Raw genomic sequence first — 56155 nt, forward strand, 5'->3', positions numbered from 1 at the left:
GAGCGGGCGGCGATCTGGAGGGGGCGCAAGTCGGCGTTCGCGGCGGTGGGGCGGATCAGCCCGGCCTACATCGTGCAGGACGGCGTGGTGCCGCGTACGAGCCTGCCCGCGGTGCTGGCGAGCATCGACCGGCTTTCCGCCGAATACGGGATCAAGGTGGCGAACGTCTTCCACGCCGGGGACGGGAACCTGCATCCGCTGGTGCTGTTCGACGACGCGGAGCCGGGGGCGGGCGAGCGCGCCGAGACGGTGTCGGGCAAGATCCTCGATCTGTGCATCGAGAACGGCGGATCGATCACGGGTGAGCACGGGGTCGGGGTGGACAAGTCCCGATATATGCCGAGGATGTTCTCCGACGACGATCTCGACACCATGCAACTCGTCCGCTGCGCCTTCGACCCGGGGAACCTGTCGAACCCCGGCAAGGTCTTTCCCACGCCGCGGCTCTGCGGCGAGGTGCCAGGCGTGCGGAAGGGCGTGCATCCCCTGGTCGAGTCGGGGAAGGCGGAGCAGTTCTGATGGTGGAAGAGGCACTCGCGAAGAGCGGTGTCACCGTGCGCGAGGCCGGTCCGCTCGACGCCGTGGGCGACGTGACGCCCGCCTTCGTCGCGCTGCCGGAATCCGTGGAGGAGATCTCCGCGCTCCTGCGCGCCTGCGCCGAGGCCGACCTCGCCGCCGTGCCCGTCGGCGGCGGCACCAAGCTCGACTGGGGCGCGCCGCCCGAGCGCTGCGACGTGCTGATCGACACCTGTTGCATGAACCAGATCATCGAGCACGCCGCCGGCGACCTCGTCGTCCGCGCGCAGGCCGGGGTGACGCTGGAGGCGCTCGCCGACCGGCTCGCGACGCAGGGCCAGGAGCTCGTCTACGACGGCCCCTTCCGCGACGAGGCCACCGTCGGCGGACTGCTCGCCGCCGGGACCGCCGGCCCCCGCTCCTTCCGGTACGGCACGCCGCGCGACCTCCTCATCGGCATCACCGTCGTCCTGGCCGACGGCACGATCGCCAGGTCCGGCGGCAAGGTCGTCAAGAACGTCGCCGGCTACGACCTCGGCAAGCTCTTCACCGGCTCGTTCGGGACACTCGGCGTGATCGCCGAGGCCACCTTCCGCCTGCATCCGCTGCCCGCCGAGCGCGCGTGGGTCCACGCGCGCTTGGCTCCGTCGCAGGTCCAGGCGGCCGCGGTACGGCTGGCGGCCGCGCAGGCCGAGCCCGCCGCGGTCGAACTCGACTGGCCGGACCCTACCGGCCCGGTCACGCTGGCCGCCCTCGTCGAAGGCGCCGCCGCCGCCCGGCGCGCACGGACGCTTCTGGATGAGGACACCACCTCGATGCCCGGCTGGTGGGGTGAGGCCGGCGAGGGTGAGTCGCTGGCCGAGGTGCGTTGCCTGCCCGACCGGGTCGGCGGCGTCCTGGCCGTTGTGGCGGGAACGGGGCTGGCGCTGCGCGGGTCTCCCGTCTCCGGCCGGTTCTTCCTCTGGGGGGACGGGGCCGGGTTCGGGCCCGTGGTCGCCGGGCTGCGGGAGGCGGGGGCGCGGGTCGGCGTGCTGGCTTCGCCGTACCGGATGGACCGGTGGGGTGAGGTGTCCGCGCTGCCGCTGATGCGGCGGGTGAAGGAGCGGTTCGATCCCGGGCGCAGGATGTCCCCCGGCCGGTTCGTGGGAGGGATCTAGCATGGACCCGAAGCTGATCAAGGACTGCGTGCACTGCGGGTTCTGCCTGCCGACCTGCCCGACCTACGTGTTGTGGGGCGAGGAGATGGACTCTCCGCGCGGGCGGATCCACCTCATGAAGCAGCACACCGACGGCACACCGGTCACCCCCGAGATGGCCGGGCATTTCGACGCGTGCCTCGGATGCATGGCGTGCGTGACCGCGTGCCCGTCCGGGGTGAAGTACGACCGGCTGATCGAGCAGACGCGCGCCGAGGTCGAACGCGTGTACGTGCGCGACCCGCGCGAGCGGGCGGTGCGGGGGATCGTGTTCGGCCTGTTCCCCTATCCGCGGCGGCTGCGGCTGTTGCGTCCGGGTATCGGGCTGGCTGAGCGGATGGCGCCCTTCCTGGAGCGTGTGCACCCGAGCCTCGGCGCCATGGCCGCCCTCGCGCCCCGGGTCACGCGCCGGCAGCGCCTGCCGCGTCGCGTCCGCGCCCGCGGGCCGCGCCGGGCGGTCGTCGGCATGCTCACCGGGTGCGTACAGGGCGAGTTCTTCCCCCAGGTGAACGCGGCGACCGCGCGCGTGCTCGCGCTGGAGGGCTGCGAGGTCGTGATCCCGCCCGGCCAGGGCTGCTGCGGGGCCCTCAGCGTGCACTCCGGCCGCGAAGACCAGGCCCGCCGTTTCGCCAGACGCACCATCCGCACCTTCGAACGCGCCGGCGTCACCACCGTCGTCGTCAACGCCGCCGGCTGCGGATCCTCCATGAAGGAGTACGGCGAGCTGCTCGCCGACCGGCCGGACTGGGCGGCCAGGGCCCGCGCCATCAGGACCGTCGACCTGGCCGAATGGCTCGCCGAACTGGGCCCCGTCGCCACCCGCCACCCACTCCCCCTGACCATCGCCTACCACGACGCCTGCCACCTCGCCCACGCCCAGGGCATCCGGGCCGAGCCGCGCGCGCTCCTGTCGGCCATCCCGGGCCTGTCGGTGCGCGAGGTGCCGGACGCGGCGATCTGCTGTGGCTCGGCGGGCACGTACAACATCTTCCAGCCCGAGGCCGCCCGCGACCTGGGCGACCGCAAGGCCAAATCGGTGGCGTCGACCGGGGCCGAGCTGCTGGTGTCGGCCAATCCGGGGTGCACGATGCAGATCGCGTCGGCGATGGCGCAGGCGGGCGGCTCGATCCGCGTCGCCCACACGGCCGAGGTCCTCGACGCGTCCCTACGCGGTGTCTCCCTGTGAGGCCCGCCATGCCCAACCACCCACCACCCACCGCCCCGCCTCCCCTCACCACGGACGCGCCCGCCCCGCCCGCAGCGCCCGCCTCGCCGCGCTCGTGCCCTCCCCAGACCGTCTCGGCCCACCGACCGTCGCCCACGACCATCTCAGCGCGGGGCCCATCAACCCTGAGGCGGTCAGACCCGAGGCGGTCAGACCCGAGGCGGTCAACCCCGGGGTCGTCAGACCCGAGGCCGTCAACCCCGGGGTCGTCAGACCCGAGGCCGTCAACCCCGGGGCCGTCAGACCCGAGGCCGTCAACCCCGGGGCCGTCAGACCCGAGGCCGTCAACCCCGGGGCCGTCAGACCCGAGGCCGTCAACCCCGGGGTCGTCAGACCCGAGGCCGTCAACCCCGGGGCCGTCAGACCGGGGGAGGTCAGCCGGGGGTCGGGGTGGTTCGAAGGCGGGTGGAACGGGAGTAAGTTGCCCAGGGAGCCGGGTGGGGAGCGAGCGGGGGTGAGCGGGTGAGCGTGCAGTCGGTCGATCGGGCGCTCGACGTGCTGGAGGCGCTGGCCGAGCATGGCGGCGAAGCCGGTCTGTCGGAGATCGCGGCCAGGACGGGCCTGCCGTACGGGACGATCCACCGCCTGTTGCAGACCCTGTTGTCACGCGGCTACGTGCGGCAGGAGTCCGACCGGCGCTACGCCCTCGGTGGCGGGCTGGTACGGCTGGGCGGCGTCGCCGAGCGGATGGTCGGGGTGTGGGCGCAGCCGTACCTGACGAGGATGGTCGAGTTGTCCGGTGAGACGGCGAACCTGGCCGTCCTGGAGGGCGACTTCATCGTCTACGTGGCGCAGGTGCCGTCGCCGCGGAGGCTGCGGATGTTCGCCGAGGTCGGGCGGCGGGTGCTGCCGCACAGCACGGCCGTCGGCAAGGTACTGCTCGCCGACCGGGCCACCGACGAGGCCCTCAGCCTGTTCGAGCGCACCGGCATGCCCCGCAAGACCGCCAACACCATCACCGACCCGCAGTCGATGCTCGCCGAACTGGACCGGGTCCGCGTCCGCGGCTACGCGATGGACCTGGGCGAGGAGGAGCTGGGCGTGCACTGCCTGGCGGTACCGGTGCAGGACGGCAACCGCGTGGTGGCGGCCATGTCGGTATCCGGCCCGGCCGAACGCATCGACGCCCTGGACCGGGACGAGCTCGCCACCGGCATGCGCAAGATCGCCACCGCCTTCGGCTCAGAACTCAGCCCCACCCCCTGACCTCCTCCCTCGCGAAATCGGCGGCCGACCGGCATCCCGGGGGGCCACAAACCTGACGGGTGCCGCCACACCCGGCCCCCTGGTCACGCCCCGGGCGCCGCCGACAGGCGCGGGGTGGGCCGCCATCGACTGATGTGCCGGGCGGCGCCACACGCACCACCGACGGCGCGGCAGGGCGGGGCGCGGCCGGCGGTCGCAGGGAACGAGACGGGCAACCAAAGGCGGGCACCCTGCGGGCAAACCGAAGCCGGGCGCCGTGTGCATGCCAACCGGACACCCGGCCCGCAGGAGCGGCAAGGTGGGTTGCGGGTCAAGCAGGGTTGCGGGTCAAGTAGGGGTGCGGGTCAAGCGGGTGACGGTCAGGTGGGGGTGATGGCGGTGAAGGGGATGCCGGTGGGGTCGCCGATGATGGCCAGGCGGCCTTGTGGAGAGGCCACGGGGCCGTGGCCCACGGTGCCGCCCAGGTCTTCGGCCAGGGAGGCCACGGAGTCCACGTCCGCCACCGCGAAGTACGTCATCCAGTGCTCGGGGACGCCGGCCCACTCGGCGTCGTTCATCTCCAGGCGGCCCGCCACCGGCCGGCCGCCGGAGTGCCACAACGTGTAGTCGCCGGTCGCCGGATGCGGGTCGTAGGACAGGACAGCGGCGTAGAAGGCGTCGATCCGCTCGCCGTCGCGGGTGTTGAGGTCGAGCCAGTGCACCCCGCCGCCCGTGAACTCCCTCGGCTGCCACAGCACGAACGGGGTCCCGGCCGGGTCGGCGGCTCGGGCGTAGTGGCCGTGGCCGGGGACGTCGAAGGGTTCTTCCAGGAGGGTGCCGCCAAGGGCCGGTACCCTGGCCGCGGCCGCGACGACGTCAGGGGTGGTCAGGTAGACCTCCCACGCCTCGCCCGGGGCCTGCGTGATCTGGGCGACGGGGCGGGTGCCGTCCAGGCACATGGTCCACGCACCGCGCTCGTCGAAGGTCCAGCCGAACAGGCCGCCGTAGAAGCGCTTGGCCGCGGCGGCGTCGGGCGTCAGCAGTTGCACCCAGCAGGGTGTGCCTTCCGAGAACTCCATGAGCGAGAGCTTCTCACCCGGCACCGACAGAACCCAGTAGTGTTGCGCCATGAGCAACAGCTCGGTGCAGTCGGTGGATCGGGCGATCGCGATCCTGGAGATCCTCGCCAGCAAGGGCGCCACCCGGGTGACGGATCTGGCCGTGGAGCTGGACGTGCACAAGTCCACCGCCTTCCGCCTGCTCAACGCCCTCGAACAGGGCGGCCTGGTCGAGCAGAGCGGCGATCGCGGGCGCTACCGGCTCGGGTTCGGGGTGGTCAGGCTTGCCGGGGCGGCCACCGCGCAGCTCGACCTGTCCAAGGAGAGCCGGGAGGTCTGCCGCCGCCTGGCCGAGGACGTCGGCGAGACGGTCAACCTCGCGGTCCCGCAGGACGGCCACGCCGTCAACATCAGCCAGGTACGCGGCCCGTCGGCCATCAGCGGACACAACTGGGTGGGCCAGCGCACCCCCTCCCACGCGACCTCCAGCGGCAAGGTCCTGCTGGCCTTCGGCGCGCTGCCGCTCCCCCGCGAGCTGGAGCGCTACACGCCCGCCACCATCGTCACGGTCGAGGGCCTCGCCCTGGCGGAGATCAGGGAGCGCGGCTGGGCGGGCACGGTCGAGGAGCTGGAGCTGGGCCTGAACGCGGTGGCGGCGCCGGTGCGCGGCTCGGACGGTTCGGTGGTGGCCGCGGTCAGCGCGTCGGGACCGTCGTACCGGCTGACGGCCGAACGCCTGCCGGAGGTCGGCGCGATCCTGGTGGCCGGTGCCCGCGAGATCAGTCAGCGCATCGGCTATTACCGTTGAGGCATGTGTAGAAGCATCAAGACGCTGCGCCCGCCGTACACCGAAGATGTGACCGAGGAGGACGTGCGGGCCGCGGCGCTGCAGTTCGTGCGCAAGATCTCGGGATTTCGCGCGCCCGCCGCGCACAACGCGGAGGCCTTCGACCGCGCCGTGGAGTCGATCACCCAGGCCTCCGAGGAACTCCTCAGCTCCCTCCAGGTCCGCGGAGCTCGCTGAAACGGCCTGTTGACAGGCTCCCTCAGCGAGGGGAACGTCCCCGGTGTAACCCCCATCGGGAGGGAGCCCCCCATGATCAGCGGGCTGTATCAGGGCCAGAACGGCGACTCGCGGCTGGAGCTGAGGGTCGACGTCGACGGAGCACGACCCACCGGACGGGTCAGCGGCGACCTGTTCTCGGTGGCCGGGGCGACCACCTCGTACGTGGGCTCCTTCCGCGTCGACCAGCCGAACACCCAGGCCGAGGGCGGCAAGACCCGGGTCTGGGGTTCCGGCAGGTTCACCTACAGCGTGCCCACGGGGAGCGTCAGCATCACGGTCACCGACGAGGGCGCGTCCGCGCACGTGGGCGGGGACGACTTCCAGCTCGCCTACGTCTCGCCGTACTTCCGCACCGTCCTTCTGGAGCAGGACTCGGTGGCGGGGACGGCGCCGTTCGTGTCGTACAACACGGGCTCGCTGCCCGGCCCGACCGGCTCGCCCGCGCGCGAGCTCAGCGTGCCCGCCGCCTACGCGGAGGCCGGGATCGAGCTCCGCGTCACCGAGCCGGGCGTGGTGCCCACCGGCGGCGAGGGCTCCGACCTGGCCTGGGACGACGCCGAGCTGCATCATGCGATGACAACCCAGTTCAGCCGGTACGGCGACGCCGCCGCCTGGCGGGTCTGGCTGCTGGTGGCCAGCAAGCACGTGGGCGGCTACCGGGGCATCATGTTCGACTACAACGACGGCTTCCAGCGGCAGGGCGCGGCCGTCTTCTACGACGCCATCCAGGGCCAGAGCCCGCAGGCGCAACGTGCCCAGCTCCGCACGTACGTCCACGAGCTGGGCCACGCCTTCAACCTGCTGCACTCCTGGCAGAAGAACCTGGCCACCCCGCCCCAGCCGCTGGGCCCGAACGGCGGCTTCGGCGACCTGTCGTGGATGAACTACGTGCAGAACTACCGCCCGGGCGGCGAACAGGGCTACTGGTCGGCCTTCCCGTTCCAGTTCACCGACGTGGAGCTGGTCCATCTGCGCCACGGGTTCTTCCGCGACGTCGCGATGGGCGCCAACGCGTTCGGCACCGGCGCCGCCGAGATCGACCCGTTCGAGCATCCCGTCATGGACCAGTCGGGGCTGCGGCTGGAGCTGCGGGCCAAGGAGTCGTTCGGCTTCGGCGAGCCGGTCGTGGTGGAGCTGAAGCTCGGCGTCACGGGCGAGGCGCGGACCACGCACAGCCACCTGCACCCGGACACGGAGTTCACGCAGGTCTGCATCACGCAGCCGGGCGGCCGCACGGTCGTCTACCGCCCGATGATGCGCCACTGCGTGGACGCCTCGCCGGACATCCGCCTCGACGAGAACAACCCGGCCGTCTACCGCAGCGCCTACATCGGCCACGGCCGGGACGGCCACTACTTCCAGCAGCCGGGCGAGTACCAGGTGCGCGCCCAGTACATCGCGGGCGACGGCTCGCGGATCGTGTCCAACGTCTGCGCGGTCAGGGTCGGCTACCCGGTCTCGGCCGACGACCACCGGGTGGCCGAGCTGATGCTGGGAGAGGAGCAGGGCAAGCTGTTCTCGCTGCTCGGCTCCGACTCGCCGGCGCTGCGCTCGGGCAACGACGCGCTGGACGAGGTGATCTCCCGGTACGGCTCGCACCCCCTGTCCGTCTACGCCCGGATGGTGAAGGGACTCAACGCCGGGCGGGAGTTCAAGGACCTGACCCCGGCCAGGAACCTGCGCATCCGCCCGCCGGACACCAAGGAGAGCATCGAGCAACTCGGCGTGGTCGTCAGGGACGCCTCGATCGACAACATCACGCTCAACATGGTCATGCGGCGCCTGGCCCGCGCCGAGGCCCGCCAGGGCGACCTGGCCCAGGCCCACGCGGTCATGGACACCATGATCGCGACCTTCGAGGCCAAGAACCTGAACCCGGTCGTGATGCGCCAGATCCGCCGCCAGGCGGAGCTGACCAAGGCGGCGCTGAGCGCGGAAGGCTAGATGAGCGTGAAGGCTAGATGAGCGCGGAAGGCTAGATGAGCGCGGAAGGCTAGATGACCGGCCGGCCGTTCTGGCAGCGGACCACGACCTCGACGTCCTCGCCTTCCTCCCGGTCGAACTCGACCTTCAGGGAGGAGGCGGGGCCGGGTTCGGGGTCGTCCACGGAGTAGCCCTGGGAGGGACTCCAGTTGCGGAGGCTGACCTGCCCGGCCGAGCAGGTGGCGATGACGGTGCCGCCGGCCGTCCTGATCACCTTGCCGCCGCCGGTCGGCGCGGGGGTGGCGGCTCCGGTGGAGGTTCCCGACGGCAGGGTGGCGAGCGCGGAACGGGCTTCCGCCTGCGTCATGACATTTCCGGACTTGCCGGTGAGGACGCCACCCAGGAGCCCGAGCACCGCCACCGCCACCCCGGCAGCCGCCAGCGCGGTCACCGCCCATGCCAGCATCAGTCTCTTCACGGCCCCACACTCCCCCAACCAGGTCTAACGCCAGGTTAACGTGGAGTTATATGGCCTCCATCCTCCTCATCGAGGACGACGTGACCATCCGCACCGCCCTGACCAGGGGCTTGCGCGAGCTGGGTAACGCCGTCTCCTCCTCGTCCACCGCCCTCGACGGCCTGCGCCTGGCCGTGCAGGACCGCCCCGACCTGGTCGTGCTCGACCTCGGCCTGCCCGACCTGGACGGCCTGGAGCTGCTGCGCATGCTGCGCTCGGTCAGCCAGGTGCCGGTGATCGTGGCCACGGCGCGCGACGGCGACGCCGAGATGGTCCCGGTCCTCGACGCGGGCGCCGACGACTACGTGGTCAAGCCGTTCAGCGCCGCCCAGCTCAACGCCCGGGTCAAGGCGGTGCTGCGCCGTACCGGGGAAGACCGCCCCGACGCGTCGGTGAAGGTCGGCGGGCTGAGCGTCGATCCGCGCTCGCGGGTGGCCGCGCTCGACGGGACACCGCTGGACCTGACGCCGCGGGAGTTCGACGTGCTGCACTACCTGGCCGCCCGCGCGGGCGAGGTGGTCTCCAAGCGCGAGCTGCTCACGGAGGTCTGGCAGCTCCCGTACGGCGGCGCCGACAAGACGGTCGACGTCCACCTGTCGTGGCTGCGCAGAAAGCTCGGCGAGACCGCCTCCGAACCCCGCTACCTCCACACCGTCCGCGGCGTCGGCGTCAAGCTGGTCGGGCCCGCGTGAGGCGCTGGCTGGGGCTGCTGGTGGCGGCCACGACGTCGGTGGTGCTGATCGCGCTGCTGGTGCCGATGGCGCTGCTGATCCGCTCGGTGGCCGAGAACGGCGCCATGGCGCGGGCCACCAGCGCGGCCGAGTCGGTGGTCGTGGCGGTGGGCACGCCGGACCTGGAGCTGGCGGTCGAGCGGGTGCCCGCGCCCGTGTCGGTGTTCCTGCCGGACGGGCGGGTCGTGGGCGCGCGGGCGCGGGAGTCGGACGCGGTCCGGCTGGCGCGCGCGGGGCGCAGCGTGACCGCGGAGACGGCGGGCGGCAGGGAGGTCCTGGTCTCGGTCAGGTCCGCGCAGGGCCCGGTGGTGATCCGGGTGTTCGTGAGCGACGCGGAGCTGTTCGCGGGCGTGCGGGAGGCGTGGCTGGCGCTGCTGCTGCTCGGTCTCGCGCTGGTGGTGCTGGGGATCGTGCTGGCCGACCGGCTGGCGGTGCGGGTGACGCGGCCGGTGGACGAGCTGGCGCGGGTCTCCCACCGGCTGGCAGGAGGCGACCTGGAGGCGCGGGCGGAGCCGGGCGGGCCGCCCGAGGTGGAGTCGGTGGGCCTGGCGCTCAACCACCTGGCCGGCCGGATCGGCGACCTGCTCGCCAGTGAGCGCGAGTCGGTGGCGGACCTGTCACACCGCCTGCGCACGCCGCTGACCGGTCTGCGCCTGGACGCCGAGTCGCTGCGCGACCCGGAGGAGGCGGCCCGCATCGGCGAGCGCGCCGACGCCCTGGAACGCGCGGTGAACGCCGTCATCACCGAGGCCCGCGGCCGCACGGGCGTCCGGCCGCCGCCCGCCTCGTGCGACGCGACGGCGGTGGTGGGCGATCGGGTGCGGTTCTGGGCGGTGCTGGCCGAGGATCAGGAGCGCGCCCTCACGGTCGAGCTGCCCGGCGGGCCGCTTGAGGTCGCGGTGGGGGCGGCCGAGCTGGCGGCGTGCGTGGACGCGCTGCTGGGCAACGTCTTCGCCCACACCCCCGAGGGAGTCGCCTTCTCCGTACGGCTGGCGCCGCACGAGAAGGGCGCCGCCCTGACCGTCGCCGACGAGGGCCCCGGGTTCCCGCCCGAGCTGCAGGAACGCGGCTCCAGCGCGGGCGGCTCCACCGGGCTGGGCCTGGACATCGCCCGCCGTACGGCCGAGTCGTCGGGCGGCGCGATGACGGTGTCGAGTGCCGCCGTCGAGCTGATTCTCGGCTTAACCCAGCGTTAGGGTTGCCACAGCGCGGCTTTACCGTTGATCGCGCTTTGCTTGACCCATGAACATCACCAAGAAGATCGTCATCGCCGGCGCCGGCGCCGTGGTCCTCCTCGCGGGCGGCGGCGTCGCCTACGCCTCGGCCAACGCCCCCGTGGCCCCGAAGGTCACGGTCGAGCAGGCCATCGACATCGCCAAGAAGCAGGTCCCCGGCGCGTGGGTGAGCAGCGTCGACCACGACGAGGACGGCTCCTGGGACGTCGACCTGGTCAAGGGCGACGTCGAGCACGAGCTGCGGCTTGACGCGAGCAACGGCAAGGTCCTCAAGAACCAGACCGAGAAGGCCGACGCGGACGACGCCGCCGACGACGACTGACCCTCAGCACCCGTCGAGTACGCGCTCCATGGCCTCTTTCTCCGCGGCCGTCACCCAGAGCGCGTACTTGACCTTCACGTCGATCTGCCGCGCGATGTAGGCGCACCGATAGCCCTTGCGCGGCGGCAGCCAGGTGGCCGCGTCGGAGTCGCTCTTCTGGTTGTTGAGCGGCCCGTCGACGGCCATGAGGTTGAGCGGGTCGTTGGCGAACTCCCTGCGCTTGCCGTCCGCCCACTGCTGGGCGCCCTTCTGCCAGGCGTCGGAGAGCGGGATCACGTGGTCGATCTGCACGGCCATGCTGGTGTCGTTGCCGCGCTTGAACTTGATCGTCTTGCCGCTGTAGGGGTCGTCGAGCACGCCCGTGAGCACGATGCAGTCGTGGGTGCCCGCCTTGAACTTCTCCTCGCGCATGTCGCGCTTGAGGATGTCGTTGCGCGTGTCGCAGCCGTTGCGGTCGACGTCGGCCCAAGCGGGGCCGAACTTGTCGCGCTCGAAGCCGGTACGCGGCGCCCGCCCCTTGACCGAGAGCTTGTCCAGCTTCTTCCGTGCGTCGCCTGCCTTGACCGGAGTCGTGGACTTGTCGGTCCCCTGCTCCACTCCGGCCTGCAACCCTCCGCACCCGGCGGCCAGTGCCGCGACGACGGCCAGCCCGCCCGCGAGACGACGTACGCGCACCGCAACCTCCATGCCAAGAAATGGTCAAGCGACTCCCCCTAGAGTCTAAACAGGGCAAATTCCTTAATATCCTGATTGAGCCTTTCAAAAGATCTTGGGAACCGAACGGCCGGTGCGGGTGAGAACGGGGTGAAGGGCGCGAACGCGCCCTACGGAAGGAAAGCCCCCATGGAAAGACTCACGCTGTGGTGAGCGCCGCGCTGTCCGGCCGTCCAACGGCCGACGCCGACGCCGCCGTCATCGCGGAGTCGCTGGCCGAGCCCGATCGTTTCGCGCGCATCTTCGACCTGCACGCGGACGAGATCCACCGCTACGCCGCCCGGCGGCTGGGCGCCGGCCAGGTGAGCCTGGCCGACGACGTGACCGCCGAGACCTTCCTGGTCGCCTTCCGCAAGCGCCGGCGTTACGACCTCACGCGCCCCGACGCCCGCCCCTGGCTGTACGGCATCGCCGCCAACCTCATCTCCAAGCACCGCCGTACCGAGACCAGGAAGCTCAGGGCGCTCGCCCGCACGGCCGAGCCGGAGGGCGAGGCGTTCGAGCAGCGCAGCGTCGACCGCATGGACGCCGAACGGCTCGGCCCCGGCCTGGCCGCCGCCCTGGCCAAGCTCGGCGCGGCCGAACGGGAACTGCTGTTCCTCGTCACCTGGGCCGAGCTGTCCTACGAGCAGGCGTCGGAGGCGCTGGGCATCCCGGTGGGCACCGTGCGCTCGCGCCTGTCACGCACCCGAGCCAAGATCCGCAGCGCCCTGGAAGGCACCCGATGAACGAGTTCGACCTGGTCAACCAGGCACGTCCCGACGTCTCCCCCTACGATCCCGGCACCAAGGCCATGGCCAGGGATCAGCTGGTCGCGGCGGGCAGGAAGCGCCTCGCGTGGCGCAAGCCGTACACCTTCGCCGTGGCCGGAGCGCTCGCGCTCGCGGTCGGCGTGGGCGCGGCCGTGTTCCTGCCCGCCGAGACCCCACGCGTGAGCCCGCGGCAGAGCGCGCCCGTCGCGCTGCCGAAGATCGCGCTCATGTCGGCGGAGCAGGTGTTCGACCGTGCGGCGGGGGCCGCTGTCGAGGAGCTGGAGCCACGCGACGACCAGTACGTGGTCACCGAGTCTCAGACCATGTACACCTCGCAGTCGATCGGCGAGGGCACGGAGGAGCGGTGGCTGTACCGGACGAAGCGGAAGATCTGGCTCAGGGCCGACGGGAAGCAGGACTCCCAGGGGCGAGACGGCGTGCTCCAGATCGAGACCATCGACCCGGTCGCCTACCCCGGCTGGGAGATCCCGAAGAGGGCCTATGAGGAGAAGGGCGTCGAGGTCATGCCGCTGACGTCCTGCGGCGCGAGGGGTCCGTGGAGCAAGGACTACGCGACGCTCAAGCAGTTGCCCACCGACGCCGAGGCGATGAAGGCGTGGCTGTACAAGACCTTCCCCAGCGACGGCGACAAGCAGATCGCTCCCGAGTTCGCGGTCTGGGACGGCGCCAGCGAGCTGCTGCGCGAGGCGTACATGCCGCCGGCGCAGCGGGCCGCGCTGTTCAAGGCGCTGGGCACGCTGCCCGGCATCACCGTCACCGAGGGCGCCGAGGACGCGGCGGGCCGTAAGGGGCTCGGCGTGGGCGGCGTCTGGCGCGGCCAGCGCTCCGAGCTGATCATCGACGGCGAGAGCTACGCGCTGCTCGGCGAGCGCAGCGTGGTCGTGGACGAGAAGGCGGCCGGGGCACCGGTCGGCAGCCTGCTGGCCTCGACCGCGCAGCTCAAGGTCTCGGTCTCCGACACCGCGCCGGACGCGCCGGTCACCTCGAAGGAGGACTGCTCTCAGAACCAGGGTGGCTGAGCGCGTCCAGCAGCCATTCGGCCAGGTAGCCGGTGAACGACGAGCGCACATAGACGCGGAACACGTCCGGGGCGGTCCGTTCCAGGATCACCCCGGCCTTTCCGAGCAGCGTCTGCGCGTATCCGGGGAAGACCGCGGGGTGCAGGTCGATCGGGCAGCCGGTGACCAGCACCTCGACGGCGTCCGGGCCGGACAGCTCCAGCACGGTGCGCTGGCCGGAGACGTCCGTCCAGCCCTCCCCGCCGCTCTCCCCGGTCACCAGCCACCAGGCGGGGCCAAGGCGCAGTCCCTGACCCGGGTCCCGGCCGCGTACCTCCCACATGCGCACGAACGGCAGCTCGCGCAGCCGTACCCGCTCAGAGCTCGCGGCCAGGAAGCGGTGGGCGAAACGCGCGGCTGGGCTCTCCGGCCGCCACTCCCCCACCGTGCCGCCGCTCTCGACGCCGACGCTCTCGACGCCGACTCTCTCGACGCCGACGCTCTCGACCGGATCGCCGTCGCGGCGGGCGTTTTCCGGGTCGTAGAAGACCGGCTCGACCACCGTGACCGGCACCGTACGCCCGCCCGAGACCGCCTCCAGCCGGTCGCCCGGCGCGACGTCGCGCGCCATCGCCAGCACGGCGCCGGCATAGCTGGAGGTCACGTGCCCCAGCATCTCGCGGCCGCCCGGCGCGACGAGCTGCGCTCCTTCCTCCACGAACGCCTCCGGCCGCAGCCCGACCAGGCGCTTGCGGCCCTCGCGTGCGGTGTCGGGGCGGGCGTGCGAGCGCTTGCCGACGTAGTCCGGCTTGCGGCGCGAGACGATCCACTCCATGCCGAGGTCCTGCGGGGTGACGGTCCCGTCGGTCTCCTGCCCGACGATCGCGAAGCCCTTCTCGGCGCGCAGCACGTGCATGGTCTCCGTCCCGTACGGCACCGCCCCCAGGGCCAGCACGCTCTCCCACAACGCGGCGCCGAACCACCACGGCACGTTGACCTCGTAGGCCAGCTCGCCCGAGAAACTGATCCTGAACACCCGCCCGTCCACCCCGGCGACCGGCGTCTCCAAGCACCGCATGAACGCCAGCTCCGCCGCCTCGGGCGCGAGCGCCGCCACGACCTCGCGCGCCTTCGGCCCCGCCACCGCCACGGTCGCCCAGTGGTCGGTCACCGAGGTGAACCGCACGTCCAGCTCGGGCCATTCGGTCTGATGCCACTCCTCCAGCCAGTCGAGCACGGCGGCGGCGTTGCCCGTCGTGGTCGTCATGAGGAAGTGCTCGGGCCCGAGCCTGGCCGTGGTGCCGTCGTCGAAGACCATCCCGTCGGCCTTGCACATCAGCCCGTAGCGGCAGGCGCCCACGGCCAGCGTCGAGTACAGGTTGGTGTAGATCCGGTCCAGGAACTCACCGGCGCCGGCGCCCCTGATGTCGATCTTGCCGAGGGTGGAGGCGTCCATGGCGGCCACCGCCGTACGCGCCGCCCGGCACTCGCGCCGCACCGCCTCGTCCATGTCCTCCTCGCCGAGGGGGAAATAGCGCGGGCGCTTCCACTGGCCGACGTCCTCGAAGACCGCGCCCCTGGCGAGGTGCGACTCGTGCATGGCGGTGGTGCGCACGGGGTCCGACAGCGCGCCGCGGTCGCGCCCCGCCAGCGTCGCGAAGGACACCGGCGTGTACGGCGGGCGGAACGTCGTCGTCCCCATCTGGCCCGGCGCCGTCCCGAGCAGCGCCGACATGACGCCCACGACCACCGTGCCCGCCGTCTTGCCCTGGTCGGCGCCGGTGCCCGCGGTGGTGTAGCGCTTGACGTGCTCCACCGAGCGCATGCCGGTGCCGGAGGCGCGCTGGAGGTCGGCCACGGTGACGTCGCGGTGGAGATCGGCGAAGGACGTCGCGGGATCGTCGCCCATCACCCAGAGCGCGGCGGGCGGCTTCGGCGGCGGCTCCTCACTGCTCGGGACGTGGTGGCTCGCCCGCTCGGCGAACCCGGTCAGCCCCGCCGCCTGGGAACCGGCGGCGAAGCCGTCCGCGATCGCCTCGGCCGTGCCGTACAGGCCCCTGCACGCCCCGGCCGAGCGCTCGGCCTGCGCCGACAGGTGCGGCACGAACGCCTGCAGTTCCTCGTCGAAGCGCAGCCTGCCCTGCGACTGGCTGAACAGGTGCACCACCGGGTTCCACCCGCCCGCCACGGCCAGCAGGTCGGCCTCGAAGCGCCCGCCGCCGCGCGTACGGACGCCGGTGAGCACCCCTTCCGCGTCGGCGGTGGTGCCGGTGATCTCCGCGCCGTCGCGGGCGTCGAGGACGGCGAGCACCTCCACCCCGGCCGCCGCCAGGTCGCTGGCGGCCTCGTGCCCGGAGTCGGCGCAGGTGAAGACCACCGCCCGGGTGCCGGGCCGCACGCCGTACCTGTTGGCATAGGTACGCGCGGCGGAGGCGAGCATCACGCCGGGACGGTCGTTGTCAGGGAAGGCCAGGGAGCGCTCCTGCGCGCCCGTCGCCAGCACCACGCGGCGCGCCCGCAGATGCCACAGGCGCTCGCCCGAGCCGCGCTTCTCGACCGCGGTCAGATAGTTGTCGTCGTAGTAGCCGATCGCGGTGGTCCTGGTCAGCACCCGCACCTCGGGCAGCACCGCGAGCTGGTGCGCGACCTCGGCCACCCAGTCGAGGGCGGGCGCGCCGTCCAGGCCGGCCCGGCAGGCCAGCAGGTCGCCGCCCAGCACCGGCTGGTCGTCCACCAGGATGACGCGCGCGCCCGACTCACCGGCCGCCAGCGCCGCGGCCAGCCCCGCCGGACCGCCGCCGACCACGAGCACGTCGCAGTGCAGGTAGCCCTTGTCGCAGCGGCGCCCGTCCGGCTCGGACAGGTCGACGCGGCCCTTGCCGCGCAGACTCCACGCGGCCAGGCCCTCGTGCAGCTCGACCGTCGTGGCCGCGAGCATGGGGTCGGCGCCGACGCGGACCAGCGCGTTCGGCTCCTCGGGGCCCGCGGAGAAGACGCCGCGCGGGCGGCCCAGGTCGACGCTGCGCCCGACCACGCGCACGCCGTTGCGCAGCAGCGCGGCCGCGAGCGTGTCGCCCTGCCGCCCCTCGTAGGGCCGCTCGTCGAAGGTGAACCTCACGGGTGCGGCCTCATCTCGTGGGTGACGGTGTGGCGGTGCACGGAGAACCAGGTCCGGCAGCCGTGCGCGTGGAACCAGCGCTCGTGGAACCAGCCCTTGGGGTTGTCGCGCATGAACAGGTATCCGGCCCACGCCTCGTCGTCGACGTCCGGGGTGTAGGCGATCCCGGCCTGGCCGCCGTAGGTGAACTCGTTCTCGTCGCGTGGCCCGCAGTGCGGGCAGTCGATCAGCATCATCAGTGCGCCACCGCCGCGGCTCCGTGCTCGTCGATGAGGGCGCCGGTGGTGAACCGCTCCAGCGCGAAGGGTACGGCCAGCGGATGCGGCTCGTCATGGGCGATCGTGTGGGCGTAGACCCAGCCGGAGCCGGGGGTGGCCTTGAAGCCGCCGGTGCCCCAGCCCGCGTTGACGAACAGGCCGTCGACCGGCGTCCTGCCGATGATCGGGGAGGCGTCGGGCGAGACGTCCACGACGCCGCCCCAGGTGCGCAGCACCCGGACCCGGCTGAAGATCGGAAACAGCTCCAGGGCCGCGGCCATCTGGGCTTCGATGACGTGGAAGGCGCCGCGCTGGCCGTAGGAGTTGTAGGAGTCGATCCCGGCGCCCATGACCAGTTCGCCCTTGTGGGCCTGGCTGACGTAGACGTGGACGGCGTTGGACATCACGACGCAGTCGAGGACCGGTTCCAGCAGTTCGGAGACGAGGGCCTGGAGGGGGTGGGACTGCAGCGGCAGCGGGAATCCCGCTCGGGCGGCGAGCACGGAGGTGTGCCCGGCGGCCGCGAGCGCGACCTTCCCGGCGGCGATCCGTCCCCTGGTCGTCTGGACGGCCGACACCCGATTTTTCACCATTTCGAAGCCTGTGACTTCGATGTTCTGGATGAGGTCAATGCCGTAGGCGTCTGCTTTGCGGGCCAGGGCCCAGGCGACGTGATCGTGCTTGGCGATCCCGCCCCGCCGCTGGAGCGTGGCACCGAGGACCGGGTAACGGGCGGAGTCCGAGACGTTGACGACCGGGCAGAACTTCCTGACCTCGTCCGCCTCCAGCCACTCGGCGTCGACGCCGTTGAGGCGGTTGGCGTTGACCCTGCGCCTGCCCTCGCGGACGTCTGCCAGGTTGTGGGCGAGATTGAGCACACCTCGCTGGCTGAACTGCAGGTCATAGCCGAGGTCGTCGCTGAGCCCCTCCCAGAGCTTGAGCGAGTGCTCGTAGATGGCGGCGCTCTCGTCCCACAGGTAGTTGGAACGGATGATCGTGGTGTTCCTGGCCATGTTGCCACCGGCCAGCCAGCCCTTCTCCAGGACGGCCACGTTGGTGATCCCATGGTTCTTGGCCAGGTAGTAGGCGGTGGCCAGCCCATGCCCACCGGCACCGACGATGACCACGTCGTAGGCGGGCTTCGGCTCAGGATTCCGCCACAGAAACTCAGGATGACTCACGCCGCCCGCCTCCACCCTTCCCCAACCCCACACCAGCCCACGACAACCCCCGGCCCGAGACCCTCCAACCCATCACCCCTTGGTCCGACCAACCGGAGTCCGACCAACCGTGGTCCGACCGCCCGGAGTCCGACCGCCTCCGGCCTGACATACCCCGGACCGACGGCCCGTGGCACGACCCACCCAAGTCTGACCACCCCGAACCCAACCGCCCGGAGTCCGACCACCCCCGGCCTGACATACCCCGGACCGACAGCCCGTGGCACGACCCACCCAGGTCCGACCGCCCGGGGTTCGACCAACTCTGGTCTGACCCACCTGGGTCTGAGCACCGCAGGTCTGACTGGGCAGGGTCTGGGGGCTCTGGTCGGGTGTCGGGGTGGGGTGGAGTGGGTGGGGGTTCCGTCGATCGGATCATCGTCGGATCTTCTCCATCTTGGCGTCGAACAGGGGCTCGGCGGCGACCTCGGCCGGGACGGGGCGGCCGAAGTAGGCGACCTCCACCTCCGTACCAGGAGTGGTGAGGTCGATCGGCAGCCAGGCGTAGGCGATCGGGCGGCCGATGGTGTGGCCGTAGGCGGCGCTGGTGGTGTGGCCGACCGTGGCGCCGCCGTGCCGTACCGGCTCCTTGCCCATCACGACCTCGGCCGTCAGCAGCGGCACGAGCTTGCGCGTGATCTCCTTGGACAGCGCGTCCCGGCCGAGGAAGTCCTTGTCCTCCCGGACGGCGAAGGCCAGCCCCGCCTCGTACGGGTTGTGCTCAGGCGTCATGTCCACGCCCCACAACCGGTACCCCTTCTCCAGCCGCAGGCTGTTGAACGCCGCCCGCCCGCCCGCGATCGGCAGCCCCGTCGCCCAGAGCGTGTCCCAGAGTTTGAGGCCCAGATCGGCACTGGTGTAGAGCTCCCAGCCCAGCTCCCCCACGTACGACACGCGCATGGCGGTCACCGGAACGTGCCCGATGTAGCCCTGCTTACAGGTGAAATACCGGAACCCCTCATGAGACATGTCCAGGTCCGTGAGCGGCTGCACGAGTTCGCGGGCCCGTGGCCCCCACACGCCCACACAGCATGTCCCGGGCGTGATGTCCCGGACCCGCACATCGCCCGGCGCGTGCCGCTGCAGCCAGTCGAGGTCGAGGTTGCCGTTGGCGCCGACCTGGAACCGCTCCTCGGTCAGCCGCGCGACCGTGAGATCGGACCGCACCCCGCCACCGGCATCGAGCAGCAGCGTGTACGTCACGGAACCGGGCTGCTTGTCGACGTTGTTCGTCGTCATCCGCTGCAAGAACGCCGCCGCCCCGGCCCCCGCCACCTCGATCCGCTTGAGCGGCGTCATGTCGTAGAGGGCGACCCGCTCACGGGTGTGGTGGGACTCGGCGGCGGCGATCGGTGACCAGTACCGCGCCGCCCAGTCATCCCGTTCCATGCCGCCCGGCCGTACCGGATCATCGGGAAGCGGGGTGTTGGACGTGAACCACTGCGGACGCTCCCACCCCGCCCCCTCCAGGAAGAACGCCCCGAGCTCCCGCTGACGCGGATAGAACGGGCTGGTCCGCATAGGACGGGGCGATTCCATCGGCTGGAGCGGATGGATGATGTCGTAGACCTCGACGAAGTTCTGCTTGCCGCGTTCCTCGATGAAGGCGGGCGCGAGGTGGACGGGCTCGAAGCGGTTCAGCTCGCACTCGTGCAGGTCGAAGCTGGAACGCCCGTCGACCAGCACCTCCGCCAGCGCCTTGGCCACCCCCGCCGAATGCGTCACCCACACCGCCTCGGCCAGCCAGAACCCGTCGAGCTGCGGCGCCTCCCCGATCAGCGGAAACCCGTCCGGCGTGAAGGAGAAGATCCCGTTGATCCCGTCGGTGTAGGCCGACTCCTTGAGCGCGGGCAGCAGCTCGACGGCGTCCCGCCAGGCGGGTTCGAAGTCCTCTTCGGTGAATGCCTGGACCGACGGCATCGTGGTGCCGTTGGGCCCGATCTCCTCCTGCCGGACCGGCATCGGCCGGTGCGCATAGGACCCGACGCCGATCTGGTCCCCGTGTTCCCGGAAATACAGGTCTCTGTCCTGGTGCCGCAGGATGGGACGTACCGCTTCGGGATTTCCTTCCAGTACGGCCAGCGGCTCCGACCGCGCGTACTGATGAGCCAGCGGCAGCAACGGCACACTCACGCCCGCCATCGCCCCGATGCCCGGTCCCCAGAATCCCGCCGCGCTGACCACGACGTCAGCGGGTATGACCCGGTACTCGAGCCCCTCCGCACCGACCTCGACCGCCACCCCGGTGACCCGCCCGCCCTGCTGTTCGATCCCCACCACGGTGTGGTGCGGCAGGAACCGCGCCCCCCGCTCGATCGCCCGCCGCGCCTGCGCCTCGCCGCACCGCAGCGCGCTGGCCAGCCCGTCCGTCGGCACGAAGTAGCCGCCCAGCACGCGCGCGGGGTCGAGCATCGACCACAGTTCGAGGCACCGCTCGGGACTGATCACCTCACCGTGCACACCCCACGCCTCGGCCCAGCCCTGGCGTCGCCGCAGGTCCGCGAGCCGTTCGGGGGTCGTGGCCACTTCCAGCCCGCCGACCTGCTTGAAGCACCACTGCCCGTCGAGCGAGAGCCCGCTGTACTTGTTGACCGTGTAAGTGGCGAACTCCGTCATCGTCTTGGACGGATTGGTCTGGAACACCAGCCCAGGCGCATGAGAACTCGACCCGCCCGCGGCGAACAGGGGCCCCTGTTCGACCACGGTGACGTCGGTCCACCCCCGCCCGGTGAGCTCATCGGCCAGGGCACAGCCCACAATGCCGGCTCCAATGATCACTAACCGCGGCCGGGACACCATGCGCCCTCCGGTTGTTCCCTAATACGCAACACGTACCGGACTACGCAACGAACATAGAGCCCACCCGACCCCCAAACAAGAGCCCCACAGCCACCAACGCCAGCCGGCCCGAAAATGCGGGACCTCCCCCACCCAGAAGCCACCAAGACCCGTGGACGGCCGGAAACCCCGCACGATCAGGACACGCAAGGCGGAGGGCCCAAGAAGGGGAGCGGGCGGGGCGGAGGACACTCACCCGGAAGAGGCGGCAAGCCCGAAAGGCGCGAATGGCGGGCGAAGAGCCCGGGAGCCGGTTGACGAGGGCCGTTGCGGTGGGGACCACGTCCGACGTGAGAAGCGATCCCCCCGATCGGCGTCAACCGGCGACGGCGGGTGGCGTCAGCCCGGCTTGCCGTAACGGAAAAAGAGGCCCTTACAGAAGCTCAAGAACGCCCGTAGGCATCCTCGAGGCGCTCGATGTCGTCCTCGTCGAAGTGGCCGAAGGCGATCTCGAGGATGCGGGTGGCGGGGCCGGAGCTGCTGAGGCGGTGGGTCTGGCCGGCGCGGATCAGGACCCGGTCGCCGACCGCGGGCTCCGTGCGCTCGCCGTCGATCTCGAACACGCAACCCGGGTCAAGCGCCACCCACAGCTCGTCACGCGACTTGTGCCGCTGAAGGCTGAGCCGCTGACCGGGCGCCACATCGATGATCTTCACGGTCGACATCTCATTCAGGGTGAAGCGCTCAAAACCGCCCCAAGGCCGGTCGTCCCTAATAACTGCCGCAAGACGGTCGATGTCGCCCATAAATCCCTCCGAAACGTGAAGATCAGCGAGCAAACTATCAGGTCAGCAGAATCCCACCGTCAACCGGCAGCGTCACGCCCGTGATGTACGACGAGGCTTCGCTCGCCAGAAACACCGCCGCCGCCACGAGTTCATCGGCCTCGCCCACCCGGCCCATCACCACGCGCTGCTCCAGCATGCGCTCCAGGTATCCGGCGCTGTACTCGTCCGTCATCTCCGAGGCGAAGAAACCCGGCTCCAGGCAGTTGACCCGGATCCCGCGCCGCCCCGTCCACTGCTGCGCCAGATCACGGGTGAGCCCGATGACCCCGGCCTTCGACGCGCTGTAGGCCGCCTGCGGCAGTCCCGCCGTGGTCTCACCGAGGATGCTGCCGATGTTGACGATCGACGACCCGGGCCGCATGACGCGCGCGCACGCCTGCGCCATCCAGTAGCTCCCGTGCAGGTTGATGTCGATCACCCGCCGGAACTCCTCGGGAGTCTCCCGCAGCGCCGGTACGGCCGTGCCCACCCCGGCATTGTTGATCAGGACATCGACCTGCCCGAACTCCGCCACAGCGGCCTCGACCAGCGCCTGGCACTGCTCGACCGCGGTCACGTCGGTCGCGACGGCCAGGCAACGCCGCCCGGCTTCCTCGACCAGCTTCCGGGTCCCGTCGAGCCGGTCGGCCCGCCGGGCGCCGATCACGATGTCGGCCCCCGCCTGCGCCAGCCCGCGGGCGAAGGCCACGCCCAGGCCCGACGAGGCCCCGGTGACGATGGCCACCTTCCCGTCGAGCCTGAACTTGTCGATCATCAGAGACCGTACTCCTTGACGATGCGCTCGTGCCGCTCGACCTCGACGTCGATCTCGCGGGCCAGATCGAGCCAGGCCAGCGGGTGCGACCAGCGTTCGGTGGCGTCGTCGAGCAGGGCGTCGACATCGGTGGCCGCGACGTCCGGCGGGACGGCGACCCAGCCGTAGACGCCGGGCAGCGTCTCGCCGGAGGTCGGGTGGGTGACGGTGTAGTTTTCCTCCGAGTACACCCACATCGGCCAGCCGCGCTCGGCCATGACCTCGGTGAACTCGGCCCAGTCGCTCTCGGACGGCGCCGCGCCGTCGAAGAAGTAGCTGACGTAGCCGCCGGGCCGCAGGATGCTCACGGCCGCGAACGGCGGCACGAAGTTCTCCTGCTCCTTCGGGTCGTCGGGGATGGGCTCCAGGAGCTGCGGGTCGAAGACGACCAGGTCGCCGGCGTTGTACTCCATGCCACGCGGCTGCGGCAGCGCGAGGCGCGCCGTGGCCGGGCCGGTACGGATGGACAGCACCTGCCGCTGACCGCCGTCGGGCGCCGGGAGGATGACCCGGATCAGGCCCATCTCCTCCTCGATCGGGCCCTCGGTGGACTGGATCGGCATCCCGATCTTGGCCGCGCCCTTGCGGACGGTGTCCCAGTCCTCGGCGGCGGTCGCCATCACGACCATGCGCCAGACGTCCTCGTCGTTGAGCTCGTCGAGGACCTCCAGCAGCACCTGGGCGCCGCGGGCGTTGTCGTCGAGCTGCTGCGCCGCGCCCGAGACCAGGCGGCGCGCCTCCGTGCCGGCGCCGGCTGCGATGGCGTGCTCGCCCTCGGCGGCGGTCTCGGCCCAGCGCTCGCGAGCGCTGTGCAGGCGGGCGAGGGTGAGGTGCTGGGCGGCGTGCGGCAGCATCGCGGCCATCTGCTCCAGCCGCTCGTCCTGGCGTGCCTCGATGAGCAGCGTGGTCAGGTACGCGACGTCGTCGGAGTCGGCCGTGGCGATGTCGCCGGAGTCGACGAGCATCTTCCAGTAGATGTCGGCGCCGGTGGCCGGGTAGCCGAGGAAGCCGAGCGTGGTGGTGTGGCGGCGGGTGGCCTCCAGGTCGGAGCCGGAGATCGGGGCCAGCCAGCCGACCCACTTCTCGGGGTCGGCGTTGAAGCCGTCGGCGGCGTCGAAGTAGGCGACCCGCTCCTCCTCGGAGCCGGGAGCGTCCGGCTCGGAGGTGGCGTCGGCGGCGGCGCGCAGGCCGGCGATGCGCCCGGTGACGCTTTCCGCGTCGCGCAGCTCGCCGGAGAATTGCTCGGCGAGGCCGGCCAGCAGCCGCGCCTGCCACACGCCCTGGCGCGCGATGGCGAGGTCGCCGGCGACCAGGGCCAGCTCGACGCGGGCCTGGTAGCCGCCCATCATGCTGAAGTAGTCGATCCACTGGCGCAGGACGCGGCCGAGCTGCCAGGTGTTGGTGATCTGCGAGGAACCGGCGAGCTTGAGCACGACCTGCGCCCACTCGACGAAGTCGCGCGGGTGGTTGCCCACGACGTCGAGGTCGGGCAGCGCGTCCACGGCCTCGGCGGTGCGGCCGAGCTCGGCCAGGATGCGCGCGCGGCGTACACCGTCGCGGTGGGGCTTGGCGGGCGGGTCGTCGGCCGGGAAGTCGGCGGCGGCCTGCAGCGCGGTCAGCGCGGCGTCGGCGCGGCCCGCGGCCAGCAGCGCACCGGCGCTCGCGGCGCCGAGCTCCCAGCTGGCCGGCTTGTCGACGGCGCGCAGCTGCTCGACGGCGGACTCGGCGTAGGTGACGGCCTCCTCGGCGCGCCCGGCGTCGACCAGGGCCGCCACGTACTGCGTCACCAGACCGGTGTAGGCGGGCTGGTCGGCGGGCAGGCCCTCGATGGCCGCGCCCAGCTTCTCCAGGCGCTGCCCGGCGTAGCCGGGGCCGTCGGCGTTGGCCCAGGCGAGGGCGAGCGCCTCGACGGCGGCCGGGGCCGCAGGGCAGTCACGCACCTCCTCGCGCTGGGAGAACGCGAGCAGTTCCTCCGCGTCGCCGATCGCCACCGCGCCCTGGGCGCGGTCGCCCACCCGGCCCACGAGATGCCAATAGCGGGCGTAGAACTCGAGCCAGGGCAGCCCGAGCGCCTCCGCCTGCTGAGCGATGGCCGGGGCCATCACGTCGAGCTGGGGATAGCGGCCCTCGTAGGCCTGTGCGGGGAGGTCTCCCAGCGCCATGGCGAGGCCAACGTTGCCCGCCTCGGAAAGCTGCTGCTGGGTGTCGCCGACCCAGGCCCAGATGTCCACGTCCATGGGGAGTCAGTCTGCCAGGTCAATGGGCGTGCCCCAAACGGAGAAGCCCTATCAGCTCATCCGATTCAGCCGCGTTCAGGACAGAAAATACGGGAGCCATGAGCCGATCGGTCGTCTCCTCGATCTTGACCCGGCGCTCGATCATCTCGGCGGAGGGTTGCGGATAGGGCTCCGGCCAGGTGAAGAACCGCGCGATCGACTCACCGGTCGCGCGTCCGAACGGGGTGCCCTCGTGCGCGGCGGCGAGGACGGCGTCCAGCGGACGCATCCCTTCCGCGATCACCGCATTCGCATGCAGACCGCCCCGTAGCTCCCGCACGACGTGCATGAGCTGCGTCGCCCGCGCGGGCGCGTCATCGGGCAGGGGTACGGCCCGCCACCCGGCGAACAGGGGAGCCCCGACCGGCGAGGCCTTCTCGACGACCGGTTCGAGCAGTTCGGCGATCCTGGCGCAGCCGTCGAAGCCGCCGAGCTTGCGGCGCCCCCACGCGTGGCAGGCGCCGGTGTAGAGCTCGACCGCCTGCTCGACGGGCATCTTGCGGCCGCCGTCCCAGTTCTGCGAGACGTGCTCCGGCGGGAAGAAGACGGCCACGGAGGTGACCACGTCGGCCTCGCACTCGCCGAGCACGCCGCAGCGTCCGCGGAAGTAGAGCTCGCGCGGGCCGAGGCCGTACTCCTCGCAGAGTGCCTTGGCCTCCCTCGACAGCATGAAGTTGCCGCCCAGGACGCCGATGGGCGCTTTGACCTCGATCGCGGTGGTCTGTGGATCAGCCATGCGCCCAGCATCGCTCAGGAGAACATTATTCTGCAAGGGTCAGGTCGCCGGAGGCGATGATCACCGCCGGTCCGCTGAGGTAGCTGGTGTTCTCGTCGAGGGTGACCGTGAGCCGGCCGCCGGCGACCTCCACGATCCACTCGCCGGTGACCTCGCCGCTCAGGTGGGCCGCGGCGACGGCGGTGGCCACCGCCCCGGTGCCGCACGAGCGGGTCTCGCCGGAGCCGCGCTCGAAGACGCGCATGACCGCGCGGCGCGGGCCCACGGCGTTGAACAGCTCGATGTTGACGCCGCTGGGGAAGACACCGGGGTCGAAGGCCGGCTGGTGGGTCAGGTCGAGCTGGACGACGGGGTCGCCGATGGCGCAGGCCAGGTGGGGGTTGCCCATGTCGACGTGGAGGCCGGTGTACTCCTGGCCGGAGACGGAGGTGACGCTCTCGCCGTACACCGTGGGCCTGCCCATGTCTATCGTCACGTCCCCCTCGGCCCCGAGACGGACCTTGCGGACGCCGCCGCGGGTGGCGATGCCGAACTCGCCCGGCTCGGCGAGACCGGCGTCGACGAGGTAACGGGCGAAGACGCGTACGCCGTTGCCGCACATCTCGGCCATGCTGCCGTCGGCGTTGCGGTAGTCCATGAACCACTCGGTCTGCCCGGCCTGCTCGGAGACCTCGGGGCTGGACTTGCTGCGGACCACGCGGAGCACGCCGTCGGCGCCGAGGCCGATGCGGCGGTCGCAGATCTCGGCCACGAGCGCGGCCGACAGGTCGATCTCGCCATCCGGGTCGGGGATGATGACGAAGTCGTTCTCAGTACCGTGGCCCTTCAGAAACTTCATGGCACAAGCCTATCGACCGCAAGTCCCAGCAGATCGGGCGCGTCGTAGGGCAGCCAGACCACGCGGGGGTCGCGGCGGAACCACGACTCCTGGCGGCGGGCGAAGCGCCTGGTGGCCCGGACGGTCTCGGCGAACGCCTCCTCCTCGGTCCACTCTCCCGCCAGATATTTCATGACCTGGGCGTAGCCGAGCGCGCGACCCGCCGTACGGCCGTCCGCCAGGCCCCGGTCGAGCAGGACCCGCACCTCATCGACCAGGCCCGCCTCCCACATCCGCCCGACCCGCAGCTCGATGCGGGCGTCCAGTTCGGGGCGCGGCACGTCGAGGCCGATCTGGACGCTCGGGTACAGCGCCTCGTAGGAGGGCATCGTCGCCGAGAAGGGGCGCCCGGAGAACTCGATGACCTCCAGCGCGCGCACGATCCGCCGGCCGTTACTGGGCAGGATCGCCTCGGCGGCCTTGGGGTCGTCCGCCCGCAGCCGCTCGTACAGGACGGCGGGCCCCACCTGGGCCAGCTCCGCCTCCAGCCGGGCGCGGACCGCCGGGTCGGTTCCGGGGAAGTCGAGGTCGTCGAGGGCGGCGCGCACGTACAGGCCGCTCCCGCCGACGAGGATCGGCACCTCCAGCTTGTCGAGAAGCGGCCGGACCAGCCTCTGGTACTCGGCCACGCTGGCGGTGACGGTCACATCCCAGATGTCCAGTAGATGGTGAGGAACACCCCTTTGTTCGGTTTGGGAGAGTTTCGCCGTTCCAATGTTCATTCCTCGGTAAAGCTGCATGGAGTCGGCATTGATGCATTCGCCCCCCAGCCGGAGGGCCAGATCCACGGCGAGATCGGACTTTCCGGCCGCGGTGGGCCCCACGACGGCGATGACAGGCTGCTTGCGCACACCGATAAGTGTGTCAACACAAGGGGTATGAAGGAGACGACGGCTCGGGGGGGCCGTCAATGAGACATCGGGGGAAGACATGTCGATTTTCGACAAGGTCAAGGAGATGTTCGGCGGCCACGACGAGAAGCTGAAGAACATCCCCGAACAGGCCAAAGACACCGCCGGTCAGACTCAGGACTCGGCGGGCGGCATGATGGACGGCCTGCGTGAGAAGGCCGAGGACGCCGCCAACCAGGGCATCGACAAGGCCTCCACGGCCGCGAGCGATGCCACCGGCGGCAAGTACGACGAGCACATCGCCAGGGGCACCGACATGGCCAAGGACGCCGCCGACAAGATCGACGGCAAGGAGGGCTAGAGATCCAGCAGTGTGGGCTGTAGATAGCCCTCGTGGGTGAGCAGCCAGCGTTTGGTCTCCACGCCGATACCGCCGCTGAAGCCGCCCAGGCCCGCCGCCGCGAGCACGCGGTGGCAGGGCACCACGATCGGGATCGGGTTCGAGCCCATGATCGACCCGATCCCGCGTGCGGGCACGCTCGTGCCGCTCAGCCGGGCGAGCTCGCCGTAGGTGACGACCTTCCCGTACGGCACGCCGTGCAGTGCCCGTAGCACCGCCCGCCGCGACCCCGCCATGAGACTCCAGTCGATGGGCGTCTCGAACGCCTTGAGCTCACCGGCGAAATAAAGCTTCAGCTCATCGAGCACGAAAGCCGTACGATCCGGGTCATGAACCTCGTCGAGGCCGACCTGGAGCGCGCGCCAGCCCGTCGCGACCAGCCCGTCCTCGGTGACGGCCACATGGAAGGCGCCGACGGGCGTCGGCAGCTGAGCGTAGGCGACGGTGAGCATCGTGTCCTCTCGTGAACTGGTCGTGCTGGGCACCTCAAGCGCGGTCCCTACCCGCCACCGTAATCACAATGGCTATGTTTTGCGGTGGGATGGCCAGGGCTACCTGTTCGATCCCGGCGAGGGCAGCCAGCGCCAGCTCCTGCACGCCGGGCTCAGCTCCAGCCAGCTGCACTGGATCTGCGTCACGCACTTCCACGGCGACCACTGCCTCGGCGTGCCCGGCATCGTCCAGCGCATCGCACGCGACCGCGTGCGGCACGAGGTCAAAGCGGTCTACCCGGCCAGCGGCGAGCAGTACTGGAACCGCCTGCGCCACGCCGCGGTCTTCACCGACACCGAAGCCATCACCGAACACCCCGTCTCCGGCGACACCGCCACGCTGCCGCCGCTGACCGCGCGCCGCCTGTCCCACCCCGTCGAGTCGTACGGCTACCGCCTCCAGGAACCCGACGGCCGCCGCATGCTCCCCGACCGCCTCAGAAGGCACGGCATCACCGGCCCCGACGTGCGCGTTCTGCAGCAGGAGGGCGTGCTGCGCGGCGTCACGCTGGAGACGTGCAGCACACCGCGCCCCGGCCAGTCGGCCGCGTTCATCATGGACACCCGCCTGTGCGAGAACGTCTTCGCCCTGGCCGACGGCGTGGACCTGCTGGTCATCGAGTCGACGTTCCTGTCGGCGGAAGCCGCCCTGGCCAAGGACTACGGCCATCTGACCGCGCAGGAGGCCGCGCTCGTCGCCAAGGAGGCGGGCGCGCGCCGCCTGGTCCTGACCCACTTCTCCGAGCGCTACGGCCTCGACGCCGAGCCGGTCTTCCTGGAGGAGGCCCGCGCGGTCTTCGACGGCGACGTGATCGTGGCCCGCGACCTCATGACCGTCCAGGTCCCGAAGCGCCTCTAGCTCCAGACCGCCACGGCGTATCCGACCCCGTACGGCGCACACTCCAGAACCAGCTCCGGCCGCAACTCCGCCCCCGCCGCCGCTCCGGCCAGCACCTGCAGGGGCGCCCGCCCACCGGCCCACAGCTCCGCCGCCTCGCCGGGGTCAAGCTCCGCGATCGCCGCGAGGTCCGCCTCGGCGAGCGCCTTGACCAGCCTTCTCTGGTACGGCTCCGCCGCGGGGTCCAGGTAGCCGGGGGACTTGCCGGTCAGCTTGGCCGAGCCGTCGGCCATGATCAGCAGCGCGACCCGCCGCATGGAGGCCAGGCGCTCCCCCAGCTCCAGGCACTGGGCGGGACCGGCGTCCACGGCCACCGCCAGGAACCCGTCCGGGTCGCCGCCCAGCAGCCATCGGCCGATCGTCAGGGACAACGGCAGGACCGGATCGCCCTCGCCGGTCCTGACGTCCACGCCCCAGGGGGCCAGCGAACCCGCCGAGCGCGGGCCGTACTCGCGTGTGGTGTCGTCACCGCCGACGACGAACAGCAGGTCGGGGGCGGCGGCACGCAGGGCGGCCACGGCCTGCGCGCAGGCCGCGCGCAGACCGTCGAGCTCGGGGGCGGCGGCACCGGCGAGCTCGGGCACGATCAGCGGAGGATGCGGGCAGACGGCCGCGGCGACAAGCACGCCGCCAGGGTATGCGAAGCCGCCTCACCCGCCGCGCACGCCCTCGACCGGGTCGTGGGCGGCGACCTACAGATAGGGGTTGCGGCCCTCGCGGACCCGGTCGAACAGGGCGACGGCGTGGGCATGCGCCGCGGCGTGCAGCCCGTGACCGAAGCTCACCCTGGCCACTCCCATCGCGGCCAGCTCGGCCAGAGCCGGTGAGCCCTTGTGGTAGATCACGTTCACTGGTCCGTCGATCGCCTTTACCAGGCCGGCGGGGTCCGGGGCGAGGATCGGGTAGACGCAGTCGGCGCCCGCCTCCAGGTACCGGCGGGCCCTGTCCGCCGCGTCCTCCCGCGTCTTGGCGCCGCCCAGGAAGGTGTCGACGCGAGCGTTGATCACCAGCTCTCCTCCGGCGGCGGCCCGTACCTCGGCCAGGAAGTCCGCCTGCTCCCCCGGGTCGGCCATCTGGCCGGTGCGAGGGTCGGAATCCTCCAGGTTGCAGCCGACGGCGCCCGTCGCCAGCAGGCGCTCCACCAGCTCGGCCGGCTTGAGCCCGTAACCACGCTCGATGTCGGCGGTCACCGGCACCTCCACGACCCGCGCGATCCGCCCCACCGCGGCCAGCATCTCCGCCACCGGAGTCGCCTCGCCGTCGTCGTAACCGAGCACACGCGCGATCGCCGCGCTCCCCGTCGCCACGACGGCGAACCCCGCCTCCTGAACGGCCCGCGCCGACACGGCGTCCCAGACGTTCGGCAGGACCAGGGGATCTCCGGGCACGTGCAGAGCTCGCAGGGCCGCGGCCTTCTGACTCGTCATACCCGGAACCTACGGCCGCGCCGGGCCACCTCAGTAGGTCCATTCACCCCCAGAACGGCCCGACCACTCCGCCGGACGTGGCAGACCTGGTCGGGCCGGGCTCTCTGGAAGTACGACGGTCCCGCGTCCGGGGTTCGGGGTGCGTCAGCAGCCGGACGCGGCGCATTGGCCGGTCAGTTCGCCGGCGGGGCCGTCCGCCGGGTTGTCCGGGGCCGTGGTGTTGTTGCCGGCCGAGCCCGGCTTGTCGGTGCCGGGCGTGCCGGTTCCGGGCTTGGGCGTTCCGGGGTTGGCGGTGTTCGGCTTGGCCGGGACCTGCGGGTTGGGGTTCCGGGGGTTGGGGTTCTGGGTGACGGCGTCCTGGGGAAGGTTCTCGTCGGCGGTGTCGCCGTCCTTGGGAGCGTCGGTGGTGACGTCGCCCACCGAGGCGTCCTCGTCCTCCGCCAGTCGCGGATCCGGCTTCTGCCGCGTCTGCTGCCCGGTCTGAGGCTGAGCGCCTCCGGCCGGGGACTTGTCGCCGTTGGCCAGGAAGAAACCGGCACCTCCCGCCGCGAGCGCGACCACCAGGGCCGACGCGACGATGATGACGGTCTTGTTCTTCTTGGAGGGGGTACGGCGTGCGCGCCGAGGCTCCTCGCCCGGTCCGTTGAGGATCTCAGGCTTGTCCGGCTCGGTCGGGTGATGCATGGGGGACAGCTCCCTGCGGTCGTATCGGGAAAGCTCGCCGGCTTCCGCGGGTGATGGACCACACTAGCCGCAGCAGTGGAATGCTCGCACACCCATCACAGCAACATTCATAAGGAATCACGACTTGTCACGCTTTGGAGCCATTCGCCCAGCTGGGCAGGGCCGGCTGACGTCCACCATTGCCGTGGTGATCGTCTTGGCCGTGGCCGGGTTCGGCATTCTGCTGGCATTCGGGCCTTCCGAAAGATCACCCGAACTCCACTATCGGGTAACACCGCTTTCCCCACCGCCCACGGCCCTCGAGGGAAACACCGTCCCCGCCGCCTGGATCCAGCTGATCCCCGCCCCCGGCAAGCCGCCCCCGCCGCCCTCTTCACCGCGCACACCCTTCCCAAGCCTGGGCCCACCGCCGGCGGACGGCTTCCCCCCGACCCTGCCCGGCACTCCCCTGGGCGACCACGCACCCCTGGGAACCGGCGCTCCCTCTGAGGGCGGCTCCCGCCAGAACACCCCCCGCCAAGCGGCCCCACCTGGCCAGAACAGCACCCCGCCCAGCAGCGACCCACCATCCCAGAGCCCCGCACCAGCCGACACCGACACCGGCGCTCCCGCCCAACCGGCCCAGCAGGCCCCCGGCCCGGCACCGAACCCGGGCCACAACCCGTGCGCCACCTTCCAAGACCTCCGCCGGGACTACTGCGACCGCCTACTCGGCAACCCCGGCTGACCCGGTACTGGCTGCGAAGACACCGGGTAACAGGGGCCGGAGCAGGGGGTCTGCGTGCGTTGTTACGGCGGGGACCACGTCCGGCACCGCCCACCGGACCGGGCCGCCCGCCGGGGTCGGCGGGCGGCGGGGGCGGCGGCTTGCCGTAACGGAAAGGGGGCGGACACAAAGAACGGGACAGCAACCCCGGGGGCGGACAGAAAGAACAGGACAGCAACCCGGGCGGGCACGAGGAAACGGAGGCAGTGGGGTCTAGTGGGCGGAGCAGGAGGCGGTGGGGGGAAGGGGCGCGGGGCGGCCGATGGTGGGCATGCCGAGGGAGATGCCCTTGGGCGCCGTGGAGCCCTGGCGGGCCTGCCACGCGTCGCCCGCGCGGGTCCGGCGGAGCGACCGCACGGCGCCGTCGGCCACCAGGTGGTGCGGTGCCGCGTACGTGACCTCGACCGTCACCATGTCCCCGGGACGCGGCGCCTCGCCGTCGCCCACCGCGAAGTGCACGAGCCGGTTGTCGCCCGCGCGCCCGCTCAGCCGCAGCGTGGCCGCGTCCTTGCGGCCCTCGCCCTCCGCGACCAGCACCTCAAGCGTCCGTCCGACCTGCTTCTTGTTCTCCGCCCAGGAGATCTCCTCCTGCAGGGCCACCAACCGCTCGTACCGCTCCTGCACCACTTCCTTGGGCAGCTGGCCGGGCATGGTGGCGGCGGGCGTGCCGGGCCGGATGGAGTACTGGAAGGTGAAGGCGTTGGCGAAGCGCGACTCGCGCACCACGTCGAGCGTGGCCTGGAAGTCCTCTTCCGTCTCGCCGGGGAAGCCGACGATGATGTCGGTGGAGATCGCGGCGTCGGGCATGGCGTCGCGGACCCGGGAGATGATGCCGAGGTAGCGCTCGGCCCGGTACGAACGGCGCATCGCCTTCAGCACCCGGTCGGAACCCGACTGCAACGGCATGTGCAGCTGGTGCATCACGTTGGGCGTCTCGGCCATGGCGGCGATCACGTCGTCGGTGAACGCGGCCGGGTGCGGCGAGGTGAAGCGGACCCGCTCAAGCCCTTCGACGGAGCCGCAGGCGCGCAGCAGCTTGCCGAAGGCGAGCCGGTCGCCGAACTCCACGCCGTAGGTGTTGACGTTCTGGCCCAGCAGGGTGACCTCGAGAACGCCCTGGTCGACCAGCGCCTGAACCTCGGCCAGCACGTCGCCGGGGCGGCGGTCCTTCTCCTTGCCGCGCAGCGAGGGCACGATGCAGAACGTGCAGGTGTTGTTGCAGCCGACCGAGACCGACACCCACGCCGCGTAGGCCGACTCGCGCTTGGTCGGCAGCGTCGACGGGAAGACCTCCAGCGACTCCTTGAGCTCGACCTGCGCCTCTCCGGCGATCCGCGCGCGCTCCAGCAGCACCGGCAGTGATCCGATGTTGTGGGTGCCGAACACGACGTCCACCCACGGCGCCTTGCGGACGATCTCGCCCTGGTCCTTCTGCGCCAGGCAGCCGCCGACGGCGATCTGCATGTCCGGGTTCTTGACCTTGGCCGGGCGCAGGTGGCCGAGGTTGCCGTAGAGGCGGTTGTCGGCGTTCTCCCTGACGGCGCAGGTGTTGAAGACGACCACGTCGGCGGCCCGGCCGTCGGCCGCGGCCACGTATCCCGCGTCCTCCAGCAGGCCCGACAGCCGCTCGGAGTCGTGCACGTTCATCTGGCACCCGTATGTGCGCACTTCGTAGGTGCGGGCGCTCTCCTGGGTAACAGTCATCGCACGTTCAAGGGTAGTCGTTGTACGGCTTGCGCCGTCCCCCTCACTGGCTAAAACTCCAGCTTGGTGGCGTGATGTGATCGGATCGGTACCGCCCGGTTAGTGACCAGCGTCCTTACGCCCTTTAGGTTGCATCCATGACGGAGAACGGGCACGCGTCTCCACTAGTACAAATGGAGAACGTCAACAAGCACTTCGGGGCGCTGCACGTCCTGAGGGACATCAACCTGACCGTCTCCCGTGGCGAGGTCCTGGTCGTGATCGGCCCTTCGGGCGGAGGGAAGTCGACGCTCTGCCGTACCATCAACCGGCTTGAGACCATCGACGCCGGGAAGATCGTCTTTGACGGGCAGGTGCTTCCGGACGAGGGCAAGGCGCTGGCCAAGCTCCGGTCCGAGGTCGGGATGGTGTTCCAGTCGTTCAACCTGTTCGCCCACAAGACGATCCGCGAGAACGTCACCCTGGGCCCCACCAAGGTGCGCGGCACGGCGAAGGATCAGGCCGACAAGCGGGCGATGGAGCTGTTGGAGCGGGTGGGCATCGCCACGCAGGCGGACAAGTACCCCGCACAGCTCTCGGGTGGGCAGCAGCAGCGCGTCGCGATTGCCAGAGCGCTCGCGATGGATCCGAAGATGATCCTTTTCGACGAGCCCACCTCGGCCCTGGACCCGGAGATGGTCCAGGAGGTTCTCGACGTCATGATCGGGCTCGCGCGCGACGGGATGACCATGATGGTCGTCACGCACGAGATGGGGTTCGCACGCAGGGCGGCCAACCGGGTCGTGTTCATGGCCGACGGGCAGATCGTCGAAGAGAACACCCCTGACGAGTTCTTCACCAACGCCCAGACCGACCGGGCGCGGGACTTCCTGTCGAAGATCCTCACGCACTGAAGATTGAGGTAAAGACTCATGTACAAGCGTCGAATCGGCGCCGCGGGCGCCGTGGCCGCACTCGCGGTCGGACTGGCGGCCTGTGGCGGCGGCGGGGGCGGCAGCTACTCCACCGTGGTCGACAAGGTGACCGGTGCCAGCGAGATCATCGTGGGCACGAAGTGGGACCAGCCCAGCCTGGGCCTGAAGACCGGCAACGAGCCCGTCGGCTACGACGTCGACATGGCCAAGGCCGTCATCAAGGAACTGGCCGCCGGCAAGGATGTCAAGATCACCTGGAAGGAGGCGCCGTCCAAGAACCGCGAGGCGCTGCTCCAGAACGGCACCGTTGACATCATCTTCGCCACGTACTCCATCACCGAGGAGCGCAAGGGCAAGGTCTCCTTCGCCGGGCCGTACATCGTGGCCCACCAGGACACCATGGTCCGCGCGGACGACGCGGCCATCGCCAAGGCGATGGACCTCAAGGACAAGCGGATCTGCCAGGCCGCGGGCTCCAACTCCTACAAGCGCATCACCGACCCGCCGCCGGACGGCAAGCTGGGCCTGCCGGCCAAGCTGGTCGGCGCGAGCAACTACTCGGAGTGCGTGCAGAAGCTGAGCGGCTCGAACCTCGACGCGGTCACCACCGACGACCTGATCCTGGCGGGCTTCGCCAAGCAGGCCGGCGGCAACTTCAAGATCCTCGGCGACCCGTTCACCGACGAGAAGTACGGCATCGGCCTGAAGAAGGGCGACACCAAGACCTGCGAGGCGGTCAACAAGGCCGTCACCTCGCTGTACCAGAAGGGCGAGGCCCAGAAGATCTGGACCACGTGGTTCGGCGACGCCAAGGGCCTGACGGCGCCCACCGCCGCGCCGCCCTTCGAGGGTTGCGCGTAAGGACACGCCCATGTCGCGGCGGCCGGTGATCCGGCCGCCGCTGCTATATGCGGTGGAGCACAATGGACGAACTCATTGAATACGGGCCGGACCTTCTCAAGGGCTTCCTGGTCAACCTTCAACTGTCGGCGATCTGCACGGTCCTCGCGCTGGTCCTGGGCACGATCCTGGTGGCGATGCGGGTCTCCCCCATCCCGGTCCTCCGGGCCGCGGGCACGACCGTCGTCAACGTCGTCAGGAACACGCCGCTGACCCTGCTGCTGGCGTTCAGCGCACTGGGTCTCAGCGACACGCTCGGGCTCACGTTCTCGGACGAGCCGTACGACAACGCGTTCTGGCTGGTCGTGATGGCCATGTCCGTGTACGCCTCGACGTTCGTCTGCGAGGCGCTGCGCTCGGGCATCAACACCGTGCCCATGGGCCAGGCGGAGGCGGCGCGGGCGGTCGGGCTGACCTTCATGCAGACGTTGCGGCTGATCATCCTCCCGCAGGCCTTCCGCGCGGTCATCGCGCCGCTGGGCAGCGTCGTCATCGCCCTGATCAAGAACACCACGGTGGCCCAGGCGGGCGGCCTGCTGGCCGACGCGGCGTTCGTGATGTACGACACCTTCGACACCACGGGCGTCTCCATCCCGATCTTCATCGGGCTCGTCATCGCCTTCATGGCGGTCACCCTCCCGATCGGCTGGTTCACCGGCTGGCTGGCCAAGCGACTGGCGGTGGCGCGATGACCAAGCAGGCGACCGTCCTCTACGACGCCCCCGGCCCCAAGGCTCGGCTGCGCAACAACCTCTACACGCTGATCACCGTGGTCGTCCTGCTGGGCATCGCCGCGTTCGTGGTGTTCAAGCTGAACGAGAAGGGTCAGTTCGCCGGCAACATCTGGGCGCCCTTCTTCGAGTGGGAGACCTGGAACCAGTACCTGATCCCCGGTGTGCAGGGCACGCTGACGGCGGCGGTGCTGGCCTCGATCTTCGCGCTGATCTTCGGCTCCGTCTTCGGCCTGGCCAGGCTCTCCGACCACAAGTGGATCAGGATCCCGGCGGGCTGGGTGGTGGAGGTCTTCCGCGCCATCCCGCTGCTGCTGCTGATCTTCTTCATCTGGTTCCTGGCACCCGACCTCATGGGCGGCGGCGACTACGGCCTGCTGGCGCTGGTGATCGGCCTGACCCTGTACAACGGATCGGTGCTGGCCGAGGTGGTGCGGGCCGGCGTGCTCGCCGTGCCGAAGGGCCAGTCGGAGGCCGCCTACGCGATCGGGATGCGCAAGAGCAGCGTGATGCGGCTCATCCTGCTCCCGCAGGCGCTCACCGCGATGATGCCCGCGGTGGTGAGCCAGCTCGTGGTCCTGCTCAAGGACACCGCGCTCGGCTACATCATCACCTACATCGACCTGCTGAACATGGGCTTCAAGATCCTGCCTTCCGTGCACTTCGGCACGAAGCTGGTCGCGGCCATCTTCATCGGCGTCTTCTACATCGGGCTCAACATGCTGCTCAGCTGGTTCGCCAACTGGCTGGAACGGCGTAGCCGCCGCAGCCGCAAGACCGCGGCACAGCCGGTGGCCCTGACCACCGACATGGGCAACATCGCCTGAGTTCGTGAGGGGTGGTTCCACGCGACCACCCCTCACGAGCGGCCGTTTTCCGGCAGGATGCGGCTATGCCGTGGCCTTCCCCCATCTCCACCACCGACGTCGCGCGTGCGGCACTGCGGCTGGGCTGGCCCAGCGCCCAGTCCGGCCAGGTGTGGTGGACAGAGGACCGCCCCGACGAGGGCGGCCGCACGACGATCATGCACAGGGCCGCCGACGGCGCACGGAGCGAGCTGCTGCCCGCCCCCTGGAACGCCCGCACCCGCGTCCACGAGTACGGCGGGCGCCCCTACGCCGTCACCGCCGACGACCGGATCGTCTTCACCCACCAGCCCGACCAGCGCCTCTACCTCCTCGACGGCGAGCCACGGCCGCTCACCCCCGACGACGGCGCCCGCTACGCCGACCTGCTCGTCCGCGACGACCAGGTCTGGTGCGTACGCGAGCGCCACACCGGCGACGGCAAGGTCGTGCGCGCCATCGTCTCGGTCCCCTTAGAGGGCGGCGACCCGCGCGAATGGGTGACCGGCGCCGACTTCTACGCCGCCCCCGCCCTCTCTCCCGACGGCCGTCACCTGGCCTACATCTGCTGGAACCACCCGCGCATGCCCTGGAACGGCACCGAACTGCGCGTGATCCGCCTTGAGGACGGCTCCTCCTGGACGGTCAAGGGCGGCTCGTCCGAGTCTGTCCTGTCCCCGCAATGGAAGGACGACCAGACCCTCTACCTGGTCTCCGACTGGTCGGGCTGGTGGAACCTCTACCAGATCACCATGTACGGCACCTCCTCACAGGCGCTCTTCCCCGCCGAGGAGGAGTTCGCGTGGCCGCTGTGGGTGCTGGGCGGCCGGCCGTACCTGCCGCTCGGCGACGGACGGCTCGCGGTCGTGCACGGTCGCGGGGACCTGCGCCTGGCGCTGCTCGACCCCGACTCGGGCGAGCTCACCGACCTCGACGTCCCCTACGACGGGTGGGAGCCCAAGCTCGCCGCCGACGGCACGTCGGTCATCGGGCTCGGGTACGGCGGCGCCGTCCCCAGATCCGTGGTCAGGATCGACACGGTCACCGGCCGGGTGGAGGCGCTGCGGCGCGGCATCGACGAACTGCCCGACATCGCCTACCTGCCCAGGGCGCGCGCGGTCGAGTTCCAGGGCAGGTTCGGACGGCACGTGCACGGCTTCCTCTACCCGCCCGCCAACCCGGAGGTCAGGCAGGAGGGCCGGACGCCGTACGTGGTGTTCGTGCACGGCGGCCCCACCGGGCACGCGCAGTCGGAGCTCGACCTGGAGAAGGCGTTCTTCACCTCGCGCGGCATCGGGGTACTCGACGTCAACTACGGCGGCTCAAGCGCGTACGGCAGGGCCTACCGCGACCGGCTCAAAGGCCAGTGGGGCGTCGTCGACGTCGAGGACACGATCGCCGCAGCCGAATGGCTGGCCGCCGAGGGCCTCGCCGACCCGGCCAAGATCGCGGTGCGCGGCGGCAGCGCCGGCGGCTGGACGGTGATGGCCGCCTGCTGCCGTTCCGACGTGTTCGCCGGTGGCGTCTCCTACTACGGGGTCAGCGCGCTGGCCCCGCTCATCGCGCACACCCACGACTTCGAGTCCCGCTACATGGAGTGGCTGGTCGGCGCCGACGAGTCCGTCTACGCCGAGCGCGAGCCGCTCGCCCTGGTGTCCGGGGTGTCCTGCCCGATGTTGCTGCTCCAGGGGCTGGAGGATCCGATCGTGCCCCCGGAGCAGTCGAGCGCGTTCGCCGACGCGCTGCTGGAGCGGGGGATCGCGTGCACGTACCTGGCGTTCGAGGGAGAATCCCACGGCTTTCGCCGCGCCGAGACCCGCACCACCGCCCTGGCCGCCGAACTGGCCTTCTACCAGCAGATCTTCAGCTAGCTCCGGCCGATGACCAGCGGCGCGCGCCCGCCCACCCGCTCGATCACGTCGGTGACGCGGTAGAGCGGATGGTCGCCCGAACCGATGAACCGGAAGATCCCCCACAGATGGGTCAGATGATCCACCGTGTACGGGTCCCCGTACCGCTCCATCGCCCGCTCCTCCCAGACCTCCGGCGCGACGTCCACATACTCCAGCCCCAGCGCCGCCGCGGCCTCCCCGGCCGTCGCCATCTGCCCGGTCAGCGGTACGACCCGGTCCACCGGCCCCGCCTCCTCCAGGAACCCGGCCGCCACCCTGGCCACGTCCTCGGCGGCGATGAGGGGGATCTTCGTGTCCGGCGCGCCCAGCGGAAGGGCCAGCTCACGTTCGTCGGCCGCCACCAGAAGGTTCTCGAAGAACACCGCGGCCCGCAGGTGCACCGCACCGACCCCGGCCCAGTCGAAGACCTGCTCCGACAGCCAGTGGCGGCGCATGCGCGGGGTGAACGCCTCGGGTGAGGCGTCCAGCTGCGACACCTCCACCACCCGCTCCACCCCCGCCCGCCTGGCCGCCGCGGCGACCGAGGCGGTGGCGTCGAGGAGGCCCGCGGTCACCGGATAGGTGAAGTAGACCCGCGATACCCCCTCGCAGGCCTTGACCACCTGCGAGATCTCCCGCAGATCACCGACCACCACCTCGGCGCCCCGCTTCCTCAGCTCCTCGGCTCGATGGTCGTCCTGGCGCACGAACGCCCGCACGCGGTGACCACGCTCAAGCAGCAGCTCGGCGACCAGGCGCCCGGTACCACCCTGGGAGCCACCTGCGGCTCCGGTAACAAGAATCATCGTGACGCCCTTCTCTCAGTAGCCCAGCCCATCCACCCGCGACACCGCTTCGGCCTGCCGCCGCGTGTTGACCGCGTACCGCCTCTGCGTGCGCGCCTTGTCCGCCACGCGATGCCACCCTGTGCGGAACACCGCTTCCGCCCGCCCGCTCGACGGCCCCACGCAGCCGTCCGCCTCAACCTGCGTGACACCGTGTCCCACGCGGGTGCCGCCCGTGCGGCGCGGCGCCTCCGCTTGACGGCCCCACGCGGCGTGCTCCGGGTGGCATTTCTCCCGCTCAGCGCTCCTCCCTCCTGCCCGTGTCCCGGGGTGGTCAGGAGGGGGTGAGGGGTTCGGGCAGGGTCAAGGTGAAGAGGCCGAGCCGTTCCAGGTCGCGCAGGAACGGCGTGGCGGCGAAGGCCTGCGCGGGGCCGTAGACGCCCGGACGGTCAGGGCCGCGGCCGTCGGCCAGGCGGAGAGCCGCTTCCACCGAGGCCACCGCGCTCTCCTTCCACAGGTCACGCCCGCTTACCTGACCGGCCCGGTTGCCGTCGGCCGTCACCACCTGAACGGCGACGGTGAAGTGGGATCCGGCGCGGGTGGCGGCGTCGACGTGTTCGTTGGTGAACGCGCGTTCGTCGCTGAACGTGTCGGCCGTCAGCTGCGCCTCCACCCGGCGGGCGGTCACGTGACGGGGAATGGTGACGACGTCCGACGACGGAAGGGGGGCGATCATGCTGCGCGGCCCCAGCGGCGGCGGGAAGGGGTAGACGGCGTTGCGCGGTTCGACGTCGCCGACGTGGAAGGCGCCGTCGGTGTAGGTGATGCGCCGCGTGTCGGCGAACAGCAGCTCGGCCGTCCCCTTCGCGCCGGTCGTCAGCATCCAGTCGCTCACCGCGTAGGCGACGGTGACCCGGTCGGCCTCACCCATCCCGGCCGCCACGGCGCCCGCGAGCAGGTCGCCCAGCCCGCCGTAGAAGCTCATCGCGGTGACCATGGTGATGCCGGCGCTCTGGGCGCGGGTGTCCATCTCGGCGTACATCCAGGCCGTGTGGTGCTGCTCAAGCGCGTGGTCGACGTAGTGGCAGCCGCCGTCGGCGGCGGCCTGCGCGACCGGCCGCCCGGTGTGGGTGAACGGCCCCGCGCAATGGATCAGTACGTCAGCCTCGGCGGCCAGCTCCCGCAGGGCCGCCGGGTCGTCCAGTGCGGCCTGGCGGACCCGGGCCCCACCGAGTTCGCCGGCCATGGCCTTGAGCCTGCCCTCGTCGCGCCCGGCCAGGATGACCTCCGCGCCCCGGGCACGTAATTCGGCGGTGGCCAGGCGGCCGGTGTGGCCGGTGGCTCCGTAGACGGCGATGTTCACGACTCGCCTCCGTGTTTCATACTGACGGTAGGTAACTTGCCTTCGAAGTTACGTACCGCGAGTATGCAAGTCAATGGGGAGCACGAAGATGACGCGCCGCACGCAGGCGGAGCGCTCGGACACGACCACGTCGCAGCTGATCGGCGCGGCGCGAAAGCTGTTCGGCGAGTACGGCTACGCCGCCACCTCCATCGACGCCGTGGCCGCCACGGCCGGGGTCACCAAGGGCGCCGCCTACCACCACTTCACCGGAAAGCTCGGCCTGTTCCGCGCCGCCTTCACCCGCGAACAGGAGGAGATCGCCACCCACCTGGAAGAGGTGGGCGCCGCATCCCCCGACGCGTGGACGGCCCTGCTGCACGGCTGCAGCGCATTCCTGGAGCGCTGCCTCGACCCGGGCTTCCGCCGCATCGTCCTGCTGGACGCGCCATCGGTGCTGGGCTGGGAAGAGGTGCGCCAGATCCAGCACGCCCACACCCTGCGCGTCCTGCTGGACGCCATGCGAGCAACCGACGACACGCTCCCCGCCGACGCGTTGGCGATCAGAGGACAGCTGATGTTCGGCGCCTTGTGCGAAGCCGGCATGCTCCTGGCCCGCTCCCCCGACCCAGCCGCCGCCCTACCCCCCATAACCACCCAGGCAAACCACCTCCTAACCGCCCTCCACACCCCCTGACACCCCCGAGGCACACCTCACGGACCCCTCGATCCCACACCTCACGACCCCTCGATCCCACAACCTCACGGGCCCCCGGTCGCACACCTCACGACCCTCCGCCTGCCCGCCTCACGGCCCCTCGGGTCGCACGCCTCACGACCCCTCGGTCCCACAACCTCACGGCCCCTCGGTCGCACACCTCACGGCCACTCCGCCTGCCCGGCGCCTCGCGATCCCCGCCCTCTCAGCCCTTCCATTGGACGCCTCACGCTCTGGGGGGTGTGGCATGCGGTGTCCGGGCCGTCGGGGGCCGTGGGGGAGGTTGACGAAGGGCCGTTGCGGCGGGCGCCACGTCCGACGTGAGAAGCGATCCCCCCGACCTGCCCGGCGCACGTCGGCGGGTGGGGGTGGCGGCGGCTTGCCGTAACGGAAAGAGAGGACTTGCCGTAACGAAAGAGGGCCGCAACGGAAAGAGAGGACTTGCCGTAGCGAAAGAGGGCCGTAACGGAAAGAGAGGGCTGTCCTTGCTGGGAAAGGGGTGGTCAGCGGGCGAACTCGGTGGCGCGGGATTCGCGGACGACGGTGATGCGGATCTGCCCCGGGTAGGTGAGTTCTTCTTCGACCTGTTTGGCCACGTCTCGGGCGATCACCTGGGCCTGGATGTCGTCGATCGCGTCCGGCTTCACCATCACGCGGATCTCGCGCCCGGCCTGCATCGCGAACACCTTGTCCACGCCGTCGTACGACTGGGCGATCTCCTCCAGCCGCTCCAACCGCTTGACGTAGGCCTCCAGCGACTCGCGGCGCGCACCCGGGCGGCTGCCGGAGATGGCGTCGGCGGCCTGCGTCAGTACGGCCTCGACGGTCCGGACCTCGACCTCGTTGTGGTGGGCCTCGATGGCGTGGACCACGTCCTCGTCCTCGCCGTAGCGCCGGGCGATCTCCGCGCCGATCAGCGCGTGGGAGCCTTCCACCTCGTGCGTCAGGGCCTTGCCGATGTCGTGCAGCAGGGCGCAGCGCTTCATGAGCGCCTGGTCCATCTTGAGCTCGGCGGCCATGATGCCGGCGATGTGCGCGGATTCGATGAGGTGCTTCAGGACGTTCTGTCCGTACGAGGTGCGGTAGCGGAGCTGGCCGAGCAGCAGGGTGAGCTCGGGGTGCATGTCCGTGATGCCCAGCTCTACCAGGGCGTCCTCACCGGCCCGCGCGCACAGGTCGGCGACCTCCTGGCGGCTGCGGTCGTGCGCCTCTTCGATGCGTTGCGGGTGGATACGCCCGTCGAGCACGAGCTTTTCGAGGGTGAGCCTCGCCGTTTCCCGGCGTACCGGGTCAAAACACGACAGCAGCACCGCTTCCGGGGTGTCGTCGATGATGAGGTTCACGCCGGTCGTGGATTCGAACGCGCGGATGTTGCGCCCCTCGCGGCCGATGATGCGGCCCTTCATCTCGTCACCCGGCAGGTGCAGCACGCTGACGACCGACTCGGCCGTCTGCTCGGCCGCCACCCGCTGGACGGCCAGCGTAACGATCTTGGTAGCCCGCTTCTCGCCCTCCTTGCGGGCGGTGCCCTCGATGTCGCGGATGATCAACGCCGCCTCGCGCTTGGCCTGGTTCTCGATCTCCTTGACCAGCTCGGACTTGGCCTGATCCGCGCTCAACCCGGACACCCGCTCCAGAATGGCCCGGCGCTCGTCCTCGACCTGCAGCAGTTCCTCGCGCCGCCCGGCCAGCTCCGTCTCGGTCTCGGCCAGCTTGCGGTCGCGTTCGCTCTGGCGCCGTGCCTCCTCGTCGAGCCGCTGCTCACGCTCGGCCAACCGGCCTTCCCGGCGTTCGAGGTCGGTACGCAGCTCCTTGAGCTCGGTCTTCAGGATCCGGCTCTCCTCCTCGACCTCGCGCCGCATCTGCGTCGCGCTCGCCGCCGCCTGCTCCGACCTGCGCAGGATGTCCTCGGCGTCGGTCTCCGCCTTCGCGCGGATCTCCCCGGCCTCCAGGCGCGCCTGCTCCAGTTCCTCGTGGACGGCCGCCCCCTGCTCGGGGGACGGCTTCGCCGTACCTGGAACGTGCCCGGACGTACGCCGCAGCACTATCACCAGTGTCGCCATCGTCACGAACACCAACAGGAGCACAGCCACCAGCAACACCACGACCAGCGGATCCATGTGCTCCCCGCCCTCCTCGCGTCACAAGACTTTCCAAACGCGGACTGAAAAACGGGAGGGGTCACGTGCGCGGCACAGACAGCCCGATCGGCGTATGGACCGATATCAAGCCAAGACCGACCGGGCGTCGGCCCACTCGGCCAACACCTCGCCTGTCTCGGTCAATCGAGCTCGCTCGTACGTCGTTCACCGGTATGGCAATCCGCGCTGCGCGGAGTAACTCCTCACTGCCGTCGAGGTTATGCGTCGAACAAGTCACGAGCAAGCAAACGCATCATCAAGCGTGTCTTACCGACCACTACATACCAATTCAGACAGTTATCCGGCCCAACACCCCAAAGACCCCCAATGTCCCAACCCAGACGGGTCTTCGGCTACCGGCGCCCGCTAGGAGAAGTCATCCTCTATCTCCACGCCCTCCTGCTCCAACGCCTCCCGGATCACCCGGAACGCCAGCCCGCCCGAGTACCCCTTGCGCGCGAGCATCCCCGCGAGCCGCCGGGTACGGACCTGAGGATCAAGCCCCCGGGTGGAGGACAGCTTGCGATCCACCAGCCGCCGGGCGGTCTCCGCCTCCTGGTCGGAGTCAAGGCGTTCGACCGCGTCCTTGACCGTGTCGTTGTCGACACCACGATGGCGAAGCTCGGCGGCCAGAGCACGCCGGGCCAGGCCGCGACCATGGTGCCGGGAGTCGACCCAAGCCTCCGCGAACGCCTCGTCGTTGATCAGCCCGAGCTCGGTGAACCGGTCGAGCACGGCATCGGCCGCCTCCTCGGGTATCTCCCGCTTGCGCAAGGCCTCGGCCAGCTGTGCCCGGGTCTTGGGCGCCAGCGTGAGCATCCGCAGGCAGACGGCCCGCGCCACCGCCTCGGGGTTGGCCGGTGGCCCGGCGGCGGCTCCGCTGCCCTCGTCCGGCCCGTCCGGCAGCCACCCGCCGCCTGAACCGTCCTGCGACCGTCGCCGGCCGCCACGTCCGGAGCCTCTGGAGCCCTTGGACCCCCGCCCGGACCGGCCGCCACGCCGCGATCCCCGCTTCCCCGCTCGATCAGGCTCTCCCGCGGGCTCGGCGAAGAGTCCCCGGCTTCCCCCCGCCTCGGGCTCGGGCGGCTCGGCCGGTACGTCAGGAGTCCCCCAGCTGGTCCAGGGGGCCGGGCCGCCGGGAGGTTCGTCGAAGGCCCCGGGCTCCGGCCCGGGAGGCGGGGTTGGAGGCTGCCGGGTGGCGCGTACCTCGTCCAGCGAGGCCGGCCAGCCGTCCGCGGGCTTGCCGCGACGGGCGGAGCCCTTGCCGCGGCCCCGTGCGGGACCGTCCGGCCAGGCGCCCCAGTCGTTGGGGTGAGGCGCCCGTGCCGGGTCGTCGTCGCTCACGTGCCGACCGATCAGACGTCACCGGGCTTCGGCGCCGCCGCGGCCTTGGCGCGGCCCGTGGGCGCGGCGGGCGCCGTGGCCGGCGCGGCGGCGGCCGGCGGAGCGGCGGCCTCGGCCGGGGCGTCCAGGCGCGGGCCGACGCCCAGCTTGTCCTTGATCTTCTTCTCGAGCTCGTTGGCCATGTCGGGGTGGTTCTTCAGGAAGTTGCGCGCGTTTTCCTTGCCCTGGCCAAGCTGCTCACCCTCGTAGGTGTACCAGGCGCCGGACTTGCGGACGAAGCCGTTCTCCACACCCATGTCGATCAGGCCGCCCTCGCGCGAGACGCCCACGCCGTACAGGATGTCGAAGTCGGCCACGCGGAACGGCGGGGCCATCTTGTTCTTCACGACCTTGACCCGGGTACGGTTGCCGACCGCCTCCGTGCCGTCCTTCAGGGTCTCGATACGGCGGATGTCGAGGCGGACCGACGCGTAGAACTTCAGCGCCTTGCCACCCGTCGTGGTCTCGGGCGAGCCGAACATGACGCCGATCTTCTCGCGCAGCTGGTTGATGAAGATGGCGGTGGTGCCGGTGTTGCTGAGGGCGCCGGCGACCTTGCGCAGCGCCTGGGACATCAGGCGGGCCTGCAGGCCAACGTGGCTGTCGCCCATCTCGCCCTCGATCTCCGCCTTGGGCACCAGGGCGGCGACCGAGTCGATGACGATGATGTCGACGGCGCCCGACCTGATCAGCATGTCGGCGATCTCAAGCGCCTGCTCACCGGTGTCGGGCTGGGAGACCAGGAGGGCGTCGGTGTCGACACCGAGCTTCTTGGCGTACTCGGGGTCGAGGGCGTGCTCGGCGTCGATGAAGGCGGCGATGCCGCCCGCGCGCTGGGCGTTGGCCACGGCGTGCAGGGCGACCGTCGTCTTACCCGAGGACTCGGGCCCGTAGACCTCGACGATCCTGCCCCGGGGGAGCCCGCCGATGCCGAGTGCCACGTCGAGCGCGATCGACCCCGTCGGGATCACCTCGATCGGCGCGCGGGCGTCGTCACCGAGGCGCATGACGGAGCCCTTGCCGAACTGCCGCTCGATTTGCGCGAGGGCAGTCTCAAGGGCCTTCTCGCGGTCGTTGATAGCCATGGGAACTCCCCTGAAGGGTCGTGGTCGGTCGGTCGAGTGAAAGCTACGGGCTGCCACCGACAATTTCCCGCCGTCGCCACGAAGTCGCGGTCCGGCGTGTTTCATAGTAGCCGAACGGCTGTTCGATCAACTCCGGAACACGCTACAACGAACCACGTCGCCAGGGGCCGGTGATGGCGAAGGTGATCCCCGGCGTCTGGATGTTGGCGAAAAGCCACTTCCCGCTGGGGTCGAAGACCGATCCGCACCACTCGGAGCCCCGGTAGTCCCCGGCCGGGACGCTCTTGCCGGGCACGCCGCCCTCCGGGATCACCACCGCGTTCTCCGCGAACGGGAAGATCTCGCCGTCCGTGGTGAGCCCGTGCAGATACTCCGCGCCGCTCCCGTCCTCGCACAGCACGATCCCGCCGCGGGGGCTCACGCAGATGTTGTCGGGGTTGTTCAGCACCGAGGCGTCCGGCGAGGCGAACAGCACGCGCATCTTGTCGCGCCGCAGGTCGTACTCGAACACCTGCCCCTGGCCCGCGGGCCCGCCGCTGGTGCTGACGATGTAGATCTTGCGATGGTGGTACCAGGCGCCTTCGAGCCTGCGGAAGGAGGCGCCGCCCTTGGCGATCCCCTGCTCCACCACGGAGGTCTCATCGGGCCCCGGGTCCGGCTCGTCGATGCCGACCCACCCGACCTCCGGATAGACCGTCCCGGTCCCGTCGGCGTAGGTCGTGTAGGGGCCGTCGCCGATGGTCAGCATCTCCAGTTTGCCGCCCTTGCCCAGCTTGCCGCGCACGCGCGGGCGGAAGCGGTAGAGCCCGCTGGGAGTGGCGTCCTCCGTCTCGTACACGTACCCGGTCGCGGGGTCCACCGCGACGGCCTCGTGCGAGAAACGCCCCATCGCCTTGTACGGCACCGCGTCCGACACCCCGTCATGCGGCACCTCGAAGATGTACCCGTGCCGCACCTCCCCGTTGACCAGCGTGGTCTCCTCGCACGACAGCCAGGTCCCCCACGGAGTGGGTCCGCCGGCGCAGTTGCGCACGGTTCCCGACAGCGAGGCCCACGACGCCAGGAAGGCACCCCTGCGGGTGTCGAAGGCGAGGTTGGTGGTGCCGCCGCCGGCCTGGGGGTCGTAACTGGGGGAGACATAGGCGCCGGTCAGGTCGCCGACCTCGTGGTTGCGGACCAGGATGGTGGCGTGCGCCCCGCCGTACCGGAAACCCCATCGAGGGCGGAAGGCGGCCATTCCGTCGTGCAGGGCGGGGGTGGGGCGGCCGTCGGTCATGCGGTCGCCGGTCCAGCCGTGGGAGACGTAGGAGAAGCCTTCCGGCAGTTTGAGCAGTTCGAGACCGGTCGTGCGGTCGCGTACGGGACGGAGCGGGCCGTAGTCGACGCTGAACGGGTGTTTCACCATCGTCGTGGCGTCGGCCGTGCGCGCGGAGAGCGCGGCGAGCGGTCCGCCGGCGGCCGCGCCGATCGCCGCGGTGCGTAAGAAGCGGCGCCTGTCGATGCTTGTCATGGTTGCACCCTCCTCGCCGCCAGTGTCCGTCCGGCGACGCGCGGGTGTCACGTGCCTGAACCGACAGGACATTCCCGTGCATTGCGCCACCCCTGTTGCCATGCCCCGTGAGCTGGGGAGATCCTGAGGGCAACGGTCGAAGGGCGGCGACGTGGCGAGCACGTACACCGGGGAACGGCGCACCCATCTGGAGGCTCTGGCCGAGCTGCTGCCCGCGCACGGGCTGGTGGGTCGCATGGTCGGCGGCGACGATCCGGTCCTGTGGGCCTGGCATCCGCGCAGCGGCAAGCAGACCATCATCTTCGCCACGCCCGCGCACCGGGGCTGGATGTTCCTGTGGTCGCCCGGCGGGCAGGGCAGCGCCGACGATCTGGATCAGACCGCCAGGTCGCTCAGGGACACGCTGTCAGTGGAGCTTGGGTGAGACGCTCTCGACCTGGCAGACCGCCCGCCAGACGGACTTGACGCTCTCACCGTCGGCGAGCGCCTGCGCGACCGTGCGGCCGCCGAGCGGGGCCAGCACGTAGTCGTGGGCCCATGAGTCGGCGTACGCGTCACCGAAGTGCACGCGCATCCTTCTCCAGAATTCGGTCAGGCGCATGCACCAAGTATCGACGAGCGGAGGCATGGGTAAGACACCCGCATGCCAAAGGCCTCCAAGTCTTCATCCCCCAGACCCCCCACATCCCCCAGGAAGCGGGCTCTTCGCGCTAAGCGTCGCCATCTGCTCGTCTTACTTCGCTCCGCCGTACAGCAGGAGAAAGCTGATCGATCCGAGCGGCACGCCGGAATCCGGCGCGAACCCCGCACAGGCCGGCCGCGCACCCGGCGGGCGTCGCGGCGCTGACCGTCACATCACCCGCGAGCCGTACATCTCACCGAGATGGTCGGCGAGCAGCTCCAGCCTGGCGCCGTCGGGGTCTTTGAAGTAAATGGAGGCGCCGCTCTCGATCTGGTGCGGCACGCCGGCCATCTCCAGCTTCCCGCGCAGCCGGTCCCACGTCGCGGGGTCGACGGAGATCGCGATGTGGTGCAGACCGCCGAGCACTTCCTGGTACGGTCCGAGGTCGAGGCCGGGGAAGTCGAAGAAGGCCAGCAGGTTCCCGTTGCCGATGTCGAAGAAGAAGTGGTTCGAGCCGCGGTAGTCGCGGTTCTCGAAGATCTCCGTGAGCGGGAATTCCAGAAGCTCCTGGTAGAAGCGGATCGTTCGCTCCACGTCCGAGGAGACGAGCGCGAAGTGGTGCAGGCCGCGGGCGCTGCTGGAGGGCCGGTGCGGTAAGAGGTACTTCTCCCTCAGCCGTTCTCGTTGCGCGTCGATGGCCGCGTGGTCGGTGGTCACAGTCGGTGTATGTCCGTTCGGACGTCACTCAACCACCCCGAGCGGCGGCAATGCGTTTTCTGTCGGTGCGGCGAGGCAGTATGTGCACGTGAGCTCGCTTGCCCATTTCAGCCCGCTGACCAGCCAATGGTTCACCGGCGCCTTCGTCGCGCCCACCGCCGCCCAGGAGGGGGCGTGGGCGTCCATCGCCCGCGGCGACAACACGCTCGTCGTGGCGCCCACCGGGTCGGGCAAGACGCTCGCCGCCTTCCTGTGGTCGCTCGACCGCCTGGCCACGCGCGCGCAGGAGGCCAAGGGCACCAAGGTGCTCTACGTCTCGCCGCTCAAGGCGCTGGCCGTCGACGTCGAGCGCAACCTGCGCGCGCCGCTGGCGGGCATGAAGCAGACGGCGCGGCGGCTGGGCCTGCCGGTGCCGGAGATCTCCGTGTCGATCAGGTCGGGCGACACGCCGGCCGACGAACGGCGCAGGTTCGCCACCAGGCCCTCCGACATCCTCATCACCACGCCGGAGTCGCTGTTCCTGCTGCTGACCAGCCAGGCGCGCGAGGCGCTGCGCGGCGTCGAGACGGTGATCGTCGACGAGGTGCACGCGGTGGCGGCGACCAAGCGCGGCGCGCACCTGGCGCTCAGCCTCGAACGCCTCGACGCCCTGCTGGAGCGGCCCGCCCAGCGCGTCGGGCTGTCGGCGACCGTGCGGCCGGTGAGCGAGGTGGCCGCGTTCCTGGGCGGCGCGCGCCCGGCCGCGGTGGTCCAGCCGCCGTCCGACAAGCGGATCGAGGTCGAGGTCGTCGTCCCCGTCGAGGACATGACGGAGATGGAGGCGCGCCCCGGCGAGCCGCAGGACGACTTCGCCGAGCCGGTCAACCGCTCGATCTGGCCGCATGTCGAGGACAAGCTGTTCGACCTGATCGAGGCCCACAGCTCCACGATCGTCTTCGCCAACTCGCGGCGGCTGGCCGAGCGCCTGTGCACGCGCCTCAACGAGCTGGCCTACGAGCGCGAGCAGGGCCCCGAGGCGCTTGACCTGACCGGTTTCGACATGCCCGCGCAGATGATGGCGCAGGCCGGGGCGAGCAGGGGCGCGATACCCGAGATCGTGCGCGCCCACCACGGCTCGGTCTCCAAGGAGGAGCGTGCCCAGATCGAGGAGGCGCTGAAGTCGGGCCGGCTGCCCGCCGTGGTCGCCACCTCCAGCCTGGAACTGGGCATCGACATGGGCGCCGTCGACCTGGTCGCCTGCGTGGAGGCGCCGCCGAGCGTGGCCAGCGGGCTGCAGCGCATCGGCCGCGCGGGCCACCAGGTGGGCGCGGTCTCCAGGGGCGTCATCTTCCCGAAGTACCGCGGCGATCTGGTGCAGACCGCCGTCGTGGCCGAGCGCATGAAGGCGGGCCGGATCGAGGAACTGCGCTATCCGCGCAACCCGCTCGACGTGCTGGCCCAGCAGATCGTGGCGATGACCGCGCTCGACGAGTGGACGGTCGACGAGCTCGAAGCTCTGGTACGGCGGGCCGCGCCGTACTCCACCCTCCCGCGAACGGCGCTGGAGGCGACGCTCGACATGCTCGCCGGCCGCTACCCGAGCGAGGAGTTCGCCGAGCTGCGCCCGCGCGTCGTGTGGGACCGCGTGAGCGGCACCCTGCAAGGGCGGCCCGGCGCGCAGCGGCTGGCCGTCACCAACGGCGGCACGATCCCCGACCGCGGCCTGTTCGGCGTCTTCCTCGTCGGCGAGAAGGCCTCGCGGGTGGGCGAATTGGACGAGGAGATGGTCTACGAGTCGCGCGTCGGCGACGTGTTCGTGCTGGGCGCGACCTCCTGGCGGATCGAGGACATTACCGCCGACCGCGTGCTGGTCTCGCCCGCGCCCGGTCAGCCGGGCAAGCTGCCGTTCTGGCATGGTGACACCGCCGGCCGTCCCGCCGAGCTGGGCAAGGCGATCGGCGAGTTCCTGCGCGAGCCGGAGGAGGAGCGGATGCGCGCGGCCGGGCTCGACGCGTTCGCCTCGGCGAATCTGCTGGCCTACCTGACCGAGCAGCGCGAGGCCACCGGCTACGTCCCCGACGACCGCACGCTGCTGGTCGAGCGCTTCCACGACGAGCTGGGCGACTGGCGCGTGGTGATCCACTCCCCCTACGGCGCGCGTGTGCACGCTCCATGGGCGCTGGCGATCAACCGGCGGCTGCGCGAGCGCTACGGCGTCGACGTGCAGGCGGTCCACTCCGACGATGGCATCGTGCTGCGCATCCCCGACACGCTGGCGGAACCGCCCACCGACGTGGCCGCCTTCGACGCCGAGGAGATCGAGCAGCTCGTCACCGAGGAGCTGGGCGGTTCCGCGCTGTTCGCCGCGCGTTTCCGCGAGTGCGCGGGCCGGGCGCTGCTGCTGCCCAGGCGGGTGCCCGGCCGGCGCAGCCCGTTGTGGCAGCAGCGCCAGCGCGCCGCCCACCTGCTCGGCGTGGCCAGCCAGTACGCCTCGTTCCCGATCGTGCTGGAGACCATGCGCGAGTGCCTGCAGGACGTCTTCGACGTGCCCGGCCTGGTGGCGCTCATGCGCGACATCGCCGCCAGGAAGGTGCGGGTGGTGGAGGTGGAGACCTCGCAGGCCTCGCCGTTCGCGGCCTCGCTGCTCTTCCACTACATCGGCGCGTTCATGTACGAAGGTGACGCCCCGCTGGCCGAGCGCCGCGCCCAGGCGCTGGCCCTCGACACCTCCCTGCTGGCCGAACTGCTCGGCCAGGCCGACCTGCGCGAACTGCTCGATCCCGACGTGATCGCCGACACCGAACGGGAGCTGGCCCGGCTCGACCGGCCGCTGCGCGACCAGGAGGACCTCGCCGACCTGCTGCGTTCCCACGGTCCGCTGCTCGCCGCCGACGTCAGCGTGCGCGGTGGCGACCCCGCCTGGCTCACCGCGCTCGAAGGCGCCCGCCGTGCCCTCTCGGTGCGGATCGCCGGCGAGGAACAGTGGGTCGCGATCGAGGACGCCGCCCGCGTGCGCGACGCGCTCGGCGCGCCGCTGCCCGTCGGCGTCCCGCACGTCTTCCTCGAACCGGTCGCCGACCCCCTGGCCGACCTCGTGGCCAGACACGCCCGCACCCGCGGCCCCTTCCACTCCGGTACGGCTGCCGCCCGCTTCGGCCTCGGCGTCGCCGTGGTCACCGACGCGCTGCGGCGGCTGGCGACGACCGGGCGGGTGGTCAGTGGCGAGTTCCGTCCCGGCGGCCGGGGTGAGGAGTGGTGCGACTCGGGCGTGCTGCGGATGCTGCGCCGCAGGTCGCTGGCCCGGCTGCGCAAGGAGGTCGAACCGGTCTCCCCGGAGACGCTGGCCCGGTTCCTGCCCGCCTGGCACGGCATCACCTCGCCCGGCCCCACCCCCGGCACCGGGCCCGGCACCGCGCGCGACGGCGGCGGCGGCGCGGCGCGGGCCATGGACGCCCTGGTCGGCGCGCTCGACCAGTTGCAGGGGGCGGCTGTCCCGGCCTCGGCCCTGGAGACGCTCGTGCTCCCGGCCCGCGTCCCCGGGTACTCGCCCGCGCTGCTCGACGAACTGACGGCGGCCGGGGAGGTCATCTGGTCAGGCCAGGGTTCACTGCCCGGCGGCGACGGCTGGATCTCCCTCTACTTCGCCGACACGGCTCCCCTGCTCATGCCGGAACCCGCCGAGATCACCCTGACGCCGCTGCATGAGCAGATCCTCGGCGCGCTCGGCGGGGGCGGCGCGTTGTTCTTCCGCGGGTTGTCCGACCAGATGGGCTCGCTGGACGACGGGGCGCTGGCCGCTGCCCTGTGGGACCTGGTGTGGGCGGGGCGGGTCTCCGGCGACACGCTGGCGCCGATGCGCGCCGCCCTGGGCACCGGCCGTCCGGCGCACCGGCCGGCGACGAACCGGCGGCGGCGGGCCGTACTGCCCAGCCGTACCGGGCCGCCCACGGTCGCCGGCCGCTGGTGGCTGCTGCCCGCCCCTTCCGACCAGCCGGCCCAGCGCGCGCAGGCGCAGGCCGAGGTCATGCTCGAACGCCACGGCGTCGTCACCAGGGGTGCGGTCACCTCGGAGCGCCTGCCCGGTGGGTTCACGCCCGTTTACCAGGTGCTGCGGGCGTACGAGGAGAGCGGGCGCTGCCGTCGCGGCTACTTCGTGGAGGGGCTGGGCGGCGCCCAGTTCGCCCTGCCCGGCGCGGTCGACCGCATGCGCGCGATGTCCGCGGAACCCGAGCCACGTCCGGAACCCCACCCAGGCTCGCACCCGGACTCGCGCCGCGGCTCCGAAGCCGAGCGGGCCCGGCGCGCGGTGGTTCTGGCCGCCGCCGACCCCGCCAACCCCTACGGCGCCGCCCTCCCCTGGCCCGCGCATCCCGGCAGCCACAAGCCCGGCCGTAAGGCGGGCGCCCTGGTGGTGCTGGTGGACGGCCACCTGGTGCTCTACGTGGAGCGGGGCGGCAAGACGCTGCTCTCCTTCGCCGACGACACGCGGCTGCAGCCCGCCGTGGACGCGCTGGCTCTCGCGGTGCGGGATGGGGCGCTGGGCAAGCTGACGGTGGAGCGGGCCGACGGCGGACACATCAACGACTCGCCGCTGGCGGCCGCCTTGGAGTCCGCCGGATTCCACCCGACTCCGCGGGGGTTGCGCCTGCGCGCCTGACCCGGGGTGACGGTTTCCAGCCTCTGCCCGCGCGGGTGGCCGTCGAGGCTTGTCTTCGAGGTCGGGTTCGCGGCCTCGCCGCAGTCGACGCCGGCGGTCGCCCGCGTCCGTGTGCCGGGACCGGAAGGCACCGTTGCCGGTCAGGCGCGTGCGCGGCTGCGACCCGGACACGGTTGGCCACGTGCGCGCACAGCCCACTCTTGATACGCAACAAGAAACGGAGCACAGGCGCAGAGCACAGGCGTCGGCGCGGGTGTCGGCGCAGAGCGCAGCGGCAGGCGCGGAGCGCAGGTGTCGGCTGGGGAGGGTGGGGGTGTTGTGGTTCTTGGCCTTGGGTGCTTGTGGTCCGGGGCTTGCGGTGCTTGGTCGGCGGCTGAGCGGGCGGCCGGGTGTGGTGTTGGGGCTGGTCAGGGGGTGGTGGGGACGGGCTCACGATGGTGACGTTGCCGTAAGGGTTGAAATGGGTATAAACCACTCGTGACTCCCCTCATCGGGATCGAGGAGGAGTACCTAATCGTCGATCCCCACACACGACATGTGGCACCCCGGGCGGCGGATGTTCTGGCCGCAGCGACGAACGTGATGGGTGAGGACATCACCCAGGAGATCAGCCAGTTCCAGATCGAAGCCCGTACCGCGCCGTCGAGCGACCTCGCCGAGTTGGGGGCGAGACTGCGCGCCGCCCGCACGGAGGTGGCGAAGGCGGCGCAGGAATGCGGGCTGGCGCTGGTCGCCAGCGCGATGCCGGTCCTGGGCCAGCCGGGGCCGCTTCCGCTCTCCGACGATCCGCGGTATGAGAACGGGCAGGTGCGCTATCGGGCTCTCCAGGATGAACTGTGCATCTGCGCCCTCCACGTCCATGTGGACGTGCCGGACGAGGAGCTTGCCGTTTATGTCGGCAACCACCTGCGGCCCTGGCTGCCCACGCTCATCGCGCTCGCGGCCAACTCCCCGTTCTTCGTCGGACGGGACACCGGCTACGCCTCCTGGCGGGTGATCAGCTGGAGTCGGTGGCCGGTTTCGGGGGCTCCGCCGTACTTTGCGAGCTTTGCGGACTATGAGCGGGCGGTCGGCGCGCTGTCGGAGTCGGGCGCGCTCATGGACGCCAAGACCCTCTACTGGGACGCCCGCCCGTCCTCCACCCTGCCCACCATCGAGGTACGCGTCGCCGACGTGCCACTCGACGCCAACGACAGCCTCACGATCATCGGGCTGATCCGGGGGCTGGTGGTCACGGCGCTGGGCGATGTGGCGCGGGGCGATCGCGGGCTGCCGATCGGCGCGGAGGTGATGCGCGCGGCGTACTGGCGTGCGGCGCGCGACGGGCTCGAAGGCGCCTGTCTCGATCTGCGGGCGGGCGAGCTGGTACCGGCGCCGGAGATGGCGCACCGCCTCCTCCATCACGTACGGCGGGCGGTCGGCGATGCCGGCGACCTCCCGTTCATCGAGGAGGGCCTGGACCGGTTGATGCGCCGCGGCTCCGGAGCGGTACGCCAGCGAAGCGTCCACCAGCGCGACCACGACCTCGCGGACGTGGTCGACGACCTCATAGTCGCCACCGTCGCCTGACTCACTCCCACCACCCCTTCGCCCCACCCGGGTCTAACCTCCCGTGGACCGACAGCCCACCCAAGATCGGCAGACCGCGGGCCGGCCAACCGCGGGAGGACAGACCGTGGGAGGACAGACCGTGGGAGGACAGACCGTGGGAGGACAGACCGTGGGAAGACGGACCGTGGGCGGTCACCTGCGGTGATCGCGCACGGCGGGCCTCTTCGATGCACGTCCGGCGTTCAAACGGTCATTCAAAGTTGCCGGCCTCGTTCAGGACCAGGTGACGGGGAGGCTGGCGGGGCCGTTGTCGAGGGGGTTGCCGGTCCACGGGACGTCCTCGGGCGCGCAGGCCAGCCGAAGGCCGGGCAGCTGCTCGGCCAGCGCGCCGACGACGGCGACCAGCTCCATGCGCCCCAGCGCGGCGCCGATGCAGTGGTGGGGTCCGTGGCCGAAGGCCAGGTGCGGGTTCGGCGTGCGGGCGGGGTCGAAGCGGGCCGGGTCGGGGATGAGGTCGGGGTCCTGGTTGGCGGCTTCCAGGCGGACGAGGACCTGGTCGCCGGCGGCCAGCCGTACCCCGTCGAGGTCGATGTCCGTCTGCGCGTAGCGCGCGAAGGCCTCGCCGTGGAGGCCGGCGGAGTAGCGCAGCATCTCCTCGACGGCGGTGGGGACGTCGTCGATCCGGGCGAGCCCGCCGGCCTCGCCGAGGTGGACGACGCCGATCGACAGCGTGTTGGCCACGGTGAGGTAGCCGCCGAAGACCAGCGAGATGGCGGTCGTGAACAGCTCGTCGTCGCTCA

Annotated in this window: 50 protein-coding genes (2 of these 50 only partly in view); 23 read left to right on the forward strand and 27 right to left on the reverse strand. The window is 71.1% G+C overall.

Going from position 1 to position 56155, the window contains the following annotated elements:
- From ACIBKY_RS19095 to ACIBKY_RS19110, 4 genes are all read left to right on the forward strand, one after another.
- Nucleotides 1-519 carry the final stretch of an FAD-binding oxidoreductase gene (locus tag ACIBKY_RS19095; protein ID WP_397097971.1) on the forward strand. Its footprint begins 930 nt before the window's first position, so the window shows 519 of its 1449 coding nt (coding positions 931-1449); its start codon lies beyond the left edge, outside the window; its stop codon occupies nt 517-519.
- The gene (locus tag ACIBKY_RS19100; protein ID WP_397097972.1) at nt 519-1673 is read left to right on the forward strand and encodes an FAD-binding oxidoreductase; all 1155 of its coding nucleotides are present in this window, start codon (nt 519-521) and stop codon (nt 1671-1673) included. The genes ACIBKY_RS19095 and ACIBKY_RS19100 overlap by 1 nt, the downstream gene beginning before the upstream one ends.
- Nucleotide 1674: 1 nt before the next feature.
- On the forward strand, nt 1675-2898 hold the full coding sequence (locus ACIBKY_RS19105) for a (Fe-S)-binding protein (protein WP_397097973.1): 1224 nt from the start codon (nt 1675-1677) through the stop codon (nt 2896-2898).
- A 507-nt stretch (nt 2899-3405) separates the two neighbouring features.
- Nucleotides 3406-4143 (forward strand): IclR family transcriptional regulator, encoded by a 738-nt coding sequence (locus tag ACIBKY_RS19110; protein WP_397098416.1) that lies wholly within the window; start codon nt 3406-3408, stop codon nt 4141-4143.
- Between the two features lie 359 nt (nt 4144-4502).
- Here ACIBKY_RS19110 and ACIBKY_RS19115 read toward each other — a convergent pair whose 3' ends face one another.
- Nucleotides 4503-5252, reverse strand: a complete 750-nt coding sequence (locus tag ACIBKY_RS19115) for a VOC family protein (protein WP_397097974.1) — start codon at nt 5250-5252, stop codon at nt 4503-4505.
- Between ACIBKY_RS19115 and ACIBKY_RS19120 the strand changes: the two genes are divergently transcribed.
- The 3 genes from ACIBKY_RS19120 (at nt 5251) to ACIBKY_RS19130 (ending at nt 8190) form a co-directional block, all read left to right on the forward strand.
- The gene (locus ACIBKY_RS19120; protein WP_397097975.1) at nt 5251-5988 is read left to right on the forward strand and encodes an IclR family transcriptional regulator; all 738 of its coding nucleotides are present in this window, start codon (nt 5251-5253) and stop codon (nt 5986-5988) included. The two genes, ACIBKY_RS19115 and ACIBKY_RS19120, sit on opposite strands and share 2 nt — an antisense overlap.
- 3 nt (nt 5989-5991) lie before the next feature.
- Nucleotides 5992-6204, forward strand: coding sequence for a DUF2277 domain-containing protein (locus ACIBKY_RS19125; protein ID WP_184966672.1), 213 nt, complete (start codon nt 5992-5994; stop codon nt 6202-6204).
- A 72-nt stretch (nt 6205-6276) separates the two neighbouring features.
- A complete protein-coding gene (locus tag ACIBKY_RS19130) occupies nt 6277-8190 on the forward strand; it encodes a hypothetical protein (protein ID WP_397097976.1) in 1914 nt (637 codons plus the stop codon).
- 49 nt (nt 8191-8239) lie between these two features.
- Here ACIBKY_RS19130 and ACIBKY_RS19135 read toward each other — a convergent pair whose 3' ends face one another.
- Nucleotides 8240-8647 carry a hypothetical protein gene (locus ACIBKY_RS19135; RefSeq protein ID WP_397097977.1) on the reverse strand — a complete coding sequence of 136 codons (408 nt, stop codon included), beginning with the start codon at nt 8645-8647 and terminating at the stop codon, nt 8240-8242.
- A gap of 50 nt (nt 8648-8697) precedes the next feature.
- Here ACIBKY_RS19135 and ACIBKY_RS19140 point away from each other — a divergent pair, with 50 nt between their 5' ends.
- Genes ACIBKY_RS19140 through ACIBKY_RS19150 form a run of 3 tightly spaced genes read left to right on the forward strand, consistent with a single transcriptional unit; the run spans nt 8698 to nt 10974 of the window.
- A complete protein-coding gene (locus ACIBKY_RS19140; protein ID WP_397097978.1) occupies nt 8698-9378 on the forward strand; it encodes a response regulator transcription factor in 681 nt (226 codons plus the stop codon).
- The gene (locus tag ACIBKY_RS19145) at nt 9375-10613 is read left to right on the forward strand and encodes a sensor histidine kinase (RefSeq protein ID WP_397097979.1); all 1239 of its coding nucleotides are present in this window, start codon (nt 9375-9377) and stop codon (nt 10611-10613) included. The genes ACIBKY_RS19140 and ACIBKY_RS19145 overlap by 4 nt, the downstream gene beginning before the upstream one ends.
- A gap of 46 nt (nt 10614-10659) precedes the next feature.
- On the forward strand, nt 10660-10974 hold the full coding sequence (locus ACIBKY_RS19150) for a PepSY domain-containing protein (RefSeq protein ID WP_397097980.1): 315 nt from the start codon (nt 10660-10662) through the stop codon (nt 10972-10974).
- Between the two features lie 3 nt (nt 10975-10977).
- Here the strand turns inward: ACIBKY_RS19150 and ACIBKY_RS19155 are convergent, their stop codons facing one another.
- Nucleotides 10978-11649 (reverse strand): HNH endonuclease family protein, encoded by a 672-nt coding sequence (locus ACIBKY_RS19155; RefSeq protein ID WP_397097981.1) that lies wholly within the window; start codon nt 11647-11649, stop codon nt 10978-10980.
- Between the two features lie 185 nt (nt 11650-11834).
- Between ACIBKY_RS19155 and ACIBKY_RS19160 the strand changes: the two genes are divergently transcribed.
- Both ACIBKY_RS19160 and ACIBKY_RS19165 read left to right on the forward strand, forming a co-directional pair.
- A complete protein-coding gene (locus tag ACIBKY_RS19160; RefSeq protein WP_397097982.1) occupies nt 11835-12416 on the forward strand; it encodes an RNA polymerase sigma factor in 582 nt (193 codons plus the stop codon).
- The gene (locus ACIBKY_RS19165) at nt 12413-13480 is read left to right on the forward strand and encodes a CU044_5270 family protein (RefSeq protein WP_397097983.1); all 1068 of its coding nucleotides are present in this window, start codon (nt 12413-12415) and stop codon (nt 13478-13480) included. The genes ACIBKY_RS19160 and ACIBKY_RS19165 overlap by 4 nt, the downstream gene beginning before the upstream one ends.
- Here ACIBKY_RS19165 and ACIBKY_RS19170 read toward each other — a convergent pair.
- The 10 genes from ACIBKY_RS19170 to miaA form a co-directional block, all read right to left on the reverse strand.
- The gene (locus tag ACIBKY_RS19170) at nt 13440-16577 is read right to left on the reverse strand and encodes a 2Fe-2S iron-sulfur cluster-binding protein (RefSeq protein WP_397097984.1); all 3138 of its coding nucleotides are present in this window, start codon (nt 16575-16577) and stop codon (nt 13440-13442) included. The two genes, ACIBKY_RS19165 and ACIBKY_RS19170, sit on opposite strands and share 41 nt — an antisense overlap.
- The gene (locus tag ACIBKY_RS19175; protein WP_397097985.1) at nt 16574-16813 is read right to left on the reverse strand and encodes a sarcosine oxidase subunit delta; all 240 of its coding nucleotides are present in this window, start codon (nt 16811-16813) and stop codon (nt 16574-16576) included. The genes ACIBKY_RS19170 and ACIBKY_RS19175 overlap by 4 nt, the downstream gene beginning before the upstream one ends.
- Nucleotides 16813-18015, reverse strand: coding sequence for a sarcosine oxidase subunit beta family protein (locus ACIBKY_RS19180; protein ID WP_397097986.1), 1203 nt, complete (start codon nt 18013-18015; stop codon nt 16813-16815). Before ACIBKY_RS19180 ends, ACIBKY_RS19175 begins: the two co-directional genes overlap by 1 nt.
- A 414-nt stretch (nt 18016-18429) precedes the next feature.
- Nucleotides 18430-20853 carry an FAD-dependent oxidoreductase gene (locus ACIBKY_RS19185; RefSeq protein ID WP_397097987.1) on the reverse strand — a complete coding sequence of 808 codons (2424 nt, stop codon included), beginning with the start codon at nt 20851-20853 and terminating at the stop codon, nt 18430-18432.
- Nucleotides 20854-21275: 422 nt separating this feature from the next.
- On the reverse strand, nt 21276-21638 hold the full coding sequence (locus ACIBKY_RS19190) for a phosphomannose isomerase type II C-terminal cupin domain (RefSeq protein WP_397097988.1): 363 nt from the start codon (nt 21636-21638) through the stop codon (nt 21276-21278).
- A 37-nt stretch (nt 21639-21675) separates the two neighbouring features.
- A complete protein-coding gene (locus tag ACIBKY_RS19195; protein ID WP_397097989.1) occupies nt 21676-22434 on the reverse strand; it encodes an SDR family NAD(P)-dependent oxidoreductase in 759 nt (252 codons plus the stop codon).
- Nucleotides 22434-24710: a tetratricopeptide repeat protein gene (locus ACIBKY_RS19200; protein ID WP_397097990.1), complete on the reverse strand. Its 2277-nt coding sequence runs from the start codon at nt 24708-24710 to the stop codon at nt 22434-22436. Before ACIBKY_RS19200 ends, ACIBKY_RS19195 begins: the two co-directional genes overlap by 1 nt.
- A gap of 19 nt (nt 24711-24729) precedes the next feature.
- Complete coding sequence (locus ACIBKY_RS19205) at nt 24730-25485, reverse strand: hypothetical protein (RefSeq protein WP_397097991.1); 756 nt, start codon at nt 25483-25485, stop codon at nt 24730-24732.
- A 25-nt stretch (nt 25486-25510) separates the two neighbouring features.
- The gene (dapF, locus tag ACIBKY_RS19210) at nt 25511-26323 is read right to left on the reverse strand and encodes a diaminopimelate epimerase (RefSeq protein WP_397097992.1); all 813 of its coding nucleotides are present in this window, start codon (nt 26321-26323) and stop codon (nt 25511-25513) included.
- Nucleotides 26320-27213, reverse strand: a complete 894-nt coding sequence (gene miaA, locus ACIBKY_RS19215) for a tRNA (adenosine(37)-N6)-dimethylallyltransferase MiaA (RefSeq protein WP_397097993.1) — start codon at nt 27211-27213, stop codon at nt 26320-26322. The genes dapF and miaA overlap by 4 nt, the downstream gene beginning before the upstream one ends.
- A 79-nt stretch (nt 27214-27292) precedes the next feature.
- Between miaA and ACIBKY_RS19220 the strand changes: the two genes are divergently transcribed.
- Nucleotides 27293-27574, forward strand: coding sequence for an antitoxin (locus ACIBKY_RS19220; RefSeq protein ID WP_397097994.1), 282 nt, complete (start codon nt 27293-27295; stop codon nt 27572-27574).
- Here ACIBKY_RS19220 and ACIBKY_RS19225 read toward each other — a convergent pair.
- Nucleotides 27571-28065, reverse strand: a complete 495-nt coding sequence (locus tag ACIBKY_RS19225) for a methylated-DNA--[protein]-cysteine S-methyltransferase (protein ID WP_397097995.1) — start codon at nt 28063-28065, stop codon at nt 27571-27573. The genes ACIBKY_RS19220 and ACIBKY_RS19225 overlap by 4 nt on opposite strands.
- Before the next feature lies 1 nt (nt 28066).
- On the opposite strand from ACIBKY_RS19225, the gene ACIBKY_RS19230 reads away from it, so the two are divergent.
- On the forward strand, nt 28067-28963 hold the full coding sequence (locus tag ACIBKY_RS19230; RefSeq protein ID WP_397097996.1) for a ribonuclease Z: 897 nt from the start codon (nt 28067-28069) through the stop codon (nt 28961-28963).
- On the opposite strand, the gene ACIBKY_RS19235 is transcribed toward ACIBKY_RS19230, so the two are convergent.
- The 4 genes from ACIBKY_RS19235 to miaB all read right to left on the reverse strand — a co-directional run bounded on the left by ACIBKY_RS19235 (nt 28960) and on the right by miaB (nt 33583).
- Complete coding sequence (locus tag ACIBKY_RS19235; protein ID WP_397097997.1) at nt 28960-29628, reverse strand: hypothetical protein; 669 nt, start codon at nt 29626-29628, stop codon at nt 28960-28962. The two genes, ACIBKY_RS19230 and ACIBKY_RS19235, sit on opposite strands and share 4 nt — an antisense overlap.
- A 66-nt stretch (nt 29629-29694) precedes the next feature.
- Nucleotides 29695-30429: an isocitrate lyase/phosphoenolpyruvate mutase family protein gene (locus ACIBKY_RS19240; RefSeq protein WP_397097998.1), complete on the reverse strand. Its 735-nt coding sequence runs from the start codon at nt 30427-30429 to the stop codon at nt 29695-29697.
- A gap of 144 nt (nt 30430-30573) precedes the next feature.
- On the reverse strand, nt 30574-31113 hold the full coding sequence (locus ACIBKY_RS19245; protein WP_397097999.1) for a hypothetical protein: 540 nt from the start codon (nt 31111-31113) through the stop codon (nt 30574-30576).
- A gap of 979 nt (nt 31114-32092) precedes the next feature.
- Nucleotides 32093-33583 carry a tRNA (N6-isopentenyl adenosine(37)-C2)-methylthiotransferase MiaB gene (gene miaB, locus ACIBKY_RS19250; protein ID WP_397098000.1) on the reverse strand — a complete coding sequence of 497 codons (1491 nt, stop codon included), beginning with the start codon at nt 33581-33583 and terminating at the stop codon, nt 32093-32095.
- A 173-nt stretch (nt 33584-33756) separates the two neighbouring features.
- On the opposite strand from miaB, the gene ACIBKY_RS19255 reads away from it, so the two are divergent.
- The 5 genes from ACIBKY_RS19255 to ACIBKY_RS19275 all read left to right on the forward strand — a co-directional run bounded on the left by ACIBKY_RS19255 (nt 33757) and on the right by ACIBKY_RS19275 (nt 38844).
- Nucleotides 33757-34476, forward strand: coding sequence for an amino acid ABC transporter ATP-binding protein (locus ACIBKY_RS19255; RefSeq protein ID WP_376773517.1), 720 nt, complete (start codon nt 33757-33759; stop codon nt 34474-34476).
- Between the two features lie 18 nt (nt 34477-34494).
- Nucleotides 34495-35358, forward strand: coding sequence for a glutamate ABC transporter substrate-binding protein (locus ACIBKY_RS19260; protein ID WP_379616485.1), 864 nt, complete (start codon nt 34495-34497; stop codon nt 35356-35358).
- Between the two features lie 62 nt (nt 35359-35420).
- Nucleotides 35421-36089 (forward strand): amino acid ABC transporter permease, encoded by a 669-nt coding sequence (locus ACIBKY_RS19265; protein ID WP_397098001.1) that lies wholly within the window; start codon nt 35421-35423, stop codon nt 36087-36089.
- Complete coding sequence (locus tag ACIBKY_RS19270) at nt 36086-36955, forward strand: amino acid ABC transporter permease (protein ID WP_397098002.1); 870 nt, start codon at nt 36086-36088, stop codon at nt 36953-36955. The genes ACIBKY_RS19265 and ACIBKY_RS19270 overlap by 4 nt, the downstream gene beginning before the upstream one ends.
- A gap of 65 nt (nt 36956-37020) precedes the next feature.
- Entirely contained in the window at nt 37021-38844 is a 1824-nt protein-coding gene (locus ACIBKY_RS19275; protein WP_397098003.1) for a prolyl oligopeptidase family serine peptidase, read from the forward strand.
- On the opposite strand, the gene ACIBKY_RS19280 is transcribed toward ACIBKY_RS19275, so the two are convergent.
- Both ACIBKY_RS19280 and ACIBKY_RS19285 read right to left on the reverse strand, forming a co-directional pair.
- The gene (locus ACIBKY_RS19280) at nt 38841-39671 is read right to left on the reverse strand and encodes an NAD(P)H-binding protein (RefSeq protein WP_397098004.1); all 831 of its coding nucleotides are present in this window, start codon (nt 39669-39671) and stop codon (nt 38841-38843) included. The genes ACIBKY_RS19275 and ACIBKY_RS19280 overlap by 4 nt on opposite strands.
- A 313-nt stretch (nt 39672-39984) precedes the next feature.
- Nucleotides 39985-41013: a saccharopine dehydrogenase NADP-binding domain-containing protein gene (locus ACIBKY_RS19285; RefSeq protein ID WP_397098005.1), complete on the reverse strand. Its 1029-nt coding sequence runs from the start codon at nt 41011-41013 to the stop codon at nt 39985-39987.
- Nucleotides 41014-41101: 88 nt separating this feature from the next.
- On the opposite strand from ACIBKY_RS19285, the gene ACIBKY_RS19290 reads away from it, so the two are divergent.
- On the forward strand, nt 41102-41689 hold the full coding sequence (locus ACIBKY_RS19290; protein WP_397098006.1) for a TetR/AcrR family transcriptional regulator: 588 nt from the start codon (nt 41102-41104) through the stop codon (nt 41687-41689).
- 524 nt (nt 41690-42213) lie between these two features.
- Here the strand turns inward: ACIBKY_RS19290 and rny are convergent.
- From rny to ACIBKY_RS19310, 4 genes are all read right to left on the reverse strand, one after another.
- Nucleotides 42214-43830: a ribonuclease Y gene (gene rny / locus ACIBKY_RS19295; RefSeq protein WP_397098007.1), complete on the reverse strand. Its 1617-nt coding sequence runs from the start codon at nt 43828-43830 to the stop codon at nt 42214-42216.
- Between the two features lie 387 nt (nt 43831-44217).
- Nucleotides 44218-45195, reverse strand: coding sequence for a recombination regulator RecX (gene recX, locus ACIBKY_RS19300; protein ID WP_397098008.1), 978 nt, complete (start codon nt 45193-45195; stop codon nt 44218-44220).
- A gap of 11 nt (nt 45196-45206) precedes the next feature.
- Entirely contained in the window at nt 45207-46319 is a 1113-nt protein-coding gene (recA, locus tag ACIBKY_RS19305; protein WP_379611420.1) for a recombinase RecA, read from the reverse strand.
- A gap of 142 nt (nt 46320-46461) precedes the next feature.
- Nucleotides 46462-47829, reverse strand: a complete 1368-nt coding sequence (locus ACIBKY_RS19310; RefSeq protein WP_397098009.1) for a PhoX family protein — start codon at nt 47827-47829, stop codon at nt 46462-46464.
- Nucleotides 47830-47980: 151 nt separating this feature from the next.
- Here ACIBKY_RS19310 and ACIBKY_RS19315 point away from each other — a divergent pair, with 151 nt between their 5' ends.
- Nucleotides 47981-48253: a hypothetical protein gene (locus tag ACIBKY_RS19315; protein ID WP_184966736.1), complete on the forward strand. Its 273-nt coding sequence runs from the start codon at nt 47981-47983 to the stop codon at nt 48251-48253.
- Here the strand turns inward: ACIBKY_RS19315 and ACIBKY_RS19320 are convergent.
- Together ACIBKY_RS19320 and ACIBKY_RS19325 are read right to left on the reverse strand one after the other, a co-directional pair.
- Nucleotides 48236-48430, reverse strand: a complete 195-nt coding sequence (locus ACIBKY_RS19320) for a DUF3046 domain-containing protein (protein WP_397098010.1) — start codon at nt 48428-48430, stop codon at nt 48236-48238. The genes ACIBKY_RS19315 and ACIBKY_RS19320 overlap by 18 nt on opposite strands.
- Before the next feature lie 249 nt (nt 48431-48679).
- Complete coding sequence (locus ACIBKY_RS19325) at nt 48680-49168, reverse strand: VOC family protein (protein ID WP_397098011.1); 489 nt, start codon at nt 49166-49168, stop codon at nt 48680-48682.
- Between the two features lie 88 nt (nt 49169-49256).
- Here ACIBKY_RS19325 and ACIBKY_RS19330 point away from each other — a divergent pair, with 88 nt between their 5' ends.
- Both ACIBKY_RS19330 and ACIBKY_RS19335 read left to right on the forward strand, forming a co-directional pair.
- Nucleotides 49257-53804, forward strand: a complete 4548-nt coding sequence (locus tag ACIBKY_RS19330; protein WP_397098012.1) for an ATP-dependent helicase — start codon at nt 49257-49259, stop codon at nt 53802-53804.
- 477 nt (nt 53805-54281) lie between these two features.
- Nucleotides 54282-55373, forward strand: a complete 1092-nt coding sequence (locus tag ACIBKY_RS19335) for a glutamate--cysteine ligase (RefSeq protein ID WP_397098013.1) — start codon at nt 54282-54284, stop codon at nt 55371-55373.
- 255 nt (nt 55374-55628) lie between these two features.
- On the opposite strand, the gene ACIBKY_RS19340 is transcribed toward ACIBKY_RS19335, so the two are convergent.
- Nucleotides 55629-56155, reverse strand: the final stretch of a protein-coding gene (locus tag ACIBKY_RS19340) for a cytochrome P450 (protein WP_397098014.1). Its footprint extends 613 nt past the window's final position; only the last 527 of its 1140 coding nucleotides appear in the window; its start codon lies off the right edge, out of view; the stop codon is at nt 55629-55631.

This window comes from Nonomuraea sp. NPDC050394 (genome assembly GCF_044459065.1).
GTDB lineage: Bacteria > Actinomycetota > Actinomycetes > Streptosporangiales > Streptosporangiaceae > Nonomuraea.

Bases quoted from the DNA above. Each gene is read 5' to 3' on its own strand.
- ACIBKY_RS19100 (WP_397097972.1), top strand. From the start codon at position 519: ATGGTGGAAGAGGCACTCGCGAAGAGCGGTGTCACCGTGCGCGAGGCC.
- ACIBKY_RS19105 (WP_397097973.1), top strand. From the start codon at position 1,675: ATGGACCCGAAGCTGATCAAGGACTGCGTGCACTGCGGGTTCTGCCTG.
- ACIBKY_RS19120 (WP_397097975.1), top strand. From the start codon at position 5,251: ATGAGCAACAGCTCGGTGCAGTCGGTGGATCGGGCGATCGCGATCCTG.
- ACIBKY_RS19115 (WP_397097974.1), bottom strand. From the start codon at position 5,252: ATGGCGCAACACTACTGGGTTCTGTCGGTGCCGGGTGAGAAGCTCTCG.
- ACIBKY_RS19125 (WP_184966672.1), top strand. From the start codon at position 5,992: ATGTGTAGAAGCATCAAGACGCTGCGCCCGCCGTACACCGAAGATGTG.
- ACIBKY_RS19130 (WP_397097976.1), top strand. From the start codon at position 6,277: ATGATCAGCGGGCTGTATCAGGGCCAGAACGGCGACTCGCGGCTGGAG.
- ACIBKY_RS19140 (WP_397097978.1), top strand. From the start codon at position 8,698: ATGGCCTCCATCCTCCTCATCGAGGACGACGTGACCATCCGCACCGCC.
- ACIBKY_RS19150 (WP_397097980.1), top strand. From the start codon at position 10,660: ATGAACATCACCAAGAAGATCGTCATCGCCGGCGCCGGCGCCGTGGTC.
- ACIBKY_RS19165 (WP_397097983.1), top strand. From the start codon at position 12,413: ATGAACGAGTTCGACCTGGTCAACCAGGCACGTCCCGACGTCTCCCCC.
- ACIBKY_RS19175 (WP_397097985.1), bottom strand. From the start codon at position 16,813: ATGATGCTGATCGACTGCCCGCACTGCGGGCCACGCGACGAGAACGAG.
- ACIBKY_RS19185 (WP_397097987.1), bottom strand. From the start codon at position 20,853: ATGGTGTCCCGGCCGCGGTTAGTGATCATTGGAGCCGGCATTGTGGGC.
- ACIBKY_RS19190 (WP_397097988.1), bottom strand. From the start codon at position 21,638: ATGGGCGACATCGACCGTCTTGCGGCAGTTATTAGGGACGACCGGCCT.
- ACIBKY_RS19195 (WP_397097989.1), bottom strand. From the start codon at position 22,434: ATGATCGACAAGTTCAGGCTCGACGGGAAGGTGGCCATCGTCACCGGG.
- ACIBKY_RS19200 (WP_397097990.1), bottom strand. From the start codon at position 24,710: ATGGACGTGGACATCTGGGCCTGGGTCGGCGACACCCAGCAGCAGCTT.
- ACIBKY_RS19205 (WP_397097991.1), bottom strand. From the start codon at position 25,485: ATGGCTGATCCACAGACCACCGCGATCGAGGTCAAAGCGCCCATCGGC.
- dapF (WP_397097992.1), bottom strand. From the start codon at position 26,323: ATGAAGTTTCTGAAGGGCCACGGTACTGAGAACGACTTCGTCATCATC.
- ACIBKY_RS19220 (WP_397097994.1), top strand. From the start codon at position 27,293: ATGTCGATTTTCGACAAGGTCAAGGAGATGTTCGGCGGCCACGACGAG.
- ACIBKY_RS19225 (WP_397097995.1), bottom strand. From the start codon at position 28,065: ATGCTCACCGTCGCCTACGCTCAGCTGCCGACGCCCGTCGGCGCCTTC.
- ACIBKY_RS19240 (WP_397097998.1), bottom strand. From the start codon at position 30,429: ATGACGAGTCAGAAGGCCGCGGCCCTGCGAGCTCTGCACGTGCCCGGA.
- ACIBKY_RS19245 (WP_397097999.1), bottom strand. From the start codon at position 31,113: ATGCATCACCCGACCGAGCCGGACAAGCCTGAGATCCTCAACGGACCG.
- miaB (WP_397098000.1), bottom strand. From the start codon at position 33,583: ATGACTGTTACCCAGGAGAGCGCCCGCACCTACGAAGTGCGCACATAC.
- ACIBKY_RS19255 (WP_376773517.1), top strand. From the start codon at position 33,757: ATGGAGAACGTCAACAAGCACTTCGGGGCGCTGCACGTCCTGAGGGAC.
- ACIBKY_RS19260 (WP_379616485.1), top strand. From the start codon at position 34,495: ATGTACAAGCGTCGAATCGGCGCCGCGGGCGCCGTGGCCGCACTCGCG.
- ACIBKY_RS19265 (WP_397098001.1), top strand. From the start codon at position 35,421: ATGGACGAACTCATTGAATACGGGCCGGACCTTCTCAAGGGCTTCCTG.
- ACIBKY_RS19270 (WP_397098002.1), top strand. From the start codon at position 36,086: ATGACCAAGCAGGCGACCGTCCTCTACGACGCCCCCGGCCCCAAGGCT.
- ACIBKY_RS19275 (WP_397098003.1), top strand. From the start codon at position 37,021: ATGCCGTGGCCTTCCCCCATCTCCACCACCGACGTCGCGCGTGCGGCA.
- ACIBKY_RS19280 (WP_397098004.1), bottom strand. From the start codon at position 39,671: ATGATTCTTGTTACCGGAGCCGCAGGTGGCTCCCAGGGTGGTACCGGG.
- ACIBKY_RS19290 (WP_397098006.1), top strand. From the start codon at position 41,102: ATGACGCGCCGCACGCAGGCGGAGCGCTCGGACACGACCACGTCGCAG.
- rny (WP_397098007.1), bottom strand. From the start codon at position 43,830: ATGGATCCGCTGGTCGTGGTGTTGCTGGTGGCTGTGCTCCTGTTGGTG.
- recA (WP_379611420.1), bottom strand. From the start codon at position 46,319: ATGGCTATCAACGACCGCGAGAAGGCCCTTGAGACTGCCCTCGCGCAA.
- ACIBKY_RS19310 (WP_397098009.1), bottom strand. From the start codon at position 47,829: ATGACAAGCATCGACAGGCGCCGCTTCTTACGCACCGCGGCGATCGGC.
- ACIBKY_RS19320 (WP_397098010.1), bottom strand. From the start codon at position 48,430: ATGCGCCTGACCGAATTCTGGAGAAGGATGCGCGTGCACTTCGGTGAC.